Here is a 54,706-nt window from a genome sequence, read left to right as displayed (position 1 = left end):
CGTCCGTCGCCGGCCACGCCGGAGATCCGCGACGAGCCGCTGAGCGAGGCGGAACGCCGCCATGCGGCGGGGGTGATGCGCGTCAACCATACCGGCGAGGTGTGCGCCCAGGCGCTCTATCAGGGGCAGGGGTGCAGCGCGCAGCGGCCCGAGGTGCGCGACCAGCTGGAGCAGGCCGCCCGGGAGGAGCTCGACCACCTGGCCTGGTGCGCCGAGCGCCTCGCCGAACTCCATGACCGCCCCAGCCGACTCAACCCCTTGTTCTACGCGGCCTCCTTCGGCCTCGGCGCCGTGGCCGGCGCGGTGGGCGAGCGGGTCGGCCTGGGTTTGGTAGCCGCCACCGAGGAGCAGGCGGGCCGGCTCCTGGAGAAGCACCTGGTGAAGCTGCCGCCGGGCGACCACCGCTCCCGGGCGGTGCTGCGTCAGTTGGCCGTCGACGAGGCCCACCACGCCCAACTGGCCATCGAGGCCGGCGGGCTTCGCTTCCCCGCCCCGATCCAGGCCGGCATGGCGCTGATGGCGAAGGTGATGACCAGGAGCGTCTACAAGATCTAAGCGCCCAGCGCTACTCCTCGACGATGGTGAAGGAGTGAGTCACCTCGACGCCGCCCTGCGTCAGCATGATGGAGGCGCTGCAGTACTTGTCGGCCGAGAGCTCCACGGCGCGCTGCACCTGCTTCTCCTTCAGCCCCTTGCCGGTGACGGTGAAGTGCACGTGAATCCGGGTGAACACGCTGGGCACGGCGTCGGCGCGCTCGGCCTCGAGGCTGGCCACGCAGTCGCTCACCGGGGCGCGGGACTTCTCGAGGATCTCCAGCACGTCGAAGGAGGTGCAGGCGCCCATGCCCATCAGCAGCATCTCCATGGGGCGCGGGCCGGTGTTGCGGCCGCCGTGGTCGGGCGGGCCGTCGATCACCACGCTGTGGCCACTGCCGCTCTCGGCGACGAACTGACGACCATCGGTCCATTTCACGCTGGCTTTCATGATGCGGGATTCCTTCTTGGTTATCAGGCAGCAAGAGCGCTCGGGGCTGTTCCGTCGACAAGCCTCCGGGGAGGCGCTGTGAACCCCTCCCTGGGCGCTACCGACGCCATCCCTGGCGTAGGACCTCCCCTGCGGCTTGTCCCCGGCGCCCCTCGCTATGGAGCTGCAACTAAGTTTGTCAGGTGAAGGCGGGCAGCATAGCACTCCCGGGAGGCGGGCTCAGCCCCGCAGGCGGCGGTCCAGTTCGGCCAGGCGCTCGGGGGTGCCGACGTCGACCCAGGCGCCGCGATGGTGATGGCCGCCCACGCGCCCGGCGTCCATGGCGCGCCTGAGCAGTGGAGCCAGGGCGAAGGCGCCCGGGGCCTGGTCGGCCACCAGGGCCGGGTCGAGCAGGCTGAGGCCGGCGAAGGTCAGGCGCGGCTCGCCCTCGGCGTGCACCCGACCGGCGGCGTCGAGGTGGAAGTCGCCGTCCGGATGGTGATCGGGATTGTCCACCAGCACCAGCCGGGCCAGGTCGTCGCCCAGGGGGGGCAGCCCGGCCGGGTCGAGGTCGCACCAGACATCGCCGTTGACCAGCAGGAAGGGCGCGCTGCCGAGCAGTGGCAGCGCCTGGCGGATGCCGCCGCCGGTCTCCAGGGGGGAATCCTCGTGGCTCCAGGCGATCGACAGCCCATGGTCGCGGCCGTCGCCCAGCGCCGCGACGATCTGCTCGGCGCGGTAGCTGACGTTGATCACCACCTCGGTGATGCCCGCCTCGCGCAGGCGCTCCAGGTGGTGAACGATCAGCGGCTTGCCGGCCACCGGCAACAGCGGCTTGGGGCAATGGTCGGTGAGCGGGCGCATGCGCGTGCCGAGCCCCGCGGCCAGGATCATCGCCTTCATGTCGGGGCCCCCAGGCGTGTGGCCAGGGCCGGGCGGAAGGTCTCGGTCAGCCAGGCACGGAAGGCGTCGTGGCCTTCCAGTCCCGCCAGGCTGTCCTCCAGGTGGGCCAGGAAGTGCGGGAGGCGTGCCAGGTAGCCCTCGCGGTGGTCACGCAGGGTCAGGCGGCAGAAGATGCCCAGCACCTTGAGGGAGCGCTGGGCGGCCATGGCGTTGGCCTGGGCCAGGAAGGTGGCCTCGGCAATGCTCGAGGACAGGCGGCCGTCGGCCACCGCCCGGCGGCGGAAGGCTTCCACCCAGGCGGCGAAACGGGCGGCGTCGAAGCGGCAGTAGCGGCCGCGCAGCAGCGAGATCAGGTCGTAGCTGAGCGGGCCGGCCACGGCGTCCTGGAAGTCGATGAGTACCAGGGCGTCGTCGCGGACCATCAGGTTCATGGCGTCGAAGTCCCGGTGCACCGCGACCACCGGCTGGGCCAGGGCGGCATCGATCAGCGCCTGGCGCAGGGCCGGCCAGCCGGGGGGCGACGCCAGGCCCAGCCACTCGCCCAGGCACCAGTCGGGGAAGAGATCCAGCTCGCGTCCCAGCAGGTCGGCATCGTAGGCGGGCAGGCCGTCGGGGGCGGCGCGATTCTGCAGCGCGTGGATCAGCGCCTGGGCGCGCTCGTGCCAGGCCAGGGTCTCGGCTGCGTCACGGAAGCGCTCCTGCAGCGGGGTATCGCCCAGGTCCTCCAGTTCGATGAAGCCGGCCGCCAGGTCGGCCGCATGGAGGTGGGGCACCGGCAGGCCGGCGGCCTCCCAGCGCCGGGCGATGGCCACGAAGGGGCGGCTGTCCTCCCGGGCCGGCGGGGCGTCCATCAGGATGCGGGTCCCGCCATCGGGCAGGGCCAGGCGGTAGTAGCGGCGGAAGCTGGCGTCGCCGGCGGCCAGGCGCAGGTCGAGGGCCGAGGGCGGCAGGGCGTGGCGCTCGGCGGCCCAGCGCGTGAGCTGCGCGAGGCGCTTGGGGGCGGCGTCGGACATGGCGGTCTCGGGCTCCTTGGTCGGGGGCGGCCGGTTGACGGTCGTGGGCGGGCGCCGCATGCTGGGCGCTGCGCCGCCACCGCCGGCGGGACAGGCCGGCGGCGGCCTGTATAATACCGGTTCACCCCGCCAAGGACATCGACGAACATGGGCAAGCGACTCTCATGGACGGCCCTTGCAGGCCTGGCGGCCGCGGGTTTCGGCGGCGGTCCGCTGTTGGCGGCACCGCCCGAACCCCTGCCGGGCGAGCGGCTGGACTTTCGCCCCTGGGGCGACGAGAGGCCGGCGGACGCCCTGTGCCGCGGCGTCTACGTGATGCCCGACTATCGCCTGCCGGCGCCCGAGGAGGGCAAGGTCGCCAGCGAGTCGGAGGGCGCCAGCTACGGGGAGGACGGCGAGACCATCCTGCACGGCGAGGTGGTGCTGCGCCGTGATACCACCCAACTGGAGACGCCCCGCGTGCGGGTGCCCGGTGCGCGCGAGCGCGCCTTCGCCGAGGGTCCCCTGGCGCTGCGCGACCAGGGCCTGCTGGTGCGCGGCGCCGCCGGCGAGGTCTCGCTGGTCAACGATGAGGCGAGCGTCGACGAGGCCCACTACGTGGTCCATGATCATCACCTGCGCGGCGACGCCCAGCGCCTGGCGCGCCTGGAAGACGGTCGCTACCGGCTCTCCTCGGCGAGCTTCACCACCTGCGACCCGGGCGACGACCTGTGGCGCCTGGTCGGGGGCGACGTGGTGCTCGATCGCGAGAGGGGCTTCGGCATCGCCCGACACGCCCGCCTCGAGGTGGGCCGGGTGCCGGTCTTCTACTGGCCCTGGGTACGCTTCCCCATCGACGATCGCCGCCAGACCGGCTTCCTGTGGCCCGCCCTGGGCGTCTCCAGCGATTCGCTGGACTACGCCCAGCCCTTCTACTGGAACATCGCGCCCAACCACGACGCCACCATCACGCCGCGCTGGATCTCCGACCGAGGCCTGCTGCTGGGCGGCCAGTATCGCTACCTCTTCCCCAGCGATGCCGGCCAGATCGAGGGGGCCTACCTCGGCGGCGACGACGGGGGCGACAGCGACAACCCCAACGATGCCGACCGGCGGTTCGAGGGCGAGGACCGCTGGTACGTCGACTATCGCCATGCCGGTAGCTTCGATCCGCGCACCCGCTACCGGCTGCGCTACGGGGCGGCCAGCGACGGGCGCTATTTCGACGACTTCGGCAGTGACTTCGCCGAGCGCAGCGCCTCGGCCATGTCGCGCCTGGCGCAGATCGACTACCGTGGCGACACCTGGCGCCTGGACGCCCGCGCCCAGGGCTTCCAGAAGCTCGACGACCCGCTGCTGGAGAGGGACCGGCCCTTCTATCGCCTGCCCAGCCTCAGCGCCGACGCGCGGTGGGCCCAGGGCGGCTTCTACCAGCAGTGGCGCTCCAACTACACCTACTTCTGGCGCGATATCGATACCGACGACCAGGGGTTCTACGAGAGCGAGGGCCGGCGCCTGAGGGTACCGCTGCGCGAGGCGGCCACCGGCTCGCGGCTGCATCTCGCGCCGGCGCTGGGCTGGCGCCTGGACGAGAGCTGGGGCCACCTCGAGCCCCGCGTGGAGTGGCTGTCGACGGCCTATGACCTCGATTACGGCGATCGCCAGACCGAATTCGACACCGAGCTGACGCGTAACCTGCCGGTGGCCTCCATCGACGGCGGCCTGGTGTTCGAGCGCGCATTGGAGCTGGGCGGGCGCGGCTACCGCCAGACCCTGGAGCCGCGGGTCAACTACGCCTATGTGCCGGCCCGCGACCAGAGCGAGTTCCCGGACTTCGACACCCGTGAGCGCGCCTTCTCTTGGAACCAACTGTGGTCGCCGTACCGCTTCTCCGGCAGCGACCGGGTGGGCGACCTCAACCGCCTCTCCCTGGGCGTGGAATCCCGCCTGCTGGAGGACGAGGGCGGGCGTCAGCGACTCTCGCTGGGCCTGGGTCAGGCGCTCTACTTCGAGGATCGCACCATCGACCTGGCCGGCGACCCCGACGAGTTGCCGGACCCGGAGCGGCGCTTCGCGGACTGGTACCGGGCCACCCGTGACCGCTCCCCGCTGGTGGCGCGCGCCGACTGGCAGGTCACCGATCGCTGGCGTACCCGCTGGCAGTGGCTCTACGACGATCACCTGGAGCAGACCGAAAGCACTACGCTGGGCCTCCAGTACCTGTCGCCGGCCGGCCATGTGCTCAACCTGGGGTACCGCTGGCAGCTCGAGGGCTTCGATCCCTCCCTCGAGGACGAGGATGTGGTCAACTATGACCGCGAGGAATATGACCTGTCCTTCGCCTGGCAGGCGGGGCGGCGCTTCGACCTGATCGGTCGCCTGCTCTATGACAACACCAACGACCGTGCCCTGGAGCAACTGGCGGGCGTGCAGTGGAACGACTGTTGCTACGGTGTGCAGCTGGTGTGGCGCGAGTGGATCGACGACAACGACACCGCGAACCGCCTGGATGATGACTTCACCGACCGCGGGATCTTCCTGCGTTTCGTGTTCAAGGGCCTGGGCGGTGTGGGCCGCGAGGCCGACAGCTACTTCGAGGAGGCCATTCCCGGCTATCGCGGCACCGCCTTCTGAGCCGGGAGGGTCCACGAGAGAGGAACGATGAGAGGAAAGCAGACAATGCGCAGTCGACCCGTCGCCGGCCTGGGGGCCGGCCTGGTGATGGCCCTGGGCCTGGCCGCCCTGCCGGCCGGCGCCCTGGCCCAGGACCCGGAGTTCCAGTCCGTGCAGCGCCAGACGCTGGACCGCATCGTGGCGGTGGTCAACGACGGGGCGATCATGCACAGCCAACTGGAGGAGCGGCTGGACCAGGCCCGCAGCCAGCTCGGCGCCCAGCAGCAGGATCTGCCCCCGGAGGACGTGCTGTGCGAGCAGGTACTGGAGCAGATGATCCTGGAGGAGATCCAGCTGCAGATGGCCGAGGAGGCGGGGCTCAGCGTCGACGATACCGAACTCAACCGTCAGGTGCGCGGCATCGCCGAACGCAACGGCATGAGCCTGGAGCAGTTCGCCGATGCCTTGGAGGCCGATGGCCTGACGCTGTCGGCGGTACGCGAGGAGATCCGCCGCGAACTGGTGATTCGCCAGTTGCAGCAGCGCCAGGTGGGGAGCCGGGTCAACCTCTCCGAGCGGGAGGTGGAACGCTTCATGGAGCAGGAAGGCGTCGGTCGCGAACAGGCCCAGCAGGCGCTCTTCCAGCGCAAGGCCAACGAGGAGTTGGACGCCTGGCTGCAGGAGATCCGCTCCCAGGCCTTCATCGACAACCGGCTCGGCGCGCGCTGATGGCGGGGCAGGGCGGGCCCGTCCTGGCCCTGACCACCGGCGAGCCGGCGGGCATCGGCCCGGAACTGGCCCTGATGCTGGCCGCCGAGGGCGTCCTCGAGGCACGAGTGGTGGCGGTGGGAGATCCCCGGCTGCTGGCCGAGCGGGCCGCGCTGCTGGGCCTGGCCGTGACCCTCGAGGAACTCGCCCACGACGAGGCGGTGCCGGCCGGTCGCCCCGGCCGGCTGCCGGTATGGCCGGTGGCGCTGCGCGCGCCCTGCCGACCGGGCGAGCTCGAAGTGGCCAACGCCGACTACGTGCTCGAGACCCTGGACCTGGCGATCCGCGCCTGCCGCGAGGGCCGCGCCGCCGGCATGGTCACCGCCCCCCTGCACAAGGGGGCGATCCTTGAGGCCGGCCATGCCGGCTTCACCGGCCACACCGAGTACCTGCGAGACGCCTGCGGCGTCGACGAGGTGGTGATGCTGCTCGCCACCGACAGCGCCCTGCACGCCGACCGGTCCGGCTGGCGGGGCGGATCCGCCCTGCGGGTGGCCCTGGCCACCACTCACCTGCCGCTGCGTGCGGTGGCGGATGCCATCACCGGCGAGCGTCTGGCACGGGTGCTGCGTATCCTCGACGCCGACCTGAAGCGCCGGTTCGGTGTGGGCGCCCCGCGCATCGCGGTCTGCGGCCTCAACCCCCATGCCGGCGAGGGGGGGCACCTGGGCCGCGAGGAGCTCGAGGTCATCATCCCCGCCCTGGAGGCGCTGCGCGCCGAGGGCCTGGCGCTCGACGGCCCGCTGCCCGCCGATACCCTGTTCACCCCGCACCATCTCGAGGGGGTGGACGCCGTGCTGGCCATGTATCATGACCAGGGCCTGCCGGTGCTCAAGTACGCCGGCTTCGGCCGCGCCGCCAACGTCACCCTGGGCCTGCCGCTGGTGCGCACCTCGGTGGACCACGGCACGGCGCTGGACCTGGCCGGCCGCGGTCGCGCCGACCCCGGCAGCCTGCGGGTCGCGGTGGCCCTGGCCGCCGAGATGGCGCAGCGTGCTTAGAGGGGCGCCGGGGATAGACCGAAGCGGAGGTCCTATTCCAGGGATGGGTTTACAGCGCCTCCGCGCAGGTCTGTCGCCGGATCAGCCCCATTCAAGATGCAGAAGAAGATCACAGCGACATAAGGACACCCCTGAATGGCATCCCGCCCCCCGGTCCACCGGGCCCGCAAGCGCTTCGGCCAGAACTTCCTGCGCGATCCGGGTATCATCTCGCGCATCGTGCGCGCCATCGGCCCGCGCCCCGGCGAGCGCCTGGTGGAGATCGGCCCCGGCCAGGGCGCGCTGACCGAGCCGCTGCTGGAGGCGGCCGGCGGCCGCCTCGAGGTGATCGAGCTCGACCGCGACCTGATCCCCGGCCTGCGGGTGCAGTTCTTCAACCATCCCGACTTCGTGATCCACGAGGGCGACGCCCTCAAGGTGGACTTCCGTGTCTTGCGCGGGGCGGGCGAGCCGCTGCGGGTGGTGGGCAACCTGCCCTACAACATCTCCACACCGCTGATCGCCCACCTGCTGGAGGCAGGCGATGCCATCGCCGACATGCACTTCATGCTGCAGAGGGAAGTGGTGGAACGCCTGGCCGCCGAGCCGGGCGGGGCCGACTGGGGGCGCCTCTCGGTGATGGCCCAGTACCGCTGCCGGGTGGAGTCGCTGTTCGTGGTGCCGCCGGAGGCCTTCGTGCCGCGCCCCAAGGTGGATTCCGCCATCGTGCGCCTGACCCCCTACGCCGCACCGCCGCATCCGGCCCGTGACGCGGCGCTGTTGTCGCGCCTGGTGCGCGAGGCCTTCGGCCAGCGCCGCAAGACCCTGCGTAACAACCTCAAGGGACGCATCGGCGGCGAGGCCCTGGAGGCGCTGGGCATCGACCCTGGCCGCCGGCCCCAGACGCTCTGCGTGGAGGAGTTCGTGCGCATCGCCAACCACCTGTCCGATGTCGGTGAGGAGGTGCGTCCATGAGTCAGTCGTCCCCGCAGGGTCCGGCCCTGGAGGTACGAGTCGAGGTGGAGCCGAGCTTCCGTGAGGAGGAATCCGCGCCTGCCGAGCAGCGCTACGTGTTCAGCTACACGGTGACGGTGCACAACGCCTCCCGCCACAGCATCCAGTTGATGGCCCGCCACTGGAAGATCACCCAGGGCAGTGGCAAGGTGCAGGAGGTGCGCGGCAAGGGCGTGGTGGGCCAGCAGCCGGTGATCGGCCCCGGTCAGCGCTTTCGCTACACCAGCCGGGCGATCCTCGACGGCCCGGTGGGGGTGATGGAGGGCGACTACACCTGCATCGATACCGCCACCCAGCGTCCCTTCGAGGTGCCCATCGCCCCCTTCCGCCTGGCCGGCCCCAACCAGGTGCACTGAGACCGATGATCGCAACCCACAGGGAGACCGGATGACCACCTACGCCATCGGCGACCTCCAGGGCTGCCACGCCGAGTTCATCGACCTGCTCGAGGTCCTCGACTTCGATCCGCGCCGCGACCGGCTGTGGCTGGCCGGCGACCTGGTCAATCGCGGCCCGGGGTCGCTGGCCTGCCTGCGCGAGGCGATGGCGCTGGGCGATGCCGCCGTCAGCGTGCTCGGCAACCACGACCTGCACCTGCTGGCGGTGGCCCGCGGCGGGGCCGAGCCCAGGCGCAAGGATACCCTGGCGGCGATCCTCGAGGCGCCCGATCGCGAGCGGCTGCTCGACTGGCTGCAGTCGCGGCCGCTGCTGGTACGCGAGGCCATCGGCGAGGAGACCCTGATGACCCATGCCGGGCTGCTGCCCCACTGGTCGCTGGACCAGGCCCAGGGGCTGGCCGCCGAGCTGGAGGCCTGCCTGAGCGGCGAGCACGCCGGCGTCTTCCTCCGGCGCATGTACGGCAACAGCCCGACCTGCTGGCGGGATGACCTGGAAGGCATCGACCGCCTGCGGGTGATCGTCAACGTCTTCACCCGCATGCGCTTCATCGACGCCGCGGGTTGCCTGGACTTCGACGCCAAGGAGGGGCTGGACAGTGCCCCGCCCGGCTTCGCGCCCTGGTTCCGCTACCCCCGCGCCGACGACGCCCGGCTGGTCTTCGGCCACTGGGCGGCGCTGGGCGGCGAGACGCCCGGCAGCCGCGTCAACGTCCAGGCCCTGGATACCGGCTGCGTCTGGGGCGGCCGCCTCACCGCCCTGAACCTCGACAGCGGCGAGCGCATCAGCGTGCCCAGCCGCCAGCGCCCCTGACCGACGACGAGAGAGCCCCATGACGACCTTCCAGCACCTGGACATCCCGACCCTGCAGGCCTGGCTCGACGAGCGGCGCGAGCTGGCGCTGGTCGATATCCGCGACCCCATGAGCTACGCCCAGGGCCACATCCCCGGCAGCCGGCGCCTGGACAACGACAGCGTCGGCCCCTTCATCGACGCGACGCCCCGCGAGCGGCCGGTGGTAGTGGTCTGCTACCACGGCCACTCCAGCCAGCAGGCCGCCGCCTGGCTGGCGGGCCAGGGGTTCGACGCGGTCTACAGCCTCGACGGCGGCTTCACCGAGTGGCAACTGCGCCATCCGCACCGGGTGGAGGCCTGAGCGTGTCCGCGCCCGAGGACCCCACCGTCGCGGGCCTGGCGGTCTACCGGGTGGGCGGCGCGGTGCGCGACGCCCGGCTCGGCTGGCCGGTCTACGACCGCGACTGGGTGGTGGTCGGCAGCACGCCCGAGGAGATGCGCCGCCGCGGCTTCCGGCCGGTGGGTCGCGACTTCCCGGTGTTCCTGCACCCCGAGACCCACGAGGAGTACGCCCTGGCACGCACCGAGCGCAAGGCCGGGCACGGCTACACCGGCTTCGTGGTCCACGCCAGCCCCGAAGTGACCCTGGAGGAGGACCTGGCGCGTCGCGACCTGACCATCAACGCCATGGCCGAGACCCCGGAGGGCGAGCTGGTCGACCCGCATGGCGGCCTGGCCGACCTCGAGTCGCGGCTGCTGCGCCATGTCTCGCCGGCCTTCGTTGAGGACCCGCTGCGGGTGTTGCGTACCGCGCGCTTCCTGGCCCGCTACGCGGGGCTCGGCTTCACCATCGCCGAGGAGACCCGGGCACTGATGGCCGAGCTGGTCGACAGCGGCGAGCTCGCCCACCTGGTGGCCGAACGAGTCTGGGCGGAGACCGAGAAGGCCCTGGGCGAGCCCTGGCCGGAAGTCTACTTCCAGACCCTGGATGCCTGCGGCGCCCTGGCGGTGCTGATGCCGGAGCTCAGCGCCGATCCCGAGGGCCTGGACGAGGCGCTGGGGCACTTGCACTGCCTGCCCGAGGAGGTCGAGGATGAGGCGACGGCCCGCTGGCGCTGGGCGCGGCTGGTGGAGCACCTGGACGAGGCGGCGCGGGCGGCCCTGGCCGAGCGGCTGCGCCAGCCCAGGGCCTACCCCGACCTGGCCCGCCAGGTAGCGGCCACCCGCGGACTGTGCCGGGATGCCGAGGTGGAGACGCCGGACGGCGCGCGGATCCTGGCCTGGCTGGATGCCGTCGACGCCTGGCGGCGCAGCGAGCGGGTCGCGCCGCTGCTCAGCCTGGTGAGCCTGGATGCCCCGGCGCTGGCCGGGGACCTGGCCCTGGCCTGGCGGCTGGCCGGCCAGGTATTGCCGGCACAGCTGGTGGAGGAGGGCTTCCAGGGGCGTGCGCTGGGCGCGGAGCTGGCACGCCGGCGGCGCGAGGCGATCGACGCCGCCCTGGGCTAGTCGGGGCGGGAGATCCGCCGCCCGGCCCAGTGGAAGTCCACCGCCCAGAGGCGTTGGCCGCCCGGATCGAAGGCGCTCCATAGGGCCGCATAGGTCTCGCCGGTGAGCGGATGGCGCGCCTCGGGCAGCAGCTCGGCCAGGGGCTTGAGCACGAAGGCGTGGTGGCGGATCTCGTCGCGGGGCAGGGCGACGCCGTCATGCTCGCCGGTCAGCCCGCCCACGGTGAGCAGGTCGATGTCCAGGGTGCGCGGGCTGAACTTGGGACTGTCCTTGCGCCGACCGTTGGCCAGCTCCAGGCGCTTGCACCAGGCCTGCAGCTCCCCCACGCCCCAGTCGCTGTCGAAGACCGCCACCAGGTTGTAGAAGTTGCGGCCGTCCTCGAAGCCCACCGGCTCGCTCTCGAACACCCGCGAGACGGCCGGCGCGCCGAAGGTCTCGGCCAGGGCGTCCAGGCAGGCACGGACATGGCGCTCCCGCTCGATGTTGCTGCCGATGCTCACCGTGACCCTCACCATCAGGCCTCCTCCGGGCGCGTGCCGCGTTCGATGCGCACCCCCACCGCGCCCGCGGTGGGCACGGCACCGGGCTTGCGCACGCTGAGTCGCAGCCAGGGAATCGAGAACTCCTCACGCAGCATGGCGGCCAGTCGTTCGGCGAAGGTCTCCACCAGGGCGAAGTCATGGTCGGCGGCGAAGGCCTTGACGCGCTTGCTGATGGCGGCGTAGTCCAGGGTCTGGGCGATGTCGTCGTCGGCCGCCGCCGGGCGGATGTCGGTAGCCAGCTCCAGGTCGAGCACCAGGCGCTGGGTGATGGTGCGTTCCCAGTCGTAGACCCCGATGACGGTGTCGACGCCGAGGGACTCGATCAGCACTAGGTCCATGGCGAGGCTTCCGGGCGTGTGCATGGGCGGGTGGGGGCCCGGGGATCTCTCGGACCGGGCTGGCGTGGCGGCGATTGTACGCGAGCCTCGAGCCGGCGAACACCTCGGCGGCTGGGCACCCCGGGGCGGGGCTGTCAGAATGGGCGAATTCCCGTCACAGGAGGGCCGGCCGTGGAGGCGCCACTCAATCCGTTGCTGCCGCTGGTGGCGCTGGGCTATCTCAGCGGCAGCTGGTTGGGGGCGCTGAGCGTGTGCCGGCTGGCCGGCGTGGGTGACCCGCGCCGCGCCGGCTCCTGCAATCCCGGCTTCTCCAACGTGCTGCGCCTGTACGGCGTTCGGCTGGCCCTGGCGACCCTGCTGGTGGATGCCGCCAAGGGCGTGCCGGTGCTGGTATTGGCGATCCTGCTGGGGTTGCCGCCCTGGGCCCAGGGCCTGGTGGGCCTCGGGGTGCTGCTGGGCCACAGCTACCCGGTGTGGCACCGCTTCCGCGGCGGCAAGGCGGTGGCCAGTGCCTTTGGCGTGATGCTGGTGCTGATCCCGGGGGTGGCGCTGGTGTGTGCGGCGCTCTGGGCGCTGCTCGCCTGGCGGGTGCGCACCGCCGCCGTGGCCTCCCTGGCCAGCGCCGCCATGGCGCCGCTGGCCAGCCTGTGGCTGGCGCCGGACTACGTGGTGGTGGTGATCGCCTTCACCCTGCTGGTGCTGGGGCGACACGCGCTCAATATCCGCCGCCTGGGTAGCGGCGACGAGCCGCCCCTGTAAGCTTGAAGAGCGCCGCTTCGCGGCTGGAAGAGGGAAGAACGGCGCTACGCGCCTCGAAGAGGCAAGAAGAACGCCTATCCTGTCTTCCCTCTTCCCTCTTCTAGCTTACGGCTCGCGTAGCGTATCCATCGGCCAGCGCGGTACCGCCTGCATCATGCCGGGCTCGTCGTGTTCGCCGGCCTGCAGGCGTTGGGCGCTGTGACCATAAAGAGTGCGAGCATGGCGCCTTTCAGTCGCTGCTGGGCGCCTCCAGGGTATCCATGGGCCAGCGCGGTACCGCCTGCATCATGCCGGGCTCGTCGCGTTCGCCGGCCTGCAGGCGTTGGGCGCCCACATAGGCGATCATGGCGCCGTTGTCGGTGCAGAAGCGTCCGCGCGGGTAGTAGGCCCGGGCGTTGCGCTTGGCGCACTCGCGCTCCAGTCGGCTGCGCAGGCGCAGGTTGGCGCTGACGCCGCCGGCCACCACCAGTCGCTTGAGGCCGGTCTGGTCCAGGGCGCGGCGGCACTTGATCACCAGGGTATCCACCACCGCCTCCTCGAAGGCCCGGGCCACGTCGGCGCGGGCCGGGTCGTCCAGGGTTCCCTCGGCCTCGAAGGCGCGCAATGTGGTCAGGGTATGGGTCTTGAGGCCCGAGAAGCTGAAGGCCAGCCCCGGGCGGTCGGTCATCGGCCGCGGGAAGCGCAGGCGCCCGGGGTCGCCGGCCTCGGCCAGTCGGGCGACATGGGGGCCGCCGGGGTAGTCGAGCCCGAGCATCTTGGCCGCCTTGTCGAAGGCCTCGCCGGCGGCGTCGTCCACCGATTCGCCGAGCAGGGTGTAGCGCCCGAGCCCGCGCACCTCGACCAGTTGGGTATGGCCGCCGGAGACCAGCAGCGCCACGAAGGGGAACTCGGGCCGGTCCTCCTCCAGCATGGGAGCCAGCAGGTGTCCCTCCATGTGGTGCACGCCCAGCACCGGGATCCCCAGCGCCCGGGCCATGCCGTGGGCGGTGGCGGCGCCCACCATCAGGGCGCCCACCAGGCCGGGGCCGGCGGTATAGGCGATGGCGTCCAGCTCGCCGCGGCCCAGGCCGGCCTCGTCGAGCACCTGCTGGATCAGCGGCAGCAGGCGGCGGGTATGGTCGCGGGAGGCCAGCTCCGGCACCACGCCGCCGTATTCGGCGTGCATGGCCACCTGGCTGTAGAGGGCGTCGGCCAGCAGGCCGCGTTCGGTGTCGAAGAGGGCGACGCCGGTCTCGTCGCAGGAGGTCTCGATGCCCAGTACGCGCATGGTATCGGCTCGGTTATACGGAACAGCCCGGTATTCTACGCGTCTTGGGGCCTGGCCTGCCATCGCTCGAGACTGTTGTGGTGGCTTGTCCCCGGCGTCCCTCGCTTGTGGGCGACTGCGATTGCCTTGGGGGAAAGCATTTGCAAAGGCCGGGGTGCGCGACTAGAATATGGTGCGCTGCAAGACTGGGTCGTGCACCCAGGTGGCGATTTCCCGTGATCCGTCCATGTCTCCGCTCGCCAGCCGAGAACGGGAGATGTGGCGTCGTCGCGTCAGCTGCCACCCGCAGGGGTGTGCGTACTAACCGAACTCTAGTTACCTAAGGTAGGTGAGTGCTTAATGCCTTCTGTCAAAGTACGTGATAACGAGCCGTTTGACGTCGCGCTGCGTCGCTTCAAGCGTTCCTGCGAAAAAGCCGGTGTCCTCTCCGAAGTGCGTCGTCGCGAGCACTACGAGAAGCCGACTGCGGAGCGCAAGCGCAAGGCGGCAGCCGCCGTCAAGCGTCACGCCAAGAAGCTCCAGCGTGAGCGCAAGCGCTTCGAACGGCTCTATTGATCCGTACTGGAGACGGTCGGGGCCCCGGGCCCGGGCTGTCTCAGGAGGACGCCAAGCGGCCGCCATCCGGTGGCCGCTTGTTTTTTCCGGGGTGTCGGCGTCTCGATGCCGGCGGCCCATGGCGATCGCATCGCGACTCGTGAAGGTGGTCCAGCAGCATGGCCGGACAGATCCCCCAGCGCTTCATCGATGACCTGCTCGCCCGCGTCGACGTGGTCGAGGTGGTGGGCGAACGGGTCAAGCTGAAGAAAGCCGGGCGCAACTACTCGGGCCTGTGTCCCTTCCACCAGGAGAAGACGCCATCGTTCACCGTCAGCGCCGACAAGCAGTTCTACCACTGCTTCGGCTGTGGCGCCCACGGCAACGCCCTGCGCTTCCTGATGGAGTACGACAAGCTGCGCTTCCCCGAGGCGGTAGAGCAGCTGGCCGGGCGGCTCGGCCTGGAGGTGCCCCGCGAGGGCGCCGACGACCCCCGCGCCCAGGCCCGGGAGCGCAAGCGCAAGGAGGGCGTCAACCTGCTGGAGCTCTCGGCGTCCTTCTTCCGCGAGCGGCTGAAGATGCCGGAGGCGCAGGGCGCCCGCGCCTACCTGGAGGGGCGCGGCCTGGCGCCGGAGGTGATCGAGACCTTCGGCATCGGCTACGCCCCGGACGGCTGGGAGGGGCTCAAGCGCCACCTCTCGGAGCGTGGCATCGCCGAGGCGGTGCAGGTGGAGTACGGCCTGCTGGTGCACCGCGAGGAGAGCGGGCGCACCTATGATCGCTTCCGCGACCGGGTGATGTTCCCGATCCGCGACATCAAGGGGCGCACCATCGGCTTCGGCGGCCGGGTGCTGGGCGACGCCAAGCCCAAGTACCTCAACTCGCCGGAGACCCCGGTGTTCCACAAGGGGCGCGAGCTCTACGGGCTCTATGAGGCTCGCCAGGCCGACCACCGCCTGGAGCGGGTGGTGATCGTCGAGGGCTACATGGACGTGGTGGCCCTGGCCCAGTTCGGCATCCGCAACGCCGTGGCCACCCTGGGTACCTCGACCAGCGAGGAGCACCTGTCGCGGCTGTTCCGCCTGGTGGGCGAGGTGGTGTTCTGCTTCGATGGTGACCGTGCCGGCCGACAGGCCGCGGCGCGGGCGCTGGAGACGGTGCTGCCGCTGATGATCGACGGCCGCCAGGCGCGCTTCCTGTTCCTGCCCGAGGGGGAGGATCCGGACACCCTGGTGCGTCGCGAGGGCCCCGAGGCCTTCCAGGACCGCATCACCTGCGCCAGCCCCCTGTCGGAGTTCCTCTTCGACCAGGCGGCGGCGGGGCGCGACCTGGCTCGCATCGAGGACCGCGAGCGCTACGCCAGCCAGGTGCTGGCGGCGCTGGCGAAGCTGCCGGAGGGGGTGCTCAAGTCGCTGATGCTCACCGAGCTGTCACGGCGTACCGGCGTCGAGCCCTCGAGCTTCGCCGCCCTGCTGGCGCGGGCCGAGCCCGCCGCCCAGGAGGCGACGACCGGGCCCGGTGCGTCGGCCCCGGATGCCGGCGGCATGCCGGAGACGGCCCCGCCACTGGGCGAGAGTGCCGCGCCGCCGGGGCGCACCGGCGGTTCGCTGAGCCTGGTGGCGCGGGCCCTGCAGTTGCTGGTCCACGAGCCGGAGCTGGTGGCGAGGCTGCCGGAGGAGGACGACTGGTGCCCCGAGGAGGAGCCCGACGGGCGCTTGTGCCGCGAGGTGATTCGCCTGCTGCGGGCCGGGCGCTATCGCAGCCCCCAGGTGCTGCTGGCGCACTTCCACGGCAGTCCGGAGGGCGAGCGGCTGGCGGCGCTGGCCAGGCGCGAGTTGTTGATCCCCCGGGCGGCGCGCGGTGCCGAATTGGACGGCCTGGTCGGGCACTTCCGTCGGCATCGGCGGCGGCGGTCGCCCCAGGAGGAGATCGAGGCGTTGCTGGCCAGGGAGAAGGCGGGGGAGCGGCTGTCGCGGGAGGAGAAGCAGCGCCTGATGGCGCTGATCACCGAACTGCACCGCTGACCGGAAGGTCAATAATAGTATCATTCGGGTTGGCGCCGAGGTTGAAATCTTTCCTACCATCCCCATTTGTAGGGGACGGCGCTTGGCACCGGCGTAACCTGACAACCTAACACACCTGAATGACCGCGCAAATAGAGCGAACTGGCGGAAGGGTGCTTTCTGCCGCTATACTGTTCGGCTTCACGAGTTTTCTCCACCCAGCGCTTCAGGTGCTTCATTCTTCTTCGTCGAGATAGGGTTTCTATGGCTGGAAATGCGCAGCAGCAGTCACGTCTGAAGGAGTTGATCGCGCGCGGCAAGGAACAGGGCTTCCTGACCTATGCCGAGGTCAACGACCACCTTCCCGAGGATATCGCCGACCCCGATCAGGTGGAAGACATCATCGGCATGATCAACGACATGGGTATCAGTGTCGTCGAGGAAGCCCCCGATGAAGATACCCTGATGATGTCCGATCACTCCACGGACGAGTCTGCCGCCGAGGAAGCCGTGGCCGCCCTGGCAGCGGTGGAGAGCGACGTGGGCCGCACCACCGACCCGGTGCGCATGTACATGCGCGAGATGGGCACCGTGGAACTGCTGACCCGCGAGGGTGAGATCGAGATCGCCAAGCGCATCGAGGAGGGCACCCGCGAGGTGATGTCGGCGCTGGCCTACCTGCCCGGTGCGGTGGAGTCGATCCTCGACGCTTACGACGCCACCCAGGACGAGGAGGCGCCGGGGCGGCTCTCCGACCTGTTCTCCGGCTTCATCGATCCCGATGAGGGCATCCCCGGCGTGGCCGAGGCCGAGGTGCCCGAGGAAGAGCCCGGCGACGCGGCCGGCGGCGACGAGGATGACGAGGACGGTGACGCCGAGGAGGAGAGCAGCGGTGGCCCCGATCCCGAGGAGGCCCGCGCCCGCTTCGAGCAGATCCGCGAGCAGAACGCCGCGGCCCAGGCGGCCATCGAGGCCCAGGGGCGTGGCTCCCGCGAGGCCCAGGAGGAGCTCGCGCGCCTGGCCGAGCTGTTCTCGCCGATCAAGCTGGTGCCCAAGCACTTCGAGCGCCTGGTCAACCAGGTGCGCATCAGCGTCGAGCAGATCCGCGCCCAGGAGAAGGCGGTGATGCAGCTGTGCGTCAAGAAGGGTCGGGTGCCGCGCAAGACCTTCATCAAGGCCTTCCCGGGCAGCGAGTCCGATCCGGCCTGGCTCGACGCCTTCATCGCCGACAACGCCCGGTTCGCCGATCGCCTCGCGCCGCTGCGCGTCGACATCCAGCGCGCCCAGCGCAAGATCGCCTTCGAGGAGGAGATGGTCCGCCTGCCGGTGACCGAGATCAAGGAGGTCAATCGTCGCCTCTCGATCGGCGAGGCCAAGGCGCGTCGCGCCAAGAAGGAGATGGTCGAGGCCAACCTGCGCCTGGTGATCTCCATCGCCAAGAAGTACACCAACCGCGGCCTGCAGTTCCTGGACCTGATCCAGGAGGGCAACATCGGCCTGATGAAGGCGGTGGACAAGTTCGAGTATCGCCGCGGCTACAAGTTCTCCACCTACGCCACCTGGTGGATCCGCCAGGCGATCACCCGCTCCATCGCCGACCAGGCCCGCACCATCCGCATCCCGGTGCACATGATCGAGACCATCAACAAGCTCAACCGAGTGTCCCGGCAGATGCTCCAGGAGATGGGCCGCGAGCCTACCCCCGAGGAGCTCGGCGAGCGGCTCGAGATGCCCGAGGACAAGGTGCGCAAGGTGCTCAAGATCGCCAAGGAGCCGATCTCCATGGAGACGCCCATCGGCGACGACGACGACTCGCACCTGGGCGACTTCATCGAGGACGGCACCATGGTGCTGCCCATCGACTCGGCCACCGGCGAGGGGCTGATCGAGGCCACCCGCAACGTGCTCGGCGGCCTCACCGCCCGCGAGGCCAAGGTGCTGCGCATGCGCTTCGGCATCGACATGAACACCGACCACACCCTCGAGGAGGTCGGCAAGCAGTTCGACGTCACCCGCGAGCGGATCCGCCAGATCGAGGCCAAGGCGTTGCGCAAGCTGCGCCACCCCAGCCGCTCCGAGCCGCTGCGCTCCTTCCTCGACGAGTAAGCCGGCGCCCCAGCGTCGTCACGAAAGGCCCCGCAGGCATACCCGGCGGGGCCTTTCGCTTGAGGGGCAACAGCGCCCCGGTCTCGGCGTTACAGCGCGTGGTGGGACGCCGAGCCGCTCCACTTGCGCATTGCCAACCCGATATTGCTGAACTTTGGCCGAATGGCGGAGCGGCCTCCCTCGGGAGGCCGCTGGCAGGAGCGGGGTCAGCCGGCGTGGCGGGCCCGGGCCCAGTGACGGGCCAGCAGGGTCAGTTCGAACACCGCGAGCAGGATCAGGGCGTAACCGAGCAGTTCCACCACCTCCTCGGCGGCGTCCTTGAAGGTGCGCAGGTAGCGCTCCTGGAGGATCGCCTCCCACATCTCGCTGCGCCCGTAGAGCCGCGAGAAGACGTAGGTGGTGAGGAAGCCGGCGGCGAAGAGCCCGAAGGAGAAGGAGTTGGCGTAGCCGGGAAACTGGGCGACGAAGGCGCGGCGCCGGCGGATCACCGCATAGAGGCAGGGCAGGATGATCAGCGTCACCAGCAGCTGCCAGGCGCCATCGAAGACATAGGCGTCGAGGAAGGCGTCCTGCTCGCGGATCAGCGAGCTGGCCACGAAGGCGAGCAGCAGCAGGCTGACTTCGGGCACCATGCGCAGGCCGAAGCGCACGTAGAGCAGCAGCAGCGTCGCCAGGGCCAGCAGGCCGGTCTGGGCCAGCTCGGTGAAGCCGGTCTCCGAGAAGCGGGCCTCGGGGGCATGGATGGCCTCGAGGTAGACGCCCTGGGCCAGGGCGGCGACGAACAGGATGGCGAGGAAGCCGCGCAGGCAGACGGCGCCGAAGCCGATGGGCGGTGGCCCGGGGGGCATGGGGCGTTGGGACATGGCGGAAGGTTCTGACCGATGTGCATGGAAGCGTGCCATTGTACCGCCAACGCCGCCGGCCTCCCAGTCGGACTGAGGGTCGAGCAGGGCTTTCGCAGTTGCCTACAGCGATGGCCTTCTACGCCATTGGTCGAGTTCGACCTCCCGCCTATTGCCGAGCCGCTTCGACTCCTCTAGCTTACGTTTACGTAAAGTGCTGTTGCGGGGCCGCCGCGCTCCGCCACCCGCTTCTCCGTTGCCGGACAGGCCACAACAATTACAACGGCACACAACAACCACAACGGCATCAACGGCGGATCACCCGTCCGGTGGTCCCGAGAGGACGTCACATGACCCAGGAGTTCATACTGGAAACTCGCGGCTTGACCAAGGAGTTCCGCGGCTTCACCGCCGTCGACGACGTCAACCTGCAGGTCCGCGAGGGGCATATCCACGCCCTGATCGGTCCCAACGGAGCCGGCAAGACCACCGTCTTCAACCTGCTCACCAAGTTCCTGCCACCGACCCGCGGCGAGATCCTCTATCGTGGCAAGCCGATCACCGGCATGAAGGCCAACGAGATCGCTCGCCTGGGCCTGGTGCGCTCCTTCCAGATATCCGCGGTGTTCGGCCACATGACGGCGCTGGAGAACGTGCGGGTAGCCCTGCAGCGCCGCCTGGGCACCTCCTTCCACTTCTGGAAGTCGGAGCGCACCCTCGACCACCTCAATGATCGCGCCGTGGAGCTGTTGGACCAGGTGGGCCTGCGCGACTACGCGGAGGTGCTCACCGTGGAAATGCCCTACGGCCGCAAGCGCGCCCTGGAGGTGGCTACCACCCTGGCGCTGGAGCCCACCCTGATGCTGCTCGACGAGCCCACCCAGGGCATGGGCGCCGAGGACGTCGATCGCATCGTCGAACTGATCAAGCGCGTCTCCGCCGGCCGCACCGTGCTGATGGTGGAGCACAACCTCAGCGTGGTGAGCCGCCTGTGCGACCGCATCACCGTGCTGGCCCGCGGTGGCGTGCTGGCCGAGGGGGACTACGCGGAGGTGTCCCGCAACCCGCAGGTGCGCGAGGCCTACATGGGCAGCGAGGCGGCAGCGGAAGAGGAGGCCGGCGCATGAGCGATGCAGCCGAGGTGTTCACCGACTACCAGGAGCGCGACGGCGCCGAGCTGCTGCGAGTCAGCGACCTCCACGCCTTCTACGGCGAGTCGCACATCCTCCACGGCGTCGACTTCGACGTGAAACGCGGCGAGCTGGTGACCCTGCTGGGGCGCAACGGTGCCGGCCGCAGCACCACCCTCAAGGCGATCATGAACATGGTGGGGCGGCGTACCGGCTCGATCATGATCAATGGCGCCGAGACCCTGGGCATGAAGCCCCACCGCATCCCGCGCCTGGGCATCGGCTACTGCCCCGAGGAGCGCGGCATCTTCTCGAGCCTCGACGTCGAGGAGAACCTGCTGCTGCCGCCCACGGTGCGCTCCGGCGGCATGTCCATCGACGAGATCTACGCCATGTTCCCCAACCTCCTGGAGCGGCGCCGCAGCCAGGGCACCCGGCTCTCCGGCGGCGAGCAGCAGATGCTGGCCATGGCGCGCATCCTGCGCACCGGCGCGCGGCTGCTGCTGCTCGACGAGATCACCGAGGGGCTGGCACCGGTCATCGTCCAGGCGCTCGGCGAGGTGCTCGTCAAGCTCAAGGAGCGCGGCATGACCATCGTGCTGGTGGAGCAGAACTTCCGCTTCGCCGCGCCCCTGGCCGATCGTCACCTGGTGATGGAGCACGGCCGCATCATCGAGGAGATCGCTGCCGCCGAGCTGCCTTCCCGGCGCGATCACCTCAACACCCTACTGGGGGTGTGATGGCCCGCCCGTCGCCCGGCAGTCCTGTCACCGCCAACCGTATCGACAACAACAACCGCCCCGCCGTGGGCCACGGAGAAGACCAATGACCTTCGATCGCAAGACCCTTGCCTCGAGCATCGCCCTCGCCGCCGCCACCCTGATGGCCGGCGGCGCCCAGGCGCAGATGAGCGACGATGCCGTGCGCATCGGCTATCTGGCCGACATGTCCGGCACCTATCGCGACCTGGCCGGCCCCGGCGGCCTGGAGGCCCTGGAGATGGCCGTCGAGGACTTCGGCGGCGAAGTGAACGGCACCCCCATCGAGATCTTCAGCGCCGACGATCGCAACAGCGCCGACGTGGGTGCCAACACCGTGCGCGGCTGGATCGACGAGGAGAACGTCGACCTGGTGGCCGGCCTGGTGGCCTCCTCGGTGACCATCGCCGTGACCAAGGTGCTGGAGGCGAACGATGGCCTGGGGATCGTCTCCGGCTCCGCGGCCTCGAGCATCACCGACGAGCACTGCACACCGAACCACATCCACTGGGTCTACGACACCTACCCGCTGGCTAACGGCACCGCCAAGGCGGTAGTGGAGCAGGGCGGTGACAGTTGGTTCATGCTCACCGCCGACTATGCCTTCGGCCACGCCCTGGAGGGCGACGTCACCCGGGTGGTGGAGGAGAACGGCGGCGAGATCGTCGGCGGGGTGCACCATCCCTTCCCGACCAGCGACTTCTCCTCCTACATCCTCCAGGCCCAGGGCTCGGGCGCCAAGATTGTCGGCCTGGCCAACGCCGGCTCGGATACCGTCAACGCCATCACCACCGCCAGCCAGTTCGGCCTGACCCAGTCCGGCCAGCAGCTCGCCGGCCTGCTGATCTTCCTCAACGACGTCCACGCCATGGGCCTCGAGGCCACCCAGGGCCTGCTGCTCACCACCGGCTGGTACTGGGACATGGACGACCAGGCGCGCGAGTGGGCCGAGCGCTACTTCGAGCGCGTGGGCAGGATGCCGACCATGGTCCAGGCGGGCATCTACTCCAGCACCACCCATTACCTGAATGCCGTCGCCGAGCAGGGTACCGACGACCCCGAGGCCATCCGCGCGGCCATGGCGGAAGCCCCCATCGAGGACTTCTTCGCCCGCAACGGCCGCATCCGCGAGGATGGTCGCATGGTCCACGACATGTACCTGGCCCAGGTGAAGAGTCCCGAGGCGTCCGAAGGCGAGTGGGATGTCTACGAGATCCTCTCCACCATCCCCGCCGAGGAGGCCTATCGGCCGCTCGCCGAGAGCCAGTGCAAGCTGGTCAACAACTGAGCGGAAGTGGAACCGGCGGCGGCCGCCCGGGTCGCCGCCCCTGACGGGAGGTCCATGACATGACGATGATATTCGGGGTGCCGTTGGCGGTGTTCATGGGCCAGCTGATGCTGGGCCTGATCAACGGCGCCTTCTACGCCCTGCTGAGCCTGGGCCTGGCGGTGATCTTCGGGTTGCTGAAGATCGTCAACTTCGCCCATGGCGCCCAGTACATGCTGGGGGCCTTCGCCGCCCTGCTGGGGCTGCAGTACCTGGGGCTCGACTACTGGGTGGCACTGCTGCTGGTGCCGCTGGTGGTGGGGGGCCTGGGCATGCTGATCGAGCGTTTCATCCTGCGCCGCATCGCCCATCTCGACCACCTCTATGGGCTGCTGCTGACCTTCGGCCTGGCGTTGATCTTCGAGGGCTCGCTGATCAACCTCTTCGGCGTGTCGGGGTCCAGCTACCCCACGCCGGCGGCGCTGCAGGGTGGCGTCAACCTGGGCTTCATGTTCCTGCCCACCTATCGTGCCTGGGTGCTGGTGGCGGCCCTCGGCGTCTGCCTGGCCACCTGGTTCATCATCGAGCGCACCCGCCTCGGCGCCTACCTGCGGGCCGGCACCGAGAATCCGGCACTGATGCAGGCCTTCGGCGTCAACGTGCCCCAACTGATCACCCTGACCTACGGCTTCGGGGTGGCGCTGGCCGCCTTCGCCGGGGTGCTGGCCGCCCCGCTCTATCCGGTGTCGCCGACCATGGGCTCGAGCCTGCTGATCGTGGTCTTCGCCGTGGTGGTCATCGGCGGCATGGGTTCCATCCTGGGGGCCATCGTTACCGGCCTGGCCATGGGCCTGATCGAGGGCCTCACCAAGGTCTACTACCCCGAGGCGGCCAACACCGTGATCTTCCTGGTGATGGTCGTGGTCCTGATGCTGCGTCCCGCGGGACTCTTCGGCAAGGAGACATGACATGATGGGGACATCCCAGACCCTGACCCCGGCCCTGCGCCGCCGCCGCCAGGCCAAGCTGCGTCGCAACACCCTCTACCTGGTGCTGGTTGCCATCGGCCTGGTGGCACCCTTCGTGGCCTATCCGGTGTTCCTCATGAAGGTGCTGTGCTTCGCGCTGTTCGCCTGCGCCTTCAACCTGCTGCTCGGCTATGCCGGCCTGCTCTCCTTCGGGCATGCCGCCTTCCTGGCCACCGGCGGCTATTTCACCGGCATCATGCTGGCCAGCTACCCGGGGCTGACCCCGGAGCTGGGCATCCTGATCGGTACTCTCGCCGCGGTGGTGCTGGGCATCCTGTTCGGCGCCCTGGCGATCCGCCGCCAGGGGATCTACTTCGCCATGGTGACCCTGGCGCTGGCGCAGATGGTGTACTTCTTCTTCGTCCAGGCGCCCTTTACCGGCGGCGAGGACGGCCTGCACGGCGTGCCGCGCGGCGAGCTGTTCGGGGTGATCAGCCTGCGCAGCAACGTCGCCATGTACTACTTCGTGTTCGCGGTCTTCCTGATCGGCTTCGCCGTCATCCAGCGCGCCGTGCACTCGCCCTTCGGCCAGGTGCTCAAGGCGATCCGCGAGAACGAGCCACGCGCCGTGTCGCTGGGCTACAACGTCGACGCCTACAAGCTCCTCGCCTTCGTGCTCTCCGCCGGCCTGGCCGGCCTGGCGGGATCGACCAAGACGGTGGTCTTCCAGCTCGCCTCCCTGACCGACGCCCACTGGCACATGTCCGGCGAGGTGATCCTGATGACCCTGCTGGGCGGGGTGGGCACCCTGTTCGGCCCGGTGGTGGGCGCGGGCCTGGTGGTCAGCCTGCAGACCCAACTGGCGCAGTCGCCCCTGGGCAACTGGGTCAGCGTGATCCTCGGCGCCATCTTCGTGATCTGTGTGTTGAGCTTCCGCAGTGGCATCGTCGGCGAGATCCAGAAGATGGTGAGAAAGAACTTCAAGTGAGCCATCGGGCGCCCCGAGGGGCGCCCGATGTCGGCTTGACCGTCGGAGGGAGTACCGCGGCGTTTACAGTACCCCCTTGGCCTTGGCGGTATGGGTGGCGATGGCGTCCATCAGTGGCGGTGACAGGCAGTCGTAGGGTTCCAGTCCCAGCTCCTTGAGGCGGGCACGCACCGCGCTCATGTCGTCGGGGTTGGTCCCGGATTCGATGATCGAGGAGACGAAGGCGGCGAACTCCGGAGCCGCCCAGCCACTGTCATCCGAGAGCTCGGTATGGATGAAGTCCAGGCCGTGGAAGGGGTGCTCGGTGTTCTCGATGCGCCCGAACATGTGCACGCCGCAGCCCTTGCAGGCGTGGCGCTGGATGGCGGCCGAGGGATCGACGACTTCCAGCTTGTCCTCGTTGGCGGTCACCTTGAGCTTGTCGCGCGGGACCACGGCGACCATCGAGAACAGCGCGCCCTCCGGCTTCCAGCACCTGGTGCAGCCGCAGACGTGGTTGTGGGCGCACTGGGCCTCGACGGTCACCTCGACCTTGTCGTCGGGGCAGTGGCAACGCAGGGTGCCGCCGGCGAAATCGTCTCGACCGGGGCGTACGCCGTCATCGACGGCGGGATGGATATGGATGTGGTGGCTCATGGCGTTATCCTCGCCCGTAGGCGTCGAGGTCGTCTCGGTTCGGGTGTCGGTGCGTGCGGTCGCGTCGGTCCGGGAGGGGCGTTCCGCCGTCTCGCCGCCCGCTTTGGGGGGCGTCCTGGGCTCGGGTTTCCCTCCGCCGAACCAGCGCTGAATGGTATCCATCAGGCTCATTGGCTACTCCTCCTGCCTCACCCCACGACCGGGCGTATGTCAGGCCCTTCGCGCGGTTCCGGGCATGTGTGATTCGTGAGGTTCCGTGCGCGTGTGATTCACGCGGCACCGGGCGCGTGTGATTCGCGCGGCATCGGGCGCGTGTCACTAGTGCAGCACAGTACGGATACTCTTGCCCGCTTGCAGCGGGTCGAAGGCCTCGTCGATCCGCTCGAAGGGCCGGTCGTGGGTGATGAAGTCGTCGACGTCGATCTCGGTGGGCTCCAGTGGCTGGCCCGTTGCCAGGGCGATGGCGGCTCGTGATTTCATGGAGACTCTCCCGGTCGTTGTGGCCACTGTCGGGTGTCGTCACGGTCAGGCTGGCACTGACTGTCAGTCTAGGTGAGCCTCGACGGGGGATTGTGCCGCAGGGGCAGAAGTGCGTTGCTGTCAGGCAACGCTGGGGGCCTCAGGCAGGAGCATGGGCCCACCAGTGCCGCGGCAGTTCCCCGTCCACCAGGGCCGCCGCCTGCTCGCCGAGGTCGTCGACGCCGAGTCGTGCCAGTACGGCGAACTCCTCGTCCCAAGGGGCCGGGCGCCAGGCGGCGTCGCCGGACGGTGTCCGGCAACGCAGCGCCTGCCAGGCGCGGGCGACGGCCTCGCCCTGGGTCTCGGGGCGCCCTTGGCGCGCGATCAGGCCGTGCCGCCGGCGCTCCAGCTCCGCCGGGGTGAGTCGGGCCAGGGGCGTGCCACTCCGCTCGAGGAAGTCGAGGATCGCCCGGTGCAGGACGTCCAGCGTGGCGTGGGGCGACTGCACCACGTACCCCAAGCGCGGCCAGCCCGCGGCCTCGCGGTAGCGCACCGCCGCCACATAGCCGAACCCGTGGTGCCGGCGCATCTCCCGCTGGAAGGCGGCGTCGTGGCAGGCAGCCAGCAGCTGCAGCAGCCAGCGGCTGCGCGCGTCGGCGTCGCGGCCGCTCACCTCGAGCATCACCGCCTGCTCCGCGCCCTGGGGCGGCAGCCGGCTCTCCTCACCCGAGGCCATCGCATCGTCGGCCACGGTGCGCTCCGTCGTCGGCAGCAAGGCGGCGAAGCGCCGAGCCTGCTCGACGGCCTCCCGGGCGTCGAGCTCGCCGCCGGCCCAGCCGAGCAGAGGTGGCTGTTGTAGCGAGCCGAGCAGCGACGGCGGTGCCTCGCCGGGGAGCGGTCGGGTCTCCAGGCGTTGCAGCAGGCGCTGGGCGATCAGTCCCCCCGCCGGGGATGAGCCGGCGGCGTCCTGGGGGACGGTCGTCCAGGCGTCGAGGGCCTGCTCCACCAGGGAGGCGAGCCGTTCCGGATCGCCCAGGGCGATCAGCCAGTCGCCCCTGGCATCCGCCTCCAGGGTCAGGGAGAGCCCCTGGGCGGTGGCCACCTGGCGCAGCGCCAGGGTGCGGCGTCGCCAGCGGGCGAGACGCGCCGCGCGGCCGGCGGCATCGGCAGGCCAACCCAGGCACCAGCTCGCCCGCTGCACCGGGGTCGGCCACGCCGGGCTGCCCCACCAGAGCGAGAGTCGGGCGTCATGCAGGAGCCGCCCCGGCACCTCGTCGCGCGAGGCCTGCCGCGGCGATGCCACGAGGTCGGGAGCGGGCCGTTCGGGAGGGGCAGCCGCCTGCCGGGGCCGGGGCAGCGGCCGATAACGGGTGCCGGTCTCGATGAGTGTCGACCAGGCACCGCCCTGGCCGCCCGCCCGCCGCCACAGCAGCCGGCAGCGGTCGCCGGCGAGCCAGCCGGCCAGGGGCATGTCGTCCGGTGGCGGTGGCGTCGCTGCGTCGATGGCCAGGCGGCAGGCCTGGCGCCGGGGCCAGGCGTCGAGGTCGACGGGGGCAGGGGGAGGGCGTCCGAGGCGCTCGGTCAGTGCCCCGGCCAGGGCGCGTCGGCAGGCGCCGAGCAGCGTCGCGAGGGGCGTCGTCGCCTCCACCGGTGCGAGACGCAGCGCCAGGGCGGGACCGGTGCCGGGCGGGGCCGTATCGACGCTGAGCTCCTCGAGGTCGACGCTGGCCTGCAGGGTGGCCGCCAGCCGGCCGTCGGCCAGCCGTGCCGCCACGGCCTCGAGCCGTCGGTCATGGGCCAGGGCCTCGGGCAGTGGCCAGATCAGCTCCAGCGCGTCGGTGGGCGGGGCGGAGGGGGAGGGCAGGCACCAGGCGACACCGCCCGGGACGTCCCAGCGCCAGGCGGGGGCCTGGTGAACCGCCGCGCCGCCGGGGATGGTGCTGCCATACCGCTCCAGCAGGGCGAGCTGCTCGTCCAGCGGCAGGGGGCCGAGCATCGCCAGCGCCATACGCTCGGCGCGGTAGTGGCGGCGGTGGAAGGCGTGGAGCTCGGCGGTCAGCCCGTCGATATCCTCGCCCAGGGTATCGCGATGGCCGGCATGGCAGGTCCGGGCCGGATGCGCGGGGCGACAGAGCCGTCCCAGGGCCGCCAGGCGGTGCAGCGCCGGATCGTCCAGGCGCGCGCGGAATTCGGCGTCGAGCACCGCCACCTCGCCGGCGAGGTGGCCGGCGTCGAGACGCGGTCGGCAGAGCAGGTCGATCAGGCGCGCCAGCCCCGCCTCGGCGGCGCCCGGCGGCAGGTGCAGGTGGACGTCGGTGACCCGTTCGTCGGTATGGGCGTTGTAGCGGCCGCCCTGCGCGCCGATCCAGTCGTCCCATTCGCCCGGATCGGGGGCGTGCGAGGAGCCGAGGAAGAGCCCGTGCTCGAGCAGGTGGGCCAGGCCACGGCGCTCGGGCGGCTCGTCGAGATAGCCGACCCCCACGGCACCCACCAGCCGCAACTGGCGGGCGTCGGGGACCTCCGCCGCCACGACCCTGAGCCCGCTGGCCAGCCGCCGCGTCCGGGCGCGGCTGCCGGGGGGCAGGCCAAGCTCGAGCCGGCCTGGGTCCCGGGGGCCCGCGGATGCCGACGCGCTCATGCGCGGCAGAAGACCCGCGACTCGCGGGCGTTGCGTGGCGTCAGCTCCCTGGCCGTGCGGGTGTCGCCCTCGGCTTCGCGGCGGGCGGCCTCGATCAGGTGATGGTTCGGCGACAGGTCGCATACCGGGTCGGTGGCGGCGGGGTCGCCGGTGAGCAGGTAGGCCTGACAGCGACAGCCGCCGACGTCACGGTGGCGCTCGTCGCAGCTGCGGCACGGCTCCTGCATCCAGGCCTCGCCGCGATAGCGGTTGAAGGGCTCGCTGTCGTACCAGATCTCGCGTAGCGGCCGCTCGCGCACCGACGGAAAGGCCATCGGCAGGAGGCGCGCGCTGTGGCAGGGCAGCACGGCACCGTCTGGGGCCACGGTCATGAAGATCGAGCCCCAGCCGCCCATGCACGCCTTGGGCCGGTCGGCATAGTAGTCGGGCACCACGAACAGCAGGCGCATCTCGCGGCCACGCTCGGCGAGGTGCTCCCGCCATCGGGTGGTGGTGGCCTCGGCGGCCTCGAGCTGCTTGCGGCTCGGCAGCAGCCCCGCGCGGTTGAGGTGTGCCCAGCCATACATCTGGCAGTTGGCCAGTTCCACGGCATCGGCGCCGAGCTCGTCGCACAGCGCGATGATGGCGTCGAGTCGGTCGATGTTGTGGCGGTGCAGCACCACGTTGAGCACCATGGGGTAGCCGGCCGCCTTGACCGACCGGGCCATGGCCATCTTCTTCTCGTGGGCCTTGCGTGAACCGGCCACTGCCGCGGCGACATCCGGATCGGAGGCCTGCAGGCTGATCTGGATGTGGTCGAGCCCCGCCTCGTGCAGCGCCGCGATGCGCGCCTCGTCGAGGCCCAGTGCCGAGGTGATCAGGTTGGTGTAGAAGCCGAGCCGGCGTGCTTCCGCCACCAAGGACTCGAGGTCCTGGCGCACCAGCGGCTCGCCGCCGGAGAAGCCCAGCTGCACGGCCCCCAGGGCGCGGGCCTGGGTCAGGACGTCGAGCCACTCCGCGGTAGTGAGCTCCTCCCCGACGCCGGCGAAGTCCAGGGGGTTGGAGCAGTAGGAGCACTGCAGCGGGCAGCGATAGGTCAGTTCGGCGAGCAGCCACAGCGGGGCGCCCGTCTGGCCGTTGGCGGTGGCGGTATCGGTATGGTCAGTCATGGTGGATCCAACCCTGTTGGGCGGCCTCGGCCAGGAAGTCGTGGACGTCCCGGGCGATGGCGCCTTCCGGCGCCTGGGGGTAGCGCGCCTCGAGCTCGCGAATCACGCCGTCGACGTCGCGTCGGCCATCGAGTTCGCCGAGGATGGCGCCGGCGGAGTCGTTGAGTTGCACCATGCCCTCGGGATAGAGCAGCACATGGCGCTGCTGGTGCTCCTCCCACTGCAGGCGCCAGCCCGGGCGCAGGCGACAGACGCTGGTGCCTTGGATGGCGGCGTTCATGACAACCCCCGGTGGTAGACCCGTTGGTCGGTGACGCTGTGGTAGGGCGGTCGGCCGAGCTGGTAGGCCAGCGTCATGGCGTCGAGCATCGACCACAGCACGTCGAGCTTGAACTGCAGGATCTCCAGGGCGCGCTCCTGGGCCGCGCGGGTGGTGCAGGCCGCCAGGGCGAGCTCGAGGCCGTGCTCGACGTCGCGACGCGCCTCCGAGAGGCGCTTGCGGAAGTAGCCATAGCCGGCCGCGTCGATCCAGGGGTAGTGCTTCGGCCAGGTGTCCAGGCGGCTGCGATGGGCCTGTGGGGCGAACAGCTCGGTGAGTGAGGAGATCGCCGCCTCACGCCAGTCGGCGCGGCGCACGAAGTTGACGTAGGCGTCCACGGCGAAGCGCACCCCCGGCAGCACGTGCTCCTGGGACCACAGCTCGTCGCGGGTGAGCCCCACCGCTTCGCCCAGGGTCAGCCAGGCCTCGATGCCGCCGCCATCGTCGTCGTGGCCGTCGTGGTCCAGCAGGCGCTGGATCCAGCGCCGCCGGAAGGCGGCGTCGGGACAGTTGGCCAGCAGGGCGGCGTCCTTCTGGGGGATGTTGATCTGGTAATAGAAGCGGTTGGCGACCCAGCCACGCAGCTGCTCGGGCGTGGCGCGCCCCTCGGCCATATCGACCTGGTAGGGGTGGTGGATATGATAGAAGGCGCCCTTGGCCATCAGGGCCTCGCGGAAGACGGCCCGACTCATGGCCTCCCTCTGCGAACTCGCCAGCGGCGACGCGATGCGTGTCATGCGGGGCTCCTCTGCTGGGTCGGATATCCCCCGGAGCACGCTCCGAAGGCACGGCGCCTCCTTCAGATTGAGACGACAGGTGGCGATGCCGGTTCACACCGTCAGGCGCATGCCGTCGAAGGCCACCTCGATCCCGGCGGCGGTCAGCGTGGCGCGCTCCTCCGATCGCTCGTCGAGGATCGGGTTGGTGTTGTTGATATGGATCAGCACGCGCCGGGTGGTGGCCGGCAGGACGGTCAGCGCGCGCAGCAGGCCGTGTTCGCCGGACAGCGCCAGGTGTCCCATGTCGCGGCCCGTGGCCCGGCCGACACCGGCATGGATCAACTCGTCGTCCCGCCACAGGGTGCCGTCGACCAGCACGCAGTCGGCCTGAGCCAGGAAGTCGCGCACCCGGTCATCGAGCTCACCCAGGCCGGGGGCATAGAAGAGGCGCGTGCCGTGGCGTCGATCCTCGACCAGCAGGCCGATGTTGTCGCCTGGGGTCGGCGCCCCACGCCGGGGCGAATAGGGCGGGGCGTTGCTGGACAGGGCCACGGCGGTGAAGGTCAGGTCGGGGCAGGCGGACACCTCGAAGGAGGCCTCCAGGTGGTCGTCATCGATCGCGATGGGGCGCCAGGTCAGGCCACCCTGCCAATGCTCGAGCATGGAGAACAGTGGAAAGCCGCCGCTCAGGTCCTGGTGGACGTTGGGCGTGCACCAGACATCGAAGGGACACCCCTCGCGCAGCGACAGCAGGCCCGTCGTGTGATCGATCTGGCCATCGACCAGCAACACCCCGGCGATCCCGCTGTCCCGCGGGACCCGTTTGGGGTGCAGCTCGGGATTGGCGGCCAGTTGGGTGCGGATGTCCGGGGAGGCGTTGCACAGCAACCAGCGCTCACCGTCACCGCTGAGGGCGATCGACGACTGGGTACGCGGCAAGGCCTCGATGTCGCCTCGGCGCAGACCGAGACACAGCCGGCAGTTGCAGTTCCATTGGGGAAAGCCGCCGCCGGCGGCGGCCCCGAGCACCAGTACGTGCATGGCTGTCTCCCTGCTCCCGCCTCGACCGCTCGACACGAAAAGGCCGACGCTCCGTACGGAAGCGTCAGCCAGACGAATACCTCCTGGGGCCTATCAACGGTTGGAAATATACAGCGTTACTTCGAAGCCTAGGCGTAGATCTCGGTAGGCGGGCTTGGTCCACATGAGCATACCTCCACGACGATTCGGTGGATCCGATGACTCCACCCATCAGTTAAGCACGCTGGGCGCGCTCCACCTTAATACTAAAGTCTAGTAGCCGGGAGCGTTGGCGAATGTCGCCAGGTGGTGGGACGGACGGGCCCCGTCATGGTGCGGTTCCTGCAGGGATGCATCGAGATTGTTGCTATCAGGCAAAAGTCTTTTGCCTCGATGCCGATATGGAATTCCTCCCGGCCGGCCTGTTGCCCGCGAAAGTTGTGCTAGACCTTCCTGTGTTAACGCGTGAAACAAGATAACAATCACGACCCGATGTGCCGGATCCCCCGGCACCCCTCCCAGTGCGACGCACGGAGACAACGCCATGCTTCGTCAAATCGGTTATGCGGTGACGGCTGCCGGGTTGATGGCCGCCTCCCTGGCGCATGCCAACGACAATCAACTCGAGCTGCAGCAGAACCCCGAGTACTGGCCCACCCAGTTGGGCAACTACCAGGGCCATCGCTACAGCGAACTGGACCAGATCAATCGCGACAATGTCAATGAGTTGCGATCGGTCTGGCAATTCTCCACCGGCGTCCTGCGTGGCCACGAGGGGGGTCCCCTCTTCGTGGGCGACGGGCGCCTCTATATCCATACGCCTTTCCCCAACAAGATCTTCGCCCTCGACCTGGAAGACGAGGGGCGCGTGATCTGGAGCTACGAGCCCGATCAGGATTCCCGCGTCATCCCGGTGATGTGCTGCGACACCGTCAACCGTGGGCTGGCCTATGCCGACGGCCGCCTGTTCCTCGGCCAGGCCGACAATACCTTGATCGCCCTGGACGCCGAGAGTGGCGAACTGCTGTGGGAGGTCAGCAACGGTGACCACACCGTCGGCGAGACCAACACCATGTCGCCGCTGGTGGTCCACGACAAGGTCATCGTCGGCATCAGCGGCGGCGAGTACGGCATCCGCGGCCACATGACCGCCTATGACGTCGAGAGCGGCGAGAGGGTCTGGCGCGGCTACTCCACCGGCCCCGACGACGAGGTGCTGCTCGACCCGGACACCACCACCATGCTGGGCGAGCCGATCGGCGAGGCCGACCTGGGCGTGAGCACCTGGCCCGAGGGCGAGTGGGAGCGCGGTGGCGGGGCCCCCTGGGGCTGGATCACCTACGATCCCGAGCTCGACCTGATCTACTACGGCACCAGTAACCCGGGGAGCTGGAATCCCAACCAGCGCGCCAAGGACGGCGAGCCGGCCGACAACAAGTGGGCGATCACCGTCTTCGCCCGGGATCCCGACGACGGCGCGGTCAAGTGGGTCTACCAGAAAGTGCCCTTCGACGAGTGGGACTACGACGGCGTCAACGAGAACCAACTGATCGACATCGAGTTCGAGGGCGAGCAGCGCAAGGGGCTGGCGATCATCGATCGTACCGGCTTTGGCTTCCTGCTGGACCGCGAGACCGGGGAGTTGCTGGTGGCCGAGAAGTTCGCCCCCGAGACCAACTGGGCGGACAGCTATGACATGGAGACCGGGCGTCCCGACGTCAACGAGGAGTACAGCACCTTCCGTCAGGGGGTGAACGTCAACACCACCGATATCTGCCCCACCGCCATGGGGGCCAAGAACATGCAGCCGAGCGCCTATTCGCCGGAGACCGGGCTGGTCTATGCCGGCATCAACCGGATCTGCATGAACTACGAGCCCTATGAAGTCGACTACGTCGCCGGTCAGCCCTATGTGGGGGCGACCCTGACGATGATGCCGGCTCCGACCCAGAACGGCGAGATGGAAGGTCGCATGGGCAGCTTCATCGCCTGGGATCCGGTGGCCGGCGAGACCGTCTGGGAGATCGACGAGCGCTTCGCGGTATGGAGCGGCGCCCTGGCCACGGCCGGTGACCTGGCCTTCTACGGCACCCTCGAGGGCTATGTGAAGGCGGTGGACATCGAGACCGGCGATGAGCTGTGGCGCTTCAAGACGCCCTCCGGGATCATCGGCAACGTCAATACCTTCATGTACGAAGGCAAGCAGTATCTGGCCGTCCTCTCCGGGGTCGGCGGTTGGGCCGGTATCGGCCTGGCGGCGGGACTCGAGGAGCCCGAGGAGGGCCTGGGGGCCGTGAGTGCCTTCGCCGCCCTGGAGGACTACACCGAGCTCGGTGGGGTGCTGACGGTCTTTGCACTGCCGGACTGAGCCACTCTCCAGGTCCCTGTCGCGGGGCACGAGCGGCCGCCCGTGCCCCGTCTTCTTATTCAGCCCGGGCGCATCGGCCCGGAAGCCTGACCCCGAAGCCATGATAAAGGACGCACAGCATGAAGGAACTCGACAAGCTTCCGGGCCGGTGTCTCCTGCTGGCCGTCACGCTCGGCTTGTTCGCTGCCCAGGGATTGGCCGACGAGCACCGCCGCACCGGTGAGGCGCCGGGCGCCTTCGTCGTCGAGGACGGCAGGGTCGACCCGGCAACCTACGAGGGCTATATCACCTATACTCGGGCGTGCATGGCCTGTCACGGACCGGACGGCCTGGGCTCCTCCTTCGCCCCCAGCCTGATCCGTGCCGCCGAGCGACGCACCTGGTCCGACTTCGCCGGCACCATCGCCTCCGGACGCGAGGTGCAGCCCGGCCGGGTGATGCCCTCCTTCGCCGACGATCCCTATGTGATGTCCAACGTAGAGAACATCTACAGTTACATGCGTGCCCGCGGCGAGGGAGGGCTGGGGCGTGGCCGTCCGAAGATCATCGAGTCGATGCAGGAAGAGGCCGAGGCGGCCGAAGAGGGCACGGACTCCGACGCGTCGGCGCAGGAAGAGGCCGAGACGTCAGGGAAGGACAGGGAATCCGAGGGAGCCCCGCAGGACGGGGCCGAGACGCCGGAGGAGGACGGGGAGTCCGAGGCGTCTACCCAGGACAAGGACTAGGCTGAGTCTGCAACATCGGCAACGCAGGTGGTGTTCAGACTGAGGCGACGTATCCCTTCCCGGAAGCGGAGGTGGCATGAAAGGAGGAGCCTGCCGACGGCTGGCGCTGCTGGTCGCCCTGGCCTGCTGGGGTGGCAGCGGCCCGGTGCTTGCCGACCTGCCGGAACGCCAGGAGCGTGAGGCGCTGAGGGTCTGTGCCGACGGCAATAACCTGCCCTTCAGCAACGAGGCCGGCGAGGGCTTCGAGAACCGCATCGCCGAGTTGATGGCCGAGGACCTGGGGGTGCCCCTGGTCTATGTTTGGGCGCCACAGGTGATGGGGTTCGTGCGCAATACCCTGGAGCTGCGGGTCTGCGACGTCATGATCGGCGCCGCGGCCGGCTATGAGTTCGTGCAGAACACCAACGAATACTACCGCTCCATCTACTCCCTGGTGGTGCCCGAGGGGTCGGACCTCGAGGCCACCAGCCTCACGGATCCGGCGCTGCAGGATCGGCGCATCGGCGTGGTGACGGAGACACCGCCCCTGGTGGTGCTGCGTCGGGCCGGCGCTCGCATCGAGAGCTATCCGCTGATGGTCGACACCCGGGTACGCGCGCCGGTACGTGACGCCATCGACGACGTGGTCGCCGGCAACACCGAGGGTGCCGTGCTGTGGGGCCCGCTGGCCGGCTACTATGCGGCGCGTCAGGACCCACCGCTCAGGGTCATACCACTGGTCGACGACGATTCCGAGGCCCGCCTGGAGTATCGCATCACCATGGGCATCCGCCACGGCGAGCCCCACTGGAAGGACTGGCTCAACGACTTCATCGACCGTCGCCAGGACCGGATCAACGCCATCCTGATGGAGTATGGGGTCCCGTTGCTCGACCGCCATGGCGAGCTGCTCGCTCCCGCCGCGGGAGGCGAATCATGAGATCCCCGGGCCCCTTCGCCCATCGTCTGCTGGTGCTCGGGGTCGGGGCGGCCCTGACGCTGTCCGGCGTGACCCCGGCCGAGGCCCAGCGGGCGGCGGCGGGGCCGCCCGACTGGCCCTGTGTGCAGCGCCTGATTCCCGAGCTGGCCTGGGGCACCATCTGGACCGGGCCCTCGCTGGACGAGCTGGAACAGGCCTGGTGGGAGGACGAGGAGATCGGTCGCGTGGTGCGCTTCGCCACCGCGCGCGAGACGCCCGATGACGAAGCCCTGGAACGCGTCCGCGACTTCGTCGCCTCGGTGGAGGACACCGAGGCCGAGCGGCGGCTGACGCTGCTGTTCGCCGGCCTCTTCGAACTCACCAATCGACAACGGGGCCATGCCATCGACGCCATTCGCCAGGCCGCCAGGGCCCAGCTGGCCCGCCTCGACGCCATCGCCGGGATGGTCGACGAACTCGAGGAGCGGCGGGCCGACGAGAGCGCGGAGGAGGCGGAGATCGAGCGCCTCTCCGAACGGCTGTTCTGGGAACAGCGCACCTTCGAGCGGCGCCAGCAGGCGCTGCCGGCCATGTGCGAGCAACCCTACCTGCTCGAGGAGCGGCTCGGCCGGATGGTGCGGGTGATCAGGGAACGACTGCCCTAGCCGATGGGGCGCTTGCCTGCCCCGGCCAGGATCGTCGCAACGCCCACCACGACCGTGGCAGTTTCGGCTGCCTGAGGAGCATGCATGGAGACCTTGTCACGCCCCTTCCACTGGCTGGTGGTGAGCGGGATCGCCGTCGGCCTGGGGTGGTCGGCGGCCCTGTCGGCCGACACGCCGGACACCCTCACCCTGGGCTATCTGGGCATGGAGCGGCCCGATGACCGGGAGCCGCTCTCGGTGCTCGACCCGGTGCTCGACGACGAGGGCCTCCAGGGCGCCCGGCTCGCCATCGACGACAACAACGCCACGGCGCAGTTCCTGGACCAGGAATTCGTGCTGCACGAGGAAGAGATCGCCGTGGATGGCGAAGTGGGCGAGGCCCTCGAGCGGTTGATCGACCAGGGCGCCGACTGGATCGTCAGCGACCTGCCCGCCGAGGCGCTGCTGGAGCTGATGGCGCATCCCGCCCTGGGCGATCGGGCGGTGTTCAACGCCCGGGCGCCGGACGACGTCCTGCGCGGCGAGTCCTGCCATCCCAACCTCTACCACACCACCCCGAGCCGGCGGATGCTGGCCGATGCCCTGGCCCAGTTCCTCGGCTACAAGCAGTGGCAGCGCTGGACGCTGGTCTACGGCAACACCGACGAGGATCGCCTGCTGGCCGAGGCACTGCGCGCCGCGGCGGAACGCTATGGCCATCGCATCGTGGGGGAGAAGATGTGGCCCCACGACCCCATGTCGCGGCGCGCCGAGGGCGGCTTCCATGCCATCCAGCGCGAGATCCCGGTGTTCGTCCAGGACTTCCCGGAGTACGACGTCCTGGTGATCGCCGACGAGACCGACTACTTCGGCGAGTACTTCCCCTACCAGACCTGGGCGCCGCGTCCGGTGGTGGGGACCCAGGGACTGATCGCCACCGCCTGGCACCGGGCCCACGAGTCCTGGGGGGGCGTCCAGCTGCAGCGGCGCTTCGAGGATCTCGCCGACCGCTGGATGACCCCCCGCGACTTCGGCGCCTGGCTGGCGGTGCGCTCGCTGGGTGAGGCGGCGGCCAGGACCGGGGCCGTCGATCGGGAGACGGTCCTCGACTATATGCTCGGCGAGGAGTTCGAGCTCGCCGGCTACCTGGGCCTGCCGGTCAGCTACCGCACCTGGAACCACCAGCTGCGCCAGCCGATCCTGATCACCGGCCCGCGCATGGTGGCGTCCGTCTCGCCCCAGGAGGGCTACCTGCATCCACGCACGCCGCTCGATTCGCTCGGCGCCGACGAGGGGGAATCGTCATGTCGCTTCTGAGTTCGCGGGCCCGCCGGCCTGCCATCCCGCCCGTCGCCCTGGGACTGGCGCTGGGCGGCCTGCTGGCGCTGCCGCTGGCCGCCCAGGCGGAGCGCATCTTCGTCTCCAACGAGAAGGACAACACCCTCTCGGTGATCGACGGCGAGAGCCTCGAGGTGGTCGAGACCATCCAGGTCGGCCGGCGGCCCCGCTCGATGGCGTTCAGCCACGATGGCAGCGAGCTGTTCGTGGCGGTGGGCGACGACGAGGCCATCGACATGATCGACCTGGAGACCCTGGAGGTGGTGCGCAGCCAGTCCTCCGGCGAGGATCCCGAGGTGATCCGCGTCGACCCCAACCGCCCCTACCTCTATGTTTCCAACGAGGACGACAACATCGTCACGGTGCTCGACTACGAGGCCCGCACCCGGGTCACCGAGATCCCGGTGGGGGTCGAGCCCGAGGGACTCGGCATCAGTCCCGACGGGCGCTGGCTGGTCTCCACCACCGAGACCTCCAACATGGCGCATATCGTCGATGCCGAGCGCATGGAGGCGGTGTACCATCGCCTGGTGGGCGCCCGGCCGCGCCACGCCGAGTTCACCCACGACGGCCGCGAGGCCTGGGTCTCGGCGGAGATCGCCGGCACGGTGTCGATCCTCGACATGGAGGAGACCTTCGACGTCGAGCACACCATCCGCTTCGAGGTGCCGGGCGTGCCCCGGGAGACCGTCCAGGCGGTGGGGGTCGAGTTGACCGCCGATGGCCGCTACGCCTTCGTGGCCCTGGGGCCCTCCAACCGCGTGGCGGTGGTGGACCAGCAGAGCTACGAGGTGCTCGACTATATCCTGGTCGGCCAGCGGGTCTGGCACCTGGCCCTCAACGGCGACGAGAGCCGTCTCTACACCACCAACGGGGTCAGCGGCGACGTCACCGTGATCGAGGTCGACGGCCTGGAAGCGGTCAAGTCGATCCCGGTGGGGCGCTTCCCCTGGGGGGTGGTCGTCGAGCCGTGAGTGACGTTTCCGCCCACGACGGGGGCGAGCCGGCCCTCGAAGTGCGTGAGCTGAGTTTCGCCTACGCCGGCACGCCGGTGCTGGACGCGGTCTCCCTGGCCATCGCGGCCGGGGAGTTCGCGGTGCTGCTGGGTCCCAACGGCGCCGGCAAGACCACGCTGTTCTCGCTGATCACCCGCCTGCACGACCGTCGCCGCGGCGAGATCCGCATCGGCGGCTTCGACGTGCGCCGCCAGGCGGTCCAGGCCCACGCCCGCATCGGCGTGGTGTTCCAGCAGCCGACCCTGGACCTGGACCTCAACGTGGCCCAGAACCTCGCCTATCACGGCGCCCTGCACGGCATGGGCCCGGGCGAGGCGCGGCGGCGCGGCGAGGCGCAACTGACCCGGGTGGGGCTCGCCGAACTCCGGCGCAGGCGGGTGCGCCGGCTCTCCGGCGGACAGCGCCGGCGGGTGGAGATCGCCCGGGGGCTGCTCCACGAGCCGCGCCTGCTGCTGCTCGATGAGCCCACCGTGGGGCTCGACGTCGCCTCGCGACGCGACCTGGTCGAGCACGCCCACCGGCTGTGCGCCGAGGAAGGGGTGGCGGTACTCTGGGCCACCCACCTGATCGACGAGGTGCGCCCCGGCGACCGGGTGCTGGTGCTGCATCGCGGGCGACTGCTCGCCGACAGCACGGCCGAGGCGCTCACCGCCCGGCTCGGCGTCGCCACCCTCGGCGAGGCCTTCGACCGGCTGGTGGGGGAGGACGCGCCATGCGTCTGATGCCCTGGCTGCACTGCCTGCGCGGCGTGGTCGGTCGCGAGCTGCTGCGCTTCCTGCACCAGCGCAGCCGCTTCCTCGCCGCCTTGGTGCGCCCGCTGGTATGGCTGTTCGTGTTCGCCGCCGGCTTCCGCATGGCGCTGGGCGTGGCCATGACCGAGCCCTACCAGACCTACATCCTCTACGAGGTCTACATCGTGCCGGGGCTGGTGGGCATGATCCAGCTGTTCAACGGCATGCAGAGTTCGCTCTCCATGGTCTACGACCGCGAGATGGGCAGCATGCGGGTGCTGCTGGTGAGTCCCTTCCCGCGCTGGTACCTGCTGGTGTGCAAGCTGCTGGCCAGTACCCTGGTGTCGGTGGTGCAGGTCTACGTCTTCCTGGCCATCGCCGGGTGGTACGGCATCCAGGCGCCGCTGGCCGGCTATCTGTGGATCCTGCCGGCGCTGCTGGTCAGCGGCTGCATGGTCGGCGCCCTGGGACTGCTGCTGTCCACCTTCGTGCGTCAGCTGGAGAACTTCGCCGGGATCATGAACTTCGTGATCTTCCCGATGTTCTTCCTCTCCTCGGCGCTCTATCCGCTGTGGCGCCTCCGCGAGGGCAGCCACCTGGTCTACCAGATCGCCGCCCTCAATCCCTTCACCCATGCGGTGGAGATGATCCGCTTCGCGCTCTACGAGCGCGTCAATGGCGAGGCGATCCTGATCAGCGTGACGGTGACCCTGGTGCTGCTGGGGCTGGCGATCCTCGGCTACAACCCCTCGCGGGGCCTGATGGCGCGCAAGGGCGGGGCCGGCGACTGATCGCCCCTCAGCGCTCGGCCCCGGCGGCGCGGGACTCGAGGAAGTGGATGACCCGCCGGCGCGGCGTCGCCTCGAGCCCCCAGAACACCATGCGGGTGCCGGGCAGGAAGGCCTCGGGGTCCGTCAGGAAGGCGTCGAGGGTCTCGGCACTCCAGACGAACTCGGCCTCGCGCAGCACCGGGGAGTAGTCGAAGTCCTCGACGCTGCCGGCCGGGCGCCCGATCAGGCCGTGCAGGCTGGGGCCGGCCAGGTGTTTCCCCGGCTCCAGGCTGTGACAGCCCAGGCACTGGGCGCGAAACAGCCGCTCGCCCTCGGCCGTCTCATCGGCCGGGACCGGGACGGCGAGCAGGCTGGCCGCGAGCAGTGCGCCCGCGGCGGGGGCAAAGGGACGGCGAGCCATGGGGCCTCAGAAGCAGCGCAGGTTGGCGTCGGCCTGGGCCTGGCGCAGCTCCCGCAGCCGGTCCTGCATGCCGGGTTCGGTGCGGAACAGCACCCCCAGTTCGCCACGCTTGTCCTGCAGGCTCATTATCGTCGCCGCCGCCTCGTACTCCTCGTAGTTGAGGTGCTCGGCAATCACGTCGATGCTGCAGGAGCACTTCTGCATGGTCAGGTAGGAGTCACCGTTGGCGGCCATGCAGCCCAGCACGTAGTCGACGCGGGTCTCGGTGGGGTAGTCGTTGGCCAATGCCGAGGGGGCGAAGAGCAGGGCAGGGACCAGCATCACCATGCTGGCCGCCCGGGCGATGCCTGAGGAAGACATGGGCTTGTTCATCTGAATCTCGAAGTAAATGACGGTGCAATGCCGGACACCATGCCCTTCAAGCTATGGCACCCCGCCGATTTTTTCCAATCCGGCCGGTCCAGCGAGTCACCGAACGAGACGGTCGCCTCAGCGTCGCACGGGAAGCCGCTCCTCGATATGTTCGACCAGGTAGTCGATGAACTGGTACACCTTGGGGGAACGGTGTCGATGACGCGGATAGACCGCCCAGACGGCGGTGTCGTCGTGCTGGTAGGAGTCGAGTACCGAGACCAGTTCTCCACTGGCCAGGTAGGTATCCACGTAGTAATCGGGAAGCTGTGCCAATCCCAGCCCCTTGAGGGCTGCATCCAGCAGGGCGGGTCCGGAGTTGGCCTCCCAGGGCCCCGCTACTCGCACCTGACGGCGTTCCCCATTGACATCGAAGCGCCAGTGGTCACGCGAGCCGACGAGACAGCGGTGATGCGCGAGCTCCGACAGGGTATGGGGCTGGGGGATCCGGGCGAAGTAGTCCGGGGAGCCGACCACGTATTCATGTCGCTCGCAGAGCCGTCTGGCGATCAATGTCGAGTCCTTGAGCGTCCCCATGCGGATGGCGATGTCGTAGCCCTCATCGATGATATCCACCTGGCGGTTGGTGAAGTGCAGGCGCACCTCGAGCTTGGGGTGCAGCTTCATGAAGTCATTAACCAGCGGGGCAATGAAGCGCTCACCGAAGGTGGTTGCCGAGGTCAGCTTGAGTATCCCCTGTGGCCGTGCCTGAAGGTCGTTGATGGCAGACTCGGCCTCGCGGAAGCTGTCGAAGAGGTGATGGCAATGCTCGTAGTAGAGGACGCCGGCGTCAGTGAGCTGGATCTGGCGAGTGGTGCGATAGAGCAGGGTAGTACCCAGTTGGTTCTCCAGTTGGCTGACCAGGCGACTGACATGGGAGTTGGAGACCTTGAGGTGTTGGGCGGCGGCGGCAAAGGTCCCCAGACGCACCACCTCGACGAAGGCTTCGACCCGATCCCAGCGTTGCATCCTCACCCCTCCTGTGTCGATTATTGCTCATCGACAATAATGTCATGTGTTTGATGCAGTTTATCTCGAGACGGTGCATTGCCTACACTGATTGGCAGGTTCACACACTGCCAAACGAGGATATCTGCATGAAATCACGCGCCGCCATCGCCCTGGAAGCGGGCCAGCCGCTGGAGCTCACCGAGATCGACGTCGAGGGTCCCAAGGCCGGCGAGGTACTGGTGAAGATCGCCGCTACCAGCGTCTGCCACACCGACGCCTACACCCTCTCCGGGGCCGATCCGGAGGGCAATTTCCCGGCGGTGCTGGGCCACGAGGGCGCCGGCATCGTCGAGGAGGTGGGCGAGGGGGTCACCGGCGTCAAGCCCGGCGACCACGTCATCCCGCTGTATACCGCCGAGTGCGGGCAGTGCAAGTTCTGCCTCTCGGGCAAGACCAACCTCTGCGGTAGCGTGCGTGCCACCCAGGGCAAGGGGGTGATGCCCGACGGCACCAGCCGCTTCTCCCTGGACGGCAAGATGCTGCACCACTACATGGGCACCTCCACCTTCAGCGAATACACCGTGCTGCCCGAGGTGTCGCTGGCGGTGGTGTCCAAGCAGGCGCCGCTGGACAAGATCTGCCTGCTGGGCTGCGGGGTGACCACCGGCATCGGCGCGGTGATGAACACCGCCAGGGTGGAGCCGGGCAGCACCGTGGCGGTGTTCGGCCTGGGCGCCATCGGCCTGGCGGTGATCCAGGGCGCGGTGATGGCCAAGGCGAGCCGCATCATCGCCATCGACGTCAACCCCGAGAAGTTCCAGCTCGCCGAGCAGTTCGGCGCCACCGAGTTCGTCAACCCCAAGGACCACGCCGATCCCATCCAGCAGGTGATCGTCGACCTGACCGACGGTGGGGTCGACTATTCCTTCGAGTGCATCGGCAACGTCAACGTCATGCGCTCGGCGCTGGAGTGCTGCCACAAGGGCTGGGGCGAGTCGATCATCATCGGCGTGGCCGGTGCCGGCGAGGAGATCTCCACGCGGCCGTTCCAGCTGGTCACCGGGCGGGTCTGGAAGGGCTCGGCGTTCGGCGGGGTCAAGGGGCGCACGGAGCTGCCCGGCTACGTGGAGCGCTACATGAACGGCGAGATCAACATCGACGATTTCATCACCCACGACCTGCCCTTCGAGCAGATCAACGAGGCCTTCGACCTGCTGCATCGCGGCGAGAGCATCCGCACCGTGCTGCACTATTGAGCGGCCGGCGCCCGGCGCCCAGCGCTTGGCATTGCCCTTGACCCTGATCGGCGGCCGAGACATCACGGCCGCCAGGAGAGTGATTCGATGACCATGATGGAGCACCTGGAGCCGGTATCGGCCAACAAGAGCTTCGGCGGCTGGCACAAGCGCTATCGCCACCGTTCGCGGGCGCTGGATTGCGAAATGGTGTTCGCCATCTACCTGCCCCCCCAGGCCGAGACCCGGCGGGTGCCGTTGCTGTGGTGGCTGTCGGGACTGACCTGCACCGACGAGAACTTCATGCAGAAGGCCGGGGCCCACCGCCTGGCCGCCGAACTGGGCATCGCCATCGTCTGCCCGGACACCAGCCCGCGCGGCACCGACCTGCCCGGCGAGCACGACAGCTACGACTTCGGCTCCGGTGCCGGCTTCTACGTCAACGCCACCCGCGAGCCCTGGAAGCGCCACTACCGCATGTACGACTACGTGGCCGAGGAACTGCCGTCCGTGGTGCGCCAGCACTTCCCGGTGAACGGTCGCGAGTCGATCAGCGGCCACTCCATGGGGGGCCACGGGGCCCTGGTGATGGCCCTGCGCCGCCCCGGCCACTACCGCTCGGTATCGGCCTTCTCACCCGTCGTCAATCCCACCGAGTGTCCCTGGGGGCAGAAGGCCTTCGCGGGCTATCTCGGCGAGGAGCGCGGCCAGTGGACCCAGTACGACGCCTGCGAGCTGGTGGCCCGTGGCGCCTCCAGCCAGCCGCTGTTCGTCGACCAGGGCGAGGCCGACGACTTCCTCGAGCAGCAGCTGCGACCCGAGCGGCTGGAGGCGGTGTGTGCCGAGCACGACCATCCGCTGACCCTGCGTCGTCACCCGGGCTACGACCACAGCTACTACTTCATCGCCTCCTTCATCGAGGACCACCTGCGTTACCACGCCGAGCGGCTGCACGGGCGCTGATCTCGCCTTACCCGGCGGCGATCGCTGGTCGTCGCCATCTCCTGTCGGTGGGGCGAGCCCGGATCGTGACGGGGTGCTCTGCATTGGCATGCCCGGGCGGGCCCCGCGACCGACGCATGTCCGCAGGCGACATCATTGTTCGAATTCACCGAATGGGGGGAAGCGATAGGCAAATTTCACATGCCTGTTTGCGACATCCTAGGATACCTTCTCTCGAAGCCTTGCCGGATTGCGACGGCAGGGGGCTCGATCAACATTGAAAAGCGACACGACGCCTCCGCAGGCGTCACAGAGGAGATGTCTCGGCCATGACAAACGTCCCCCAAGCCCCTTCCCATGCCGGTACCCAGACCCTGGGCTTCCTGCTGCTGGACAGTTTCACCCTGATCTCGCTCGCTTCGGCCATCGAACCGCTGCGCATGGCCAACCAGCTGGCAGGAAGGGAGCTCTATCGCTGGTTCACCCTGTCGCCGGACGGGGCGCCCGTCCGCGCCAGTGACGGCCTGCTGGTCACCGCGGACGTGGCCACCAACATACCGCTGGCGATGGATATGGTGATCGTGTGCGGAGGGGTGGGCCCCGGCCAGAGCGTGCGCCGCGAGCATCTTGCCTGGCTGCAGGGGCAGGCGCGTCAGTCGCGGCGCCTCGGCGCGATCTGCACCGGCAGTTGGGCGCTGGCCAAGGCAGGGCTGCTGGACGGCTACGAGACCAGCATCCACTGGGAGTGCATGGCCGCCATGAGCGAGGCATTCCCACGCGTGCCGCTGTCGACCCGGCTGTACTGCATCGATCGTGATCGGGCCACGGCCTCGGGGGGCACGGCGCCGCTGGACATGATGCTCAACCTCATCGGCCGCGATCACGGCCGCGAGCTGGCAGCGGGCATCTCCGAGATGTTCATCTACGAGCGGATGCGCAGCGAGCACGACCATCAGCGGATCCCGCTGCGCCACGTCCTGGGGACCAACCAGCCCAAGCTGCTGGAGATCGTCGCCCTGATGGAGGCCAACCTGGAGGAACCCATCTGCCTCGACGAGCTGGCCGAGTACGTCGACCTCTCGCGTCGCCAGTTGGAACGGCTCTTCGAGCGTTACCTGCACTGCTCGCCGTCCCGCTACTACCTCAAGCTGCGCCTGACCCGGGCGCGCCAGCTGCTCAAGCAGACGTCGCTGTCGATCATCGATGTGGCCTCGGCCTGCGGTTTCGTCTCCACGCCGCACTTCTCCAAGTGCTATCGGGAATTCTTCGGCGTCCCCCCTCGCGATGAGCGCCGGGGCATCGCGCCCTCCCCCACGGGCCGGGTTGACGAAGACCTCGCCATGCCGCTCTCCGGTGGGATGATGCCGCTGGCGGCGCAACCGCCGGTCTCCAGTGCCGTGCTGGCCCTCGCCAAGGCCCAGGGGGAACCCACCTACGCCAGCGTAAGGCTCCAGCCGCCCCGCTAGCACTGCGTGGTCGACGAGGTACGGCCGTGCCCCTTCGCCGGGCGCGGCCCCGCCGCTATACTGGTGTCTCCTCCCGATCCGCGAGAAGGCCCATGCTTGGTGACTGGCCGCGCCGTCTCGGCCGCCTGCTTCTGCTGCTCGTCCTCGGCTTCGCCGGTCTCTCCGTACTCCTGGTACTGATGCTGCGCGTGGTGCCGGTATACGGCTCCATGGTGATGGTGGAGCGCAAGGTGCAGTCCTGGGTCGCCCGTGAGCCGATCCGCATCGAGCAGCGGTGGCGCGGTTGGGACGAGATCTCGGACCACGCCAAGCTGGCGGTGATCGCCGCCGAGGACCAGCGTTTCCGCCACCACCGAGGCTTCGACCTGGTGGAGCTGCGGCGTGCCTGGGAGGCGAGTCGCAACGGGGCCACGCTGCGCGGCGCCAGTACCATCAGCCAGCAGACCGCCAAGAACCTCTTCCTGTGGACCGGGCGCAGCTGGATACGCAAGGGCCTCGAGGCCTGGTTCGCCCTGCTCCTCGAGACGCTCTGGCCCAAGCAGCGCATTCTCGAGGTCTATCTCAACATCGCCGAATGGGACAGCGGCGTCTTCGGCCTGGAAGCCGCCGCCCAGCACTACTTCGGTGTCTCGGCGGCGCAACTCAACGCCTACCAGGCCAGTCGCCTGGCGGCCATCCTGCCCGATCCGCGTGGCCGGGATGCGGCGCGGCCCTCTCCGCAGGTGGAGCGGCGCAGTGCCTGGATCCGCCGCCAGATGAACAACCTCGGTCCGGGTTACCTCCAGCAGCTGTAACGAGCTTTTTCCCACCCACGACGGCGATGACGCTTTTGGGATTCCCGTCGTCGCTTCCAGGCGTCGAGGTCCCGGGGGGCGGCGATATGCTGCCGGCAAGTCAACGTCACTGCCGGAGCACTCCCCATGACCCCCCGCGAATTGCACGACGACGCCATCGTCATCGACGGCCTGATCATCGCCAAGTGGAACCGTGAACTGCTCGAGGACATGCGCCGCGGCGGCCTGACCGCCGCCAACTGCACCGTCTCGGTGTGGGAGGGCTTCCAGGCCACCGTCGACAACATCGTCAAGTCCAACCGACTGATGGACGAGTGCAGCGACCTGGTGCGCCCGGTGCGTACCACTGCCGACATCACCCGGGCCAAGGAAGAGGGCAAGACCGGGATCATCTACGGTTTCCAGAACGCCCACGCCTTCGAGGACCAGATCGGCTACGTCGAGGTCTTCAAGCAGCTCGGCGTGGGCATCGTGCAGATGTGCTACAACACCCAGAACCTGGTGGGCACCGGTTGCTACGAGCGTGACGGCGGTCTCTCCGACTTCGGCCGCGAGATCGTCGCCGAGATGAATCGCGTCGGTATCATGTGCGACCTCTCCCACGTGGGCGCCAAGACCTCCGAGGAGGTGATCCTCGAGTCCAGGCAGCCGGTCTGCTACTCCCACTGCCTGCCCTCCGGGCTCAAGGAGCACCCGCGCAACAAGTCCGACGAGGAGCTCAAGTTCATCGCCGACCACGGCGGCTTCGTCGGCGTGACCATGTTCACCCCCTTCCTGCGCGCCGGGGTCGATGCCACCGTCGACGACTACGTCGAGGCCATCGAGTACGTGATGAACATCGTCGGCGAGGACGCCATCGGCATCGGCACCGACTTCACCCAGGGCCACGGCCAGGACTTCTTCGAGTGGCTGACCCATGACAAGGGCTATGCCCGCCGCCTGACCCGCTTCGGCAAGATCATCAACCCGGAAGGCATCCGCACCATCGGCGAGTTCCCCAACCTCACCGAGGCCCTGCTGCGCCGCGGCTTCAGCGAGCCTCAGGTGCGCAAGATCATGGGCGAGAACTGGGTCCGCGTGCTGAAGGACGTCTGGGGCGCCTGACAGCCCGCAGCTTTACACCTAACAACGATTTCAGAGGAATTCGACCGTGACCAAGATGGCCCCCGAACTGCCCATCGAAGTGGATAGCGAAACCGGCGTCTGGACCACCGATGCCCTGCCCATGCTCTATGTGCCGCGGCACTTCTTCATCAACAACCATGTGGCCGTGGAGGAGGCGCTGGGCGCCGAGAAGTATGCCGAGATCCTCTACCACGCCGGCTACAAGAGCGCCTGGCACTGGTGCGAGAAGGAGGCCGAACTGCACGGCCTCGAGGGCGAGGCGGTGTTCGAGCACTACATGACGCGCCTGTCCCAGCGCGGCTGGGGCCATTTCATCACCGAGGCGATCGACCTCGACGCCGGGATGGCTCGGGTGCGCCTGGAGCACAGCGCCTTCGTCTACCAACTGGGCAAGGTGGGTCGCAAGGTCGAGTACATGTTCACCGGCTGGTTCGCCGGGGCCATGGACCAGATTCTCGCCGCCCGGGGCAGCGAGCTGCGTACCGTCGCCGAACAGACCCAGAGCGCCGCCGAGGAAGGCTGCGACGTGGGCATCTTCGTTACCCGTCCGCTCGACACCCACCGGGGCTGAGGAGTCACGACCATGGCATTCGACGCACTCTTCCAGCCGATCCAGATCGGCAACCTGACCATCCGCAACCGCGTGGTCAGCACCGCCCACGCCGAGGTCTACGCCACCGACGGCGGCATGACCACCGACCGCTACGTCAAGTACTACGAGGAGAAGGCCAAGGGCGGCTGCGGTCTGGCCATCTGCGGCGGCTCCTCGGTGGTCTCCATCGACAGCCCCCAGGCCTGGTGGAGCTCGGTGAACCTCGCCACCGACCGCATCATCCCGCACTTCCAGAATCTCGCCGATGCCGTGCACAAGCATGGCGGCAGGATCATGATCCAGATCACCCACATGGGGCGCCGCTCCCGCTGGGATGGCTTCGACTGGACGACCCTGCTGTCGCCCTCCGGCATCCGCGAGCCGGTGCACCGCTCCACCTGCAAGACCATCGAGGAGGAGGAGATCTGGCGCATCATCGGTGACTTCGCCCAGGCCGCGCGCCGGGCCAAGGAGGGCGGCCTGGATGGCGTCGAGCTGTCCGCCGTGCACCAGCACCTGATCGACCAGTTCTGGAGCCCGCGGGTCAACAAGCGCGAGGACCAGTGGGGCGGCAGCTTCGAGAACCGCATGCGCTTCGGCATGGAGGTGCTCAAGGCGGTGCGCGCCGAGGTGGGCGACGACTTCGTGGTGGGCATGCGTATCTGCGGCGACGAATTCCACCCGGACGGCCTCACCCACGAGGACATGAAGCGGATCGCCGCCTACTATGACGCCACCGGCCAGGTGGACTTCTTCGGCGTGATCGGCTCCGGCTGCGATACCCACAACTCGCTGGCCAACGTGATTCCCAACATGTCCTACCCGCCGGAGCCCTTCCTGCACCTGGCGGCGGGCATCAAGGAAGTGGTCGGCGTGCCGGTGATCCATGCCCAGAACATCAAGGATCCCAACCAGGCCCAGCGGATCCTCGAGGGCGGCTATGTGGACCTGGTGGGCATGACCCGGGCGCATATCGCCGACCCGCACCTGATCGCCAAGATCAAGATGGGCCAGGTGGACCAGATCAAGCAGTGCGTGGGCGCCAACTACTGCATCGACCGCCAGTACCAGGGCCTGGACGTGCTGTGCATCCAGAACGCCGCCACCTCCCGGGAGTATATGGGCCTGCCCCATATCATCGAGAAGAGCGAGGGCCCCAAACGCAAGGTCGTGGTGGTGGGCGGTGGTCCCGGTGGCATGGAGGCGGCCCGGGTCGCCGCCGAGCGCGGCCATGAGGTGACCCTGTTCGAGGCCGCGGAGGCCTTGGGCGGGCAGATCACCATCGCCGCCCAGGCCCCGCAGCGCGACCAGATTGCCGGCATCACCCGCTGGTATCAGCTGGAGCTGGCGCGTCTCAAGGTCGACCTGCGCCTGGGTACCCTGGCCGACGAGGCGACCCTCCTCGACCTGCGCCCGGACATCGTGGTGCTGGCCACCGGCGGTCAGCCCTTCCTGAGCCAGCACCCGGAGTGGGGCTATTCCGAGTCCCCCGAGGAGAGCCTGGTGGTGAGCACCTGGGACATCCTCTCGGGCAAGGTGGCGCCGGGTAGGAACGTGCTGATCTTTGATGCCATCTGCGAGTTCTCCGGGGTCTCGGCGGCGGACTTCCTGGCCGACAAGGGCGCCAAGGTGGAAATCGTCACCGACGACATCAAGCCCGGCGCGGCGGTGGGCGGCACCACCTTCCCCACCTACTACCGCAGCCTCTACGAGAAAGAGGTGATCATGACCTCGGACCTCGCGCTGCACAGGGTCTACCGCGAGGGCGACGGCCTGGTGGCGGTGCTCGAGAACGAGTACACCGGCGCCCTGGAAGAGCGGGTGGTCGACCAGGTGGTGGTGGAGAACGGCGTGCGTCCCGACGAGGGCCTCTACTATGCCCTCAAGGAGCAGTCGCGCAACAAGGGCCAGCTGGACCTGGAGGCGCTCTACGCCATCCAGCCCCAGCCCTGCCTGAGCGAGGCGGGGGATGGCTTCCTGCTGTTCCGCCTGGGTGACTGCACGGCGCCACGCAACACCCACGCGGCCATCTACGATGCCCTGCGGATCTGCAAGGACTTCTGACCACCCGCTGGATGCCAGAAGCTTGAAGCTGGAAGTGAAACGCGGCCTTTTGCCCTTTCTTCCAGCTTCCGGCTTCCAGCTTCCGGCTCGCCTATGAGGTGAGCACCATGCTCGAGACGCTATTGCCGATACTGATCTTTTCCGCCCTGGGCCTGGCGGTGATCGGCGCCTGGCGGCGTGTTCGCCTGTGGCGCCAGGGGCGGCCGTCGCCCGTGCCGCTGCTCAAGGGGCTGGCGGCCATGCCGCGCCGCTACCTGGTCGACCTCCACCATGTGGTGGAGCGCGACAAGGTGATGTCCAACACTCATGTGGCCACCGCCGGCGGCTTCGTGGCCGCCGCCGTGCTGATGATCCTGGTGCATGGCCTGGGGCTGGGCTCTTCAGAAGGACTGGGGGGCGTGCTGGGCTGGGCGCTGCTGGCGGCCAGCGCCTGCATGTTCGTGGGCAGCCTGTTCGTGGCCAGGCGCCGCCGTCACCCACCGGCGCGCCTGTCCAAGGGACCCTGGATGCGCCTGCCCAAGAGCCTGATGGCCTTCTCCCTGGGCGTCTTCCTGATCACCCTGCCGACGGTGGGCGTGCTGCCCGAAGACTTCGGTAGCTGGATCCTGGCGCTGGCGCTGGCCGCGGTGGTGGTCTGGGGCCTGGGTGAGATGGTCTTCGGCATGACCTGGGGCGGGCCCATGAAGCACGCCTTCGCCGGCGCCCTGCATCTGGCCTTCCATCGCCGTCCCGAACGCTTCGGCGGAGGGCGTTCGACAGGCCTCAAGGCGCTGGATCTCGACGACCCTGAGGCCAAGCTGGGGGTGGAGACGCCCAGCGACTTCACCTGGAACCAGCTGCTCGGTTTCGACGCCTGCGTGCAGTGCGGGCGCTGCGAGGCGGTCTGCCCGGCCTTCGCCGCCGGCCAGCCGCTCAACCCCAAGAAGTTGATCCAGGACATGGTGGTGGGCCTGGCTGGCGGCAGCGACGCCGCCTATGCCGGCAGCCCCTATCCCGGAAAACCCGTGGGGGAACATCACGGCAACCCCCACGGGCCCATCGTCGCCCGGGAGGGCGAGGCGCTGGTGGACGCCGAGACCCTGTGGTCCTGCACCACCTGCCGCGCCTGCGTCGAGGAGTGCCCGATGATGATCGAGCACGTCGATGCCATCGTCGATATGCGCCGTTTCCTCACCCTCGAGCACGGCAACACTCCCAACAAGGGCGCCGAGGTGCTCGACAACCTGATCGCCACCGACAATCCCGGCGGCTTCGACCCCGGCGCGCGGCTGCACTGGGCCGCCGATCTCGACCTGCCCATGATGGCCGAGCGAGGCGAGGCCGAGGTGCTGCTGTGGCTGGGCGACGGCGCCTACGATATGCGCAATCAGCGCACCCTGAGGGCCCTGGTCAAGGTGCTGCGCGCCGCCGAGGTGGATTTCGCGGTGCTCGGCAACGAGGAGCGCGACAGCGGCGACGTGGCGCGACGGTTGGGTGACGAGGCGACCTTCCAGTCACTGGCCCGGCGCAATATCGCCACCCTGGCCAAATACCGCTTCCGGCACATCGTCACCTGTGACCCGCACAGCTTCCATGTGCTGGGCAACGAATACGGCGAGCTGGGCGGGCACTATGCGGTCCAGCACCACAGCACCTTTATCGCCGAGCTGTATGACGCCGGGCGGCTCGCCTTCAAGCCCTGGAAGGGCGGGCGCGTCACCTATCATGACCCCTGCTACCTGGGCCGCTACAACGGCGAGTTCGAGGCGCCGCGCCGGGTGCTGGCGGCCCTGGGCATCCAGGTGGCGGAGATGGAGCGCTCCGGCTTCCGCTCGCGCTGCTGTGGCGGCGGTGGCGGGGCGCCGATCACCGATATTCCCGGCAAGCAGCGGATTCCCGACATGCGCATGAACGACGTCGAGGCGACCGGTGCCGAGCTGGTGGCGGTGGGTTGCCCGCAGTGCACCGCCATGCTGGAGGGGGTCGTCGATGCCGGCGCCGAGGTCCGGGACATCGCCGAGCTGGTCGCCGACGCTCTGACGGAGGCGCCCCAGGCGACCGGCGAAACCGTCCGGCCCCAGGCCGTGGAGGTGGTGTGATGAACGAGATCAAGCGTCGCGATCCGCGCAAGGAATGGATCGCCCGGAACCGGCTGCACCCGCAGCACCTGGAGGTGCTGGCCGAGCGCGGCCAGGGCGCGGCCAGCGAGTGGCTGGGGCCCAACGGGGTGGTGCGCAAGAACCCCCATGCCATCGGCTTCATCGGCCCCAATGGCGTCAAGCGCATCGACCGCAGCGGCGCCCAGCAGGGCGGCCAGGCCGCGGGCAGTACCCGCCAGGCGGCCCAGGATAGCCGTCGCAACGTCACCATCGAGGCCCCGGCCTTCCTGGTGGCGGTGGTGCCGGAACTCTCCGGCGGTCGCCTGTCCGGCCACGACAAGGACCTGCTGGGCCTGGCCCGGCGCCTGGCCGATGCCGACCCCGAGCGCCCCGGTGCCGTGCTGGCCGTGGTGTTCGGCGAGCACAAGGAGGAGGGCTTCGGCGAAGCGGGCATCGATCGCCTGCTGCACCTCGACGACGACGCCTATGCCGGCTTCGCCCCCGAGGCGCGCCTGGCGGCGCTCTCCGCCGTGGAGCGGGAGTTGGCGCCGCGTCACTGGCTGCTGCCCGATTCCCCCCTGGGCGGGGCCGATCTGGGGCGGCGCCTGGCGCTGCGCCTGGGCGAGCGGCCCGCCACCGGGGTCTGGCAGATCGAGGCCGATGGCGAGGCACCGCTGGGCTGGCGTTGCACCGCCCGCGGCGCGGCGGAGAGCCTGGATATCCAGCGGCCCCTGCCGCGGGTCGCCCTGGCCCTGGCCGAGTGTGCCGAGCCGGTGGACGAGACCCGTCACGCCGCCGAGCCGCTGAGCCTGGCGGAGGCGATTCCCAGCGCCTTCTCGCGGATCGAGGACCTGGGCCAAGTGGCGGTGGATCCCGCCGGGGTGGCGCTGGCCGAGGCGGAGTTCATCGTCTCCGGCGGCAACGGCGTCAAGGATTGGGACGGCTTCCACCATGCCGCCAGGGTGCTGGGGGCCACCGAAGGGGCCTCCCGCGTGGCTGTCGATGACGGCTTTATGGAACGCCATCGCCAGGTGGGGGCCACCGGCACCTGGGTCACCGCTCGGGTCTACCTGGCGGTGGGCATCAGTGGGGCCATCCAGCACCTGCAGGGCATCCAGAGCTGCGACAAGGTGGTGGCCATCAACCTCGACCCCGGATGCGACATGATCAAGCGCGCCGACCTGGCGGTGGTCAGCGACAGCGGCGAGATCCTCGCCGCCCTGGTGGCCAAGGTGGAACAGCAGCGAGGAGGGCAGCGCGATGCGGCCTGAACAGCAGGGAGTCGAGGTGGCGGTACTGGTCTCGGTGGGTTGCCACCCCATCACCGGGCGCGCTCGCCGCGCCGATCAGGATGCCCGCGGCCTGGAGTTGGCCCTGGGCCTGGAGCGTCAGCTGCCCGGCAGCCGGGTCAGCCTGCTGCATGCCGGCCCGCGCGGCGAGGAGAGCGAAGCGGCGCTGCGCGGCTACCTGGGCATGGGGCTGGAGAGCCTGACGCTGCTGGAGCAGGCCGAGGGCAGCGATGCCATCCCGGCCCTGGCCGAGCACCTGGCCGCGGCGCCGCCGCAACTGGTGATCACCGGCGCCCGGGCGGAGCGCGGCGAAGGCTCGGGGCTCTTGCCCTATGCCCTGGCCGAGCGCCTGGGCTGGCCGCTGGTCAATGGCCTGGCCGCGGTGGAGACGATCGAGAACGGCGTGGCGACCCTGTTGCAGGCCCTGCCCCGGGGCCAGCGGCGGCGCCTCAAGGTGCGCCTGCCGGCCATCGTCAGCGTGGATGGGGCGGCCCCCGTGGCGCGCCAGAGCGCCTTCGGCCCGGCCCGCCGGGCCGAGCTCGAGGCGACCTCGGTCCCCGCCGAGCCCGACCGGGAGCTGGCCGAGTGGCAGCTGGCGCCGGCCCGCAAGCGGCCCAAGCGCCTGAAGATCGTCAAGGCGGCCTCGGCCCGGGATCGCTTCAAGGCCGCCGCCGCCAAGGCGGAGGGCGGCGGTGGCCAGGTGCTCACCGACGTGACGCCGGAGCAGGGCGCCGAGGCGATCTTCAAGCTGCTCCAGGAAGAGGGCGTACTGCGCTAGTCGCGTCGCTGCGGAGCTCCATCGAAAAGGCCCCGGTCATGCGACCGGGGCCTTTTGGCATGGGGAAGCGATCAGGGCGTGATGCGCTGGCTAGCGGAGGTAAAGCCCATCAGCGAGATGTCCAGGTCGATGCGCTCGCCGCGCGGGTCGATCAGGCTCAGGGTGGCCGTGTTGCCGCCACGCAGTGCCTCGAGCAGGGACGGCTGGAGGGGCAGGTCGGCACGGCAGCCCTGCTGCATGCAGACCTGGTAGGGGAACTGGGCCGGCTCTCCGCCACCCACCTGGAGCTGCAGGCCAGGGGCGAGGCGCACGCCGAGCGGCAGCAGGAAGGTCATCGCCGGCCCGTCGAGCTGCGGCGGATACGCCACGATCACCTGCATCAGGGGTTGATTGCCGCCCGGGTCGTTGACCACCTGGTTCATCGTGCAGTTGCCTCCACCCTCGCTGGGGCAGGCGACCTCCCAGTCACGGAACTGTTCGGTGGTGACATCGGCGCCGGCAGCCCCCGGCGAGGCCTGCTGGGCGAAGGCGGGCGGAACCAGGGCCAGTAGCGACAACAGGCCGGCCAGGGTCAAGAAGCGGGCGAAACGGTTCGACATCGGGAGTTCCTCCTCGGCGGATAGGATCATGGGCGCTCGAGCGGAGCGTGCCTCCAGATCACTACCATGCCCGTTCGTTCCTGCAAGATCGAGCCCCTC

General features: G+C 69.4%; 55 protein-coding genes (1 of these 55 cut by a window edge). 36 read left to right on the top strand and 19 right to left on the bottom strand.

Going from position 1 to position 54,706, the window contains the following annotated elements:
* Positions 1 to 555: the 3' portion of a 2-polyprenyl-3-methyl-6-methoxy-1,4-benzoquinone monooxygenase gene (coq7, locus tag QWY80_RS18155; RefSeq protein WP_290234797.1), read on the top strand. 90 nt of this gene lie to the left of the window's left edge; the window shows 555 of its 645 coding nt (coding positions 91-645); the start codon falls outside the window, past its left edge; it ends in the stop codon at positions 553 to 555.
* Between the two features lie 10 nt (positions 556 to 565).
* On the opposite strand, the gene QWY80_RS18150 is transcribed toward coq7, so the two are convergent.
* The 3 genes from QWY80_RS18150 to QWY80_RS18140 form a co-directional block, all read right to left on the bottom strand.
* A complete protein-coding gene (locus QWY80_RS18150) occupies positions 566 to 985 on the bottom strand; it encodes an OsmC family protein (protein WP_290234795.1) in 420 nt (139 codons plus the stop codon).
* Positions 986 to 1,204: 219 nt separating this feature from the next.
* A complete protein-coding gene (gene murU, locus QWY80_RS18145; protein WP_290234792.1) occupies positions 1,205 to 1,867 on the bottom strand; it encodes an N-acetylmuramate alpha-1-phosphate uridylyltransferase MurU in 663 nt (220 codons plus the stop codon).
* On the bottom strand, positions 1,864 to 2,880 hold the full coding sequence (locus QWY80_RS18140) for an aminoglycoside phosphotransferase family protein (protein WP_290234789.1): 1,017 nt from the start codon (positions 2,878 to 2,880) through the stop codon (positions 1,864 to 1,866). Before QWY80_RS18140 ends, murU begins: the two co-directional genes overlap by 4 nt.
* Positions 2,881 to 3,027: 147 nt before the next feature.
* On the opposite strand from QWY80_RS18140, the gene QWY80_RS18135 reads away from it, so the two are divergent.
* The 8 genes from QWY80_RS18135 (at position 3,028) to QWY80_RS18100 (ending at position 10,931) form a co-directional block, all read left to right on the top strand.
* The gene (locus QWY80_RS18135; protein WP_290234785.1) at positions 3,028 to 5,493 is read left to right on the top strand and encodes an LPS-assembly protein LptD; all 2,466 of its coding nucleotides are present in this window, start codon (positions 3,028 to 3,030) and stop codon (positions 5,491 to 5,493) included.
* 45 nt (positions 5,494 to 5,538) lie between these two features.
* Positions 5,539 to 6,201, top strand: coding sequence for a SurA N-terminal domain-containing protein (locus tag QWY80_RS18130; RefSeq protein WP_290234783.1), 663 nt, complete (start codon positions 5,539 to 5,541; stop codon positions 6,199 to 6,201).
* Entirely contained in the window at positions 6,201 to 7,241 is a 1,041-nt protein-coding gene (gene pdxA / locus QWY80_RS18125) for a 4-hydroxythreonine-4-phosphate dehydrogenase PdxA (protein ID WP_290234780.1), read from the top strand. The genes QWY80_RS18130 and pdxA overlap by 1 nt, the downstream gene beginning before the upstream one ends.
* A 135-nt stretch (positions 7,242 to 7,376) precedes the next feature.
* Complete coding sequence (gene rsmA, locus QWY80_RS18120) at positions 7,377 to 8,195, top strand: 16S rRNA (adenine(1518)-N(6)/adenine(1519)-N(6))-dimethyltransferase RsmA (protein WP_290234778.1); 819 nt, start codon at positions 7,377 to 7,379, stop codon at positions 8,193 to 8,195.
* Positions 8,192 to 8,590 (top strand): Co2+/Mg2+ efflux facilitator ApaG/CorD, encoded by a 399-nt coding sequence (gene apaG, locus QWY80_RS18115; protein WP_290234775.1) that lies wholly within the window; start codon positions 8,192 to 8,194, stop codon positions 8,588 to 8,590. Before rsmA ends, apaG begins: the two co-directional genes overlap by 4 nt.
* Positions 8,591 to 8,621: 31 nt before the next feature.
* Positions 8,622 to 9,443, top strand: coding sequence for a symmetrical bis(5'-nucleosyl)-tetraphosphatase (locus QWY80_RS18110; RefSeq protein ID WP_290234772.1), 822 nt, complete (start codon positions 8,622 to 8,624; stop codon positions 9,441 to 9,443).
* A gap of 19 nt (positions 9,444 to 9,462) precedes the next feature.
* Positions 9,463 to 9,786 (top strand): thiosulfate sulfurtransferase GlpE, encoded by a 324-nt coding sequence (glpE, locus tag QWY80_RS18105; protein ID WP_290234769.1) that lies wholly within the window; start codon positions 9,463 to 9,465, stop codon positions 9,784 to 9,786.
* 2 nt (positions 9,787 to 9,788) lie between these two features.
* Positions 9,789 to 10,931: a tRNA nucleotidyltransferase/poly(A) polymerase-related protein gene (locus QWY80_RS18100; protein WP_290234766.1), complete on the top strand. Its 1,143-nt coding sequence runs from the start codon at positions 9,789 to 9,791 to the stop codon at positions 10,929 to 10,931.
* Here QWY80_RS18100 and folK read toward each other — a convergent pair.
* Positions 10,928 to 11,446 carry a 2-amino-4-hydroxy-6-hydroxymethyldihydropteridine diphosphokinase gene (folK, locus tag QWY80_RS18095; protein ID WP_290234762.1) on the bottom strand — a complete coding sequence of 173 codons (519 nt, stop codon included), beginning with the start codon at positions 11,444 to 11,446 and terminating at the stop codon, positions 10,928 to 10,930. The genes QWY80_RS18100 and folK overlap by 4 nt on opposite strands.
* Positions 11,446 to 11,811, bottom strand: coding sequence for a dihydroneopterin aldolase (folB, locus tag QWY80_RS18090; protein WP_290234759.1), 366 nt, complete (start codon positions 11,809 to 11,811; stop codon positions 11,446 to 11,448). The genes folK and folB overlap by 1 nt, the downstream gene beginning before the upstream one ends.
* Before the next feature lie 171 nt (positions 11,812 to 11,982).
* Here folB and plsY point away from each other — a divergent pair, with 171 nt between their 5' ends.
* The gene (gene plsY, locus QWY80_RS18085; RefSeq protein WP_435389380.1) at positions 11,983 to 12,570 is read left to right on the top strand and encodes a glycerol-3-phosphate 1-O-acyltransferase PlsY; all 588 of its coding nucleotides are present in this window, start codon (positions 11,983 to 11,985) and stop codon (positions 12,568 to 12,570) included.
* A gap of 229 nt (positions 12,571 to 12,799) precedes the next feature.
* Here plsY and tsaD read toward each other — a convergent pair whose 3' ends face one another.
* A complete protein-coding gene (gene tsaD / locus QWY80_RS18080) occupies positions 12,800 to 13,837 on the bottom strand; it encodes a tRNA (adenosine(37)-N6)-threonylcarbamoyltransferase complex transferase subunit TsaD (RefSeq protein WP_290234756.1) in 1,038 nt (345 codons plus the stop codon).
* A gap of 339 nt (positions 13,838 to 14,176) precedes the next feature.
* Between tsaD and rpsU the strand changes: the two genes are divergently transcribed.
* The 3 genes from rpsU to rpoD all read left to right on the top strand — a co-directional run bounded on the left by rpsU (position 14,177) and on the right by rpoD (position 18,480).
* The gene (gene rpsU / locus QWY80_RS18075) at positions 14,177 to 14,392 is read left to right on the top strand and encodes a 30S ribosomal protein S21 (RefSeq protein ID WP_016416934.1); all 216 of its coding nucleotides are present in this window, start codon (positions 14,177 to 14,179) and stop codon (positions 14,390 to 14,392) included.
* 158 nt (positions 14,393 to 14,550) lie between these two features.
* On the top strand, positions 14,551 to 16,395 hold the full coding sequence (dnaG, locus tag QWY80_RS18070) for a DNA primase (protein ID WP_290234752.1): 1,845 nt from the start codon (positions 14,551 to 14,553) through the stop codon (positions 16,393 to 16,395).
* A gap of 243 nt (positions 16,396 to 16,638) precedes the next feature.
* Positions 16,639 to 18,480, top strand: coding sequence for an RNA polymerase sigma factor RpoD (gene rpoD / locus QWY80_RS18065; protein WP_290234749.1), 1,842 nt, complete (start codon positions 16,639 to 16,641; stop codon positions 18,478 to 18,480).
* Positions 18,481 to 18,686: 206 nt separating this feature from the next.
* Here rpoD and QWY80_RS18060 read toward each other — a convergent pair whose 3' ends face one another.
* A complete protein-coding gene (locus QWY80_RS18060; RefSeq protein WP_290234745.1) occupies positions 18,687 to 19,343 on the bottom strand; it encodes a hypothetical protein in 657 nt (218 codons plus the stop codon).
* 329 nt (positions 19,344 to 19,672) lie between these two features.
* On the opposite strand from QWY80_RS18060, the gene QWY80_RS18055 reads away from it, so the two are divergent.
* From QWY80_RS18055 to QWY80_RS18035, 5 genes are all read left to right on the top strand, one after another.
* Entirely contained in the window at positions 19,673 to 20,449 is a 777-nt protein-coding gene (locus QWY80_RS18055; protein WP_290234742.1) for an ABC transporter ATP-binding protein, read from the top strand.
* The gene (locus QWY80_RS18050; protein ID WP_290234739.1) at positions 20,446 to 21,192 is read left to right on the top strand and encodes an ABC transporter ATP-binding protein; all 747 of its coding nucleotides are present in this window, start codon (positions 20,446 to 20,448) and stop codon (positions 21,190 to 21,192) included. Before QWY80_RS18055 ends, QWY80_RS18050 begins: the two co-directional genes overlap by 4 nt.
* 85 nt (positions 21,193 to 21,277) lie before the next feature.
* A complete protein-coding gene (locus QWY80_RS18045; RefSeq protein ID WP_290234735.1) occupies positions 21,278 to 22,498 on the top strand; it encodes an ABC transporter substrate-binding protein in 1,221 nt (406 codons plus the stop codon).
* A gap of 59 nt (positions 22,499 to 22,557) precedes the next feature.
* Complete coding sequence (locus QWY80_RS18040) at positions 22,558 to 23,445, top strand: branched-chain amino acid ABC transporter permease (RefSeq protein ID WP_290234732.1); 888 nt, start codon at positions 22,558 to 22,560, stop codon at positions 23,443 to 23,445.
* Between the two features lie 4 nt (positions 23,446 to 23,449).
* Positions 23,450 to 24,433 (top strand): branched-chain amino acid ABC transporter permease, encoded by a 984-nt coding sequence (locus QWY80_RS18035; protein WP_290235483.1) that lies wholly within the window; start codon positions 23,450 to 23,452, stop codon positions 24,431 to 24,433.
* Positions 24,434 to 24,496: 63 nt separating this feature from the next.
* On the opposite strand, the gene gfa is transcribed toward QWY80_RS18035, so the two are convergent.
* The 8 genes from gfa to pqqA form a co-directional block, all read right to left on the bottom strand.
* A complete protein-coding gene (gene gfa, locus QWY80_RS18030; RefSeq protein WP_290234729.1) occupies positions 24,497 to 25,069 on the bottom strand; it encodes an S-(hydroxymethyl)glutathione synthase in 573 nt (190 codons plus the stop codon).
* Positions 25,070 to 25,387: 318 nt separating this feature from the next.
* Positions 25,388 to 25,549 (bottom strand): hypothetical protein, encoded by a 162-nt coding sequence (locus tag QWY80_RS18025; protein ID WP_290234726.1) that lies wholly within the window; start codon positions 25,547 to 25,549, stop codon positions 25,388 to 25,390.
* A 139-nt stretch (positions 25,550 to 25,688) separates the two neighbouring features.
* Positions 25,689 to 28,166: an insulinase family protein gene (locus QWY80_RS18020; protein ID WP_290234723.1), complete on the bottom strand. Its 2,478-nt coding sequence runs from the start codon at positions 28,164 to 28,166 to the stop codon at positions 25,689 to 25,691.
* Complete coding sequence (gene pqqE / locus QWY80_RS18015; protein WP_290234719.1) at positions 28,163 to 29,314, bottom strand: pyrroloquinoline quinone biosynthesis protein PqqE; 1,152 nt, start codon at positions 29,312 to 29,314, stop codon at positions 28,163 to 28,165. The genes QWY80_RS18020 and pqqE overlap by 4 nt, the downstream gene beginning before the upstream one ends.
* On the bottom strand, positions 29,307 to 29,594 hold the full coding sequence (gene pqqD, locus QWY80_RS18010; protein ID WP_290234715.1) for a pyrroloquinoline quinone biosynthesis peptide chaperone PqqD: 288 nt from the start codon (positions 29,592 to 29,594) through the stop codon (positions 29,307 to 29,309). Before pqqD ends, pqqE begins: the two co-directional genes overlap by 8 nt.
* Entirely contained in the window at positions 29,591 to 30,370 is a 780-nt protein-coding gene (pqqC, locus tag QWY80_RS18005) for a pyrroloquinoline-quinone synthase PqqC (protein ID WP_290234711.1), read from the bottom strand. The genes pqqD and pqqC overlap by 4 nt, the downstream gene beginning before the upstream one ends.
* A 93-nt stretch (positions 30,371 to 30,463) precedes the next feature.
* The gene (gene pqqB / locus QWY80_RS18000) at positions 30,464 to 31,393 is read right to left on the bottom strand and encodes a pyrroloquinoline quinone biosynthesis protein PqqB (RefSeq protein WP_290234706.1); all 930 of its coding nucleotides are present in this window, start codon (positions 31,391 to 31,393) and stop codon (positions 30,464 to 30,466) included.
* A 93-nt stretch (positions 31,394 to 31,486) separates the two neighbouring features.
* Complete coding sequence (gene pqqA / locus QWY80_RS17995; RefSeq protein WP_290235482.1) at positions 31,487 to 31,558, bottom strand: pyrroloquinoline quinone precursor peptide PqqA; 72 nt, start codon at positions 31,556 to 31,558, stop codon at positions 31,487 to 31,489.
* 358 nt (positions 31,559 to 31,916) lie between these two features.
* Between pqqA and QWY80_RS17990 the strand changes: the two genes are divergently transcribed.
* The 8 genes from QWY80_RS17990 to QWY80_RS17955 all read left to right on the top strand — a co-directional run bounded on the left by QWY80_RS17990 (position 31,917) and on the right by QWY80_RS17955 (position 39,883).
* The gene (locus QWY80_RS17990; RefSeq protein ID WP_290234704.1) at positions 31,917 to 33,740 is read left to right on the top strand and encodes a methanol/ethanol family PQQ-dependent dehydrogenase; all 1,824 of its coding nucleotides are present in this window, start codon (positions 31,917 to 31,919) and stop codon (positions 33,738 to 33,740) included.
* Positions 33,741 to 33,859: 119 nt separating this feature from the next.
* Positions 33,860 to 34,465: a c-type cytochrome gene (locus QWY80_RS17985; RefSeq protein ID WP_290234701.1), complete on the top strand. Its 606-nt coding sequence runs from the start codon at positions 33,860 to 33,862 to the stop codon at positions 34,463 to 34,465.
* A 76-nt stretch (positions 34,466 to 34,541) separates the two neighbouring features.
* Complete coding sequence (locus QWY80_RS17980; protein ID WP_290234697.1) at positions 34,542 to 35,384, top strand: quinoprotein dehydrogenase-associated putative ABC transporter substrate-binding protein; 843 nt, start codon at positions 34,542 to 34,544, stop codon at positions 35,382 to 35,384.
* Positions 35,381 to 36,028: a hypothetical protein gene (locus tag QWY80_RS17975; protein WP_290234695.1), complete on the top strand. Its 648-nt coding sequence runs from the start codon at positions 35,381 to 35,383 to the stop codon at positions 36,026 to 36,028. The genes QWY80_RS17980 and QWY80_RS17975 overlap by 4 nt, the downstream gene beginning before the upstream one ends.
* A gap of 84 nt (positions 36,029 to 36,112) precedes the next feature.
* Positions 36,113 to 37,324 carry an ABC transporter substrate-binding protein gene (locus QWY80_RS17970; protein ID WP_290234692.1) on the top strand — a complete coding sequence of 404 codons (1,212 nt, stop codon included), beginning with the start codon at positions 36,113 to 36,115 and terminating at the stop codon, positions 37,322 to 37,324.
* Positions 37,312 to 38,319, top strand: a complete 1,008-nt coding sequence (locus QWY80_RS17965) for a PQQ-dependent catabolism-associated beta-propeller protein (protein ID WP_290234688.1) — start codon at positions 37,312 to 37,314, stop codon at positions 38,317 to 38,319. Before QWY80_RS17970 ends, QWY80_RS17965 begins: the two co-directional genes overlap by 13 nt.
* On the top strand, positions 38,316 to 39,083 hold the full coding sequence (locus QWY80_RS17960; protein ID WP_290234685.1) for an ATP-binding cassette domain-containing protein: 768 nt from the start codon (positions 38,316 to 38,318) through the stop codon (positions 39,081 to 39,083). Before QWY80_RS17965 ends, QWY80_RS17960 begins: the two co-directional genes overlap by 4 nt.
* Positions 39,074 to 39,883: an ABC transporter permease gene (locus tag QWY80_RS17955; RefSeq protein ID WP_353960462.1), complete on the top strand. Its 810-nt coding sequence runs from the start codon at positions 39,074 to 39,076 to the stop codon at positions 39,881 to 39,883. Before QWY80_RS17960 ends, QWY80_RS17955 begins: the two co-directional genes overlap by 10 nt.
* A gap of 7 nt (positions 39,884 to 39,890) precedes the next feature.
* On the opposite strand, the gene QWY80_RS17950 is transcribed toward QWY80_RS17955, so the two are convergent.
* From QWY80_RS17950 to QWY80_RS17940, 3 genes are all read right to left on the bottom strand, one after another.
* Positions 39,891 to 40,283 carry a c-type cytochrome gene (locus QWY80_RS17950; protein WP_290234683.1) on the bottom strand — a complete coding sequence of 131 codons (393 nt, stop codon included), beginning with the start codon at positions 40,281 to 40,283 and terminating at the stop codon, positions 39,891 to 39,893.
* A gap of 6 nt (positions 40,284 to 40,289) precedes the next feature.
* Positions 40,290 to 40,655: a hypothetical protein gene (locus tag QWY80_RS17945; RefSeq protein ID WP_290234680.1), complete on the bottom strand. Its 366-nt coding sequence runs from the start codon at positions 40,653 to 40,655 to the stop codon at positions 40,290 to 40,292.
* A gap of 117 nt (positions 40,656 to 40,772) precedes the next feature.
* The gene (locus QWY80_RS17940) at positions 40,773 to 41,663 is read right to left on the bottom strand and encodes a LysR family transcriptional regulator (protein WP_290234676.1); all 891 of its coding nucleotides are present in this window, start codon (positions 41,661 to 41,663) and stop codon (positions 40,773 to 40,775) included.
* Positions 41,664 to 41,791: 128 nt separating this feature from the next.
* Between QWY80_RS17940 and QWY80_RS17935 the strand changes: the two genes are divergently transcribed.
* From QWY80_RS17935 to etfB, 10 genes are all read left to right on the top strand, one after another.
* Entirely contained in the window at positions 41,792 to 42,901 is a 1,110-nt protein-coding gene (locus QWY80_RS17935) for an S-(hydroxymethyl)glutathione dehydrogenase/class III alcohol dehydrogenase (RefSeq protein ID WP_290234673.1), read from the top strand.
* A gap of 87 nt (positions 42,902 to 42,988) precedes the next feature.
* Positions 42,989 to 43,843: an S-formylglutathione hydrolase gene (gene fghA / locus QWY80_RS17930; RefSeq protein ID WP_290234670.1), complete on the top strand. Its 855-nt coding sequence runs from the start codon at positions 42,989 to 42,991 to the stop codon at positions 43,841 to 43,843.
* Positions 43,844 to 44,151: 308 nt separating this feature from the next.
* Positions 44,152 to 45,288: a choline metabolism transcriptional regulator GbdR gene (gbdR, locus tag QWY80_RS17925; protein WP_290234666.1), complete on the top strand. Its 1,137-nt coding sequence runs from the start codon at positions 44,152 to 44,154 to the stop codon at positions 45,286 to 45,288.
* A 92-nt stretch (positions 45,289 to 45,380) separates the two neighbouring features.
* On the top strand, positions 45,381 to 46,082 hold the full coding sequence (gene mtgA / locus QWY80_RS17920) for a monofunctional biosynthetic peptidoglycan transglycosylase (RefSeq protein ID WP_290234663.1): 702 nt from the start codon (positions 45,381 to 45,383) through the stop codon (positions 46,080 to 46,082).
* 126 nt (positions 46,083 to 46,208) lie between these two features.
* Entirely contained in the window at positions 46,209 to 47,186 is a 978-nt protein-coding gene (locus QWY80_RS17915; protein WP_290234660.1) for a dipeptidase, read from the top strand.
* Positions 47,187 to 47,232: 46 nt separating this feature from the next.
* The gene (locus QWY80_RS17910; RefSeq protein WP_290234658.1) at positions 47,233 to 47,778 is read left to right on the top strand and encodes a 4-vinyl reductase; all 546 of its coding nucleotides are present in this window, start codon (positions 47,233 to 47,235) and stop codon (positions 47,776 to 47,778) included.
* A gap of 12 nt (positions 47,779 to 47,790) precedes the next feature.
* Positions 47,791 to 49,863 (top strand): dimethylglycine demethylation protein DgcA, encoded by a 2,073-nt coding sequence (gene dgcA / locus QWY80_RS17905; RefSeq protein WP_290234657.1) that lies wholly within the window; start codon positions 47,791 to 47,793, stop codon positions 49,861 to 49,863.
* A 107-nt stretch (positions 49,864 to 49,970) separates the two neighbouring features.
* Positions 49,971 to 51,941: a (Fe-S)-binding protein gene (locus tag QWY80_RS17900; protein ID WP_290234655.1), complete on the top strand. Its 1,971-nt coding sequence runs from the start codon at positions 49,971 to 49,973 to the stop codon at positions 51,939 to 51,941.
* A complete protein-coding gene (gene etfA, locus QWY80_RS17895; protein WP_290234653.1) occupies positions 51,941 to 53,212 on the top strand; it encodes an electron transfer flavoprotein subunit alpha in 1,272 nt (423 codons plus the stop codon). The genes QWY80_RS17900 and etfA overlap by 1 nt, the downstream gene beginning before the upstream one ends.
* Positions 53,202 to 54,008: an electron transfer flavoprotein subunit beta gene (gene etfB, locus QWY80_RS17890; protein WP_290234650.1), complete on the top strand. Its 807-nt coding sequence runs from the start codon at positions 53,202 to 53,204 to the stop codon at positions 54,006 to 54,008. The genes etfA and etfB overlap by 11 nt, the downstream gene beginning before the upstream one ends.
* A gap of 71 nt (positions 54,009 to 54,079) precedes the next feature.
* Here the strand turns inward: etfB and QWY80_RS17885 are convergent, their stop codons facing one another.
* The gene (locus QWY80_RS17885) at positions 54,080 to 54,607 is read right to left on the bottom strand and encodes an invasion associated locus B family protein (protein WP_290234647.1); all 528 of its coding nucleotides are present in this window, start codon (positions 54,605 to 54,607) and stop codon (positions 54,080 to 54,082) included.
* Positions 54,608 to 54,706: the final 99 nt, after the last annotated feature.

The sequence above is a fragment of the Halomonas ramblicola genome (genome assembly GCF_030409215.1).
GTDB lineage: Bacteria > Pseudomonadota > Gammaproteobacteria > Pseudomonadales > Halomonadaceae > Halomonas > Halomonas ramblicola.
Note: the sequence above shows the minus strand (reverse complement) of the source record. Positions and strands in the feature narration are given on the sequence as shown.

What these genes read in the sequence shown, in the direction of transcription:
- tsaD (WP_290234756.1), bottom strand. Translation starts at nt 13,837, where the DNA reads ATGCGCGTACTGGGCATCGAGACCTCCTGCGACGAGACCGGCGTCGCC.
- apaG (WP_290234775.1), top strand. Translation starts at nt 8,192, where the DNA reads ATGAGTCAGTCGTCCCCGCAGGGTCCGGCCCTGGAGGTACGAGTCGAG.
- rpoD (WP_290234749.1), top strand. Translation starts at nt 16,639, where the DNA reads ATGGCTGGAAATGCGCAGCAGCAGTCACGTCTGAAGGAGTTGATCGCG.
- QWY80_RS17900 (WP_290234655.1), top strand. Translation starts at nt 49,971, where the DNA reads ATGCTCGAGACGCTATTGCCGATACTGATCTTTTCCGCCCTGGGCCTG.
- gfa (WP_290234729.1), bottom strand. Translation starts at nt 25,069, where the DNA reads ATGAGCCACCACATCCATATCCATCCCGCCGTCGATGACGGCGTACGC.
- gbdR (WP_290234666.1), top strand. Translation starts at nt 44,152, where the DNA reads ATGACAAACGTCCCCCAAGCCCCTTCCCATGCCGGTACCCAGACCCTG.
- rpsU (WP_016416934.1), top strand. Translation starts at nt 14,177, where the DNA reads ATGCCTTCTGTCAAAGTACGTGATAACGAGCCGTTTGACGTCGCGCTG.
- etfB (WP_290234650.1), top strand. Translation starts at nt 53,202, where the DNA reads ATGCGGCCTGAACAGCAGGGAGTCGAGGTGGCGGTACTGGTCTCGGTG.
- pqqD (WP_290234715.1), bottom strand. Translation starts at nt 29,594, where the DNA reads ATGAACGCCGCCATCCAAGGCACCAGCGTCTGTCGCCTGCGCCCGGGC.
- QWY80_RS17950 (WP_290234683.1), bottom strand. Translation starts at nt 40,283, where the DNA reads ATGGCTCGCCGTCCCTTTGCCCCCGCCGCGGGCGCACTGCTCGCGGCC.
- pdxA (WP_290234780.1), top strand. Translation starts at nt 6,201, where the DNA reads ATGGCGGGGCAGGGCGGGCCCGTCCTGGCCCTGACCACCGGCGAGCCG.
- QWY80_RS18025 (WP_290234726.1), bottom strand. Translation starts at nt 25,549, where the DNA reads ATGAAATCACGAGCCGCCATCGCCCTGGCAACGGGCCAGCCACTGGAG.
- pqqB (WP_290234706.1), bottom strand. Translation starts at nt 31,393, where the DNA reads ATGCACGTACTGGTGCTCGGGGCCGCCGCCGGCGGCGGCTTTCCCCAA.
- dnaG (WP_290234752.1), top strand. Translation starts at nt 14,551, where the DNA reads ATGGCCGGACAGATCCCCCAGCGCTTCATCGATGACCTGCTCGCCCGC.
- QWY80_RS17975 (WP_290234695.1), top strand. Translation starts at nt 35,381, where the DNA reads ATGAGATCCCCGGGCCCCTTCGCCCATCGTCTGCTGGTGCTCGGGGTC.
- murU (WP_290234792.1), bottom strand. Translation starts at nt 1,867, where the DNA reads ATGAAGGCGATGATCCTGGCCGCGGGGCTCGGCACGCGCATGCGCCCG.
- QWY80_RS17965 (WP_290234688.1), top strand. Translation starts at nt 37,312, where the DNA reads ATGTCGCTTCTGAGTTCGCGGGCCCGCCGGCCTGCCATCCCGCCCGTC.
- QWY80_RS18130 (WP_290234783.1), top strand. Translation starts at nt 5,539, where the DNA reads ATGCGCAGTCGACCCGTCGCCGGCCTGGGGGCCGGCCTGGTGATGGCC.
- QWY80_RS17980 (WP_290234697.1), top strand. Translation starts at nt 34,542, where the DNA reads ATGAAAGGAGGAGCCTGCCGACGGCTGGCGCTGCTGGTCGCCCTGGCC.
- QWY80_RS17915 (WP_290234660.1), top strand. Translation starts at nt 46,209, where the DNA reads ATGACCCCCCGCGAATTGCACGACGACGCCATCGTCATCGACGGCCTG.
- QWY80_RS17885 (WP_290234647.1), bottom strand. Translation starts at nt 54,607, where the DNA reads ATGTCGAACCGTTTCGCCCGCTTCTTGACCCTGGCCGGCCTGTTGTCG.
- dgcA (WP_290234657.1), top strand. Translation starts at nt 47,791, where the DNA reads ATGGCATTCGACGCACTCTTCCAGCCGATCCAGATCGGCAACCTGACC.
- QWY80_RS18135 (WP_290234785.1), top strand. Translation starts at nt 3,028, where the DNA reads ATGGGCAAGCGACTCTCATGGACGGCCCTTGCAGGCCTGGCGGCCGCG.
- glpE (WP_290234769.1), top strand. Translation starts at nt 9,463, where the DNA reads ATGACGACCTTCCAGCACCTGGACATCCCGACCCTGCAGGCCTGGCTC.
- QWY80_RS17945 (WP_290234680.1), bottom strand. Translation starts at nt 40,655, where the DNA reads ATGAACAAGCCCATGTCTTCCTCAGGCATCGCCCGGGCGGCCAGCATG.
- QWY80_RS17970 (WP_290234692.1), top strand. Translation starts at nt 36,113, where the DNA reads ATGGAGACCTTGTCACGCCCCTTCCACTGGCTGGTGGTGAGCGGGATC.
- QWY80_RS17990 (WP_290234704.1), top strand. Translation starts at nt 31,917, where the DNA reads ATGCTTCGTCAAATCGGTTATGCGGTGACGGCTGCCGGGTTGATGGCC.
- QWY80_RS17985 (WP_290234701.1), top strand. Translation starts at nt 33,860, where the DNA reads ATGAAGGAACTCGACAAGCTTCCGGGCCGGTGTCTCCTGCTGGCCGTC.
- QWY80_RS18150 (WP_290234795.1), bottom strand. Translation starts at nt 985, where the DNA reads ATGAAAGCCAGCGTGAAATGGACCGATGGTCGTCAGTTCGTCGCCGAG.
- QWY80_RS18140 (WP_290234789.1), bottom strand. Translation starts at nt 2,880, where the DNA reads ATGTCCGACGCCGCCCCCAAGCGCCTCGCGCAGCTCACGCGCTGGGCC.
- etfA (WP_290234653.1), top strand. Translation starts at nt 51,941, where the DNA reads ATGAACGAGATCAAGCGTCGCGATCCGCGCAAGGAATGGATCGCCCGG.
- QWY80_RS18110 (WP_290234772.1), top strand. Translation starts at nt 8,622, where the DNA reads ATGACCACCTACGCCATCGGCGACCTCCAGGGCTGCCACGCCGAGTTC.
- fghA (WP_290234670.1), top strand. Translation starts at nt 42,989, where the DNA reads ATGACCATGATGGAGCACCTGGAGCCGGTATCGGCCAACAAGAGCTTC.
- QWY80_RS17940 (WP_290234676.1), bottom strand. Translation starts at nt 41,663, where the DNA reads ATGCAACGCTGGGATCGGGTCGAAGCCTTCGTCGAGGTGGTGCGTCTG.
- QWY80_RS18040 (WP_290234732.1), top strand. Translation starts at nt 22,558, where the DNA reads ATGACGATGATATTCGGGGTGCCGTTGGCGGTGTTCATGGGCCAGCTG.
- pqqE (WP_290234719.1), bottom strand. Translation starts at nt 29,314, where the DNA reads ATGACTGACCATACCGATACCGCCACCGCCAACGGCCAGACGGGCGCC.
- folK (WP_290234762.1), bottom strand. Translation starts at nt 11,446, where the DNA reads ATGGTGAGGGTCACGGTGAGCATCGGCAGCAACATCGAGCGGGAGCGC.
- QWY80_RS17955 (WP_353960462.1), top strand. Translation starts at nt 39,074, where the DNA reads ATGCGTCTGATGCCCTGGCTGCACTGCCTGCGCGGCGTGGTCGGTCGC.
- mtgA (WP_290234663.1), top strand. Translation starts at nt 45,381, where the DNA reads ATGCTTGGTGACTGGCCGCGCCGTCTCGGCCGCCTGCTTCTGCTGCTC.
- QWY80_RS18020 (WP_290234723.1), bottom strand. Translation starts at nt 28,166, where the DNA reads ATGAGCGCGTCGGCATCCGCGGGCCCCCGGGACCCAGGCCGGCTCGAG.
- QWY80_RS18035 (WP_290235483.1), top strand. Translation starts at nt 23,450, where the DNA reads ATGGGGACATCCCAGACCCTGACCCCGGCCCTGCGCCGCCGCCGCCAG.
- QWY80_RS18055 (WP_290234742.1), top strand. Translation starts at nt 19,673, where the DNA reads ATGACCCAGGAGTTCATACTGGAAACTCGCGGCTTGACCAAGGAGTTC.
- folB (WP_290234759.1), bottom strand. Translation starts at nt 11,811, where the DNA reads ATGGACCTAGTGCTGATCGAGTCCCTCGGCGTCGACACCGTCATCGGG.
- QWY80_RS17935 (WP_290234673.1), top strand. Translation starts at nt 41,792, where the DNA reads ATGAAATCACGCGCCGCCATCGCCCTGGAAGCGGGCCAGCCGCTGGAG.
- QWY80_RS18050 (WP_290234739.1), top strand. Translation starts at nt 20,446, where the DNA reads ATGAGCGATGCAGCCGAGGTGTTCACCGACTACCAGGAGCGCGACGGC.
- QWY80_RS18045 (WP_290234735.1), top strand. Translation starts at nt 21,278, where the DNA reads ATGACCTTCGATCGCAAGACCCTTGCCTCGAGCATCGCCCTCGCCGCC.
- QWY80_RS18060 (WP_290234745.1), bottom strand. Translation starts at nt 19,343, where the DNA reads ATGTCCCAACGCCCCATGCCCCCCGGGCCACCGCCCATCGGCTTCGGC.
- pqqC (WP_290234711.1), bottom strand. Translation starts at nt 30,370, where the DNA reads ATGACACGCATCGCGTCGCCGCTGGCGAGTTCGCAGAGGGAGGCCATG.
- rsmA (WP_290234778.1), top strand. Translation starts at nt 7,377, where the DNA reads ATGGCATCCCGCCCCCCGGTCCACCGGGCCCGCAAGCGCTTCGGCCAG.